This is a genomic window from Actinomycetota bacterium, from assembly GCA_035697485.1.
Taxonomy (GTDB): Bacteria; Actinomycetota; UBA4738; order UBA4738; family HRBIN12; genus JAOUEA01.
Window position 1 is genome coordinate 1 of sequence record DASSCU010000060.1, and the last position, 49,867, is coordinate 49,867.

A 49,867-nucleotide genomic window follows, 5' to 3' on the forward strand; every position below is an offset into this window, starting at 1 on the left:
AGAAGGAGCGGTCGCGGTCATCACCGCGCTCGTGCTGGTCGCGCTGATGGCCGGCGTCGCGCTGACGGTCGACGTCGGCGGCCTGCTGCTGCGACGCCGTGCGATGGTCAACGGCGCCGACGCCGCCGCGCTCGCCGCCGCCCAATCGTGCGCGGACGCGACCTTGGGCAGTCCTGAGGCGATGGCCGACGAGTACGCGGCGAAGAACGTCCCGATCACCGACGGGGGACTCACCGGCGGGATCGTCAACGGCGTCGACCCCGAGAGCGGCCAGCAGTGGACGCTCAACTGCGGCGTCGACATCACCGGGCACGTATCGGTGCGCTACGAGAGCGACCAGTCGCTGTTCTTCGCGCCGGTGCTGGGCTTCGATCACACGTCGGAGGTGACCTCGCGTGCCACCGCCTCGTGGGGCGCGGCCGGTGCGGCCGGTCCGATCCCGCTGGTGATCTATCAGGGCTTCTTCCAGGGGAACCGGTGCGACGTGCCGAACGTGTCCGAGAACACCGTCTGCTACATCTGGGAAGACAACGACCTCTCCGGCGGCGGCAACTTCGGCTTTCTCGACGTCGGTGAGGGCTGGGACGTCGGCAAGGCCGATCAGTGCAACAACGTCGGCGGCGCCGACCAACTCGGTGGCTGGATCAGTGGCGCTGACCCCGCGGAGATCGTCGAACTCAACTATCCGAACGCCACGTGGGTCTGCACCCGCGAGAGCAACGGGGGGAACAACGTCGCCTGGCAGGCGCTCGAGGACCAGATCGGCGAGGTCCGCGACTTCCCGATCGTGGGCGTGTCTCCGGGCGACGGCGAGCCTGCCCAGGTCGGGACGCCACAGCCCAAGTACAACGTGATCGGGTTCGCTCACTTCGAGATCATGGGCGTGAACATGCCGAGCAAGAACACGCTCAGCTGCACGATCCCGCCCACCGCGACGCTCCCGTTCGACCTGATGGCCGCCTGCGCCCCGTCGGGCGGGACCTACATCGAGGGCAGCGCGAGCGGCGATCGAGGGGCGAGGCTCACCGTCGACGCGAACGGCGTGATCACCGCGTGGAGCCGGCAGCCGAGCGTCGTGACGTTCGAGACGACCGACTCGGCCGACTGCGGCGGCAACCCCGCCCCGAACTCGAGCGCGCACTGCCTCGTCCTGAGATGGAAGGGCTACGAGTACGGCGGAGGCAACCCCGGCGGGGGCGCCAACTTCGGCTTGCTCGCGGCGCAGCTCTGTGACCTCGCGTACGGGAGCTGCCTGGACCAGGAGTAGAGGAACGACGTCCGCTCCCCCCGGACGACGTCGGGGCCGGGTCCGTCAGGACCCGGCCCCGTCCATGTTCGGAGGCTCGCGCCTCAGGCGCGTGGCGAGTCGAAGAACGCGGTCCAGTCGGCGTTGGCGCCCTCGCCGGTTCCCACGATGAACTGCTCGACCATCTCCCTGGCCATCTCGTCGGTGAATTGCACCGGGGGCGACTTCATGAAGTAGGCGCTCGGGCCGATGATCGGGCCACCGATGCCGCGGTCCTTCGCGATCTTCGCACAGCGCACCGCGTCGATGATCACGCCGGCCGAGTTCGGCGAGTCCCACACCTCGAGCTTCATCTCGATCGTGAGGGGAACGTCGCCGAAGTTGCGGCCTTCCAGGCGGATCATCGCCCACTTGCGGTCCTCGAGCCACGGCACGTGGTCGCTCGGGCCGATGTGGATGTCGTCCTTGTCGAGCGGCTCCTCGAGCTGGCTCTGCACCGACTGGGTCTTCGAGATCTTCTTCGAGACCAGGCGTTCGCGTTCCAGCATGTTCTTGAAGTCCATGTTGCCGCCGAAGTTGAGCTGATAGGTACGGTCGAGCTCGACGCCTCGGTCCTCGAAGAGCTTCGCGAGCACCCGGTGCGTGATCGTCGCGCCGACCTGGCTCTTGATGTCGTCTCCGACGATCGGCACGCCGGCGTCGGCGAACTTCTTCGCCCAGACCGGGTCGCTCGCGATGAATACGGGCAGGGCGTTGACGAAGCCCACGCCCGCGTCGATCGCGCACTGCGCGTAGAAGCGGTCGGCGTCCTCGGAGCCCACGGGCAGGTAGCTCACGAGCACGTCGGCCCGCGTGTCGCGCAGCGTCTGCACGACGTCGGCCTCGGGCACTTCGGACTCCGTGACGATCTCGCGGTAGTAGGTGCCGAGTCCATCGAGCGTGCGGCCGCGCGAGACGCTCACGCCGAGGGGTGGCACCTCGCTGAACCTGATCGTGTTGTTCGGCTCGGTGAAGATCGCCTCGGCAACGTCCTTGCCGACCTTGTTCGCGTCGACGTCGAAGGCGGCGACCACCTCGACGTCTCGGACGTGGTACCCGCCGAGCTCGACGTGCATCAGGCCCGGCACGCCGTCCGCGGGGTCGGCGTCCTCGTAGTACGTCAGGCCCTGCACGAGCGACGACGCGCAGTTGCCCACGCCGACGATCGCGATACGGACGGTGCTCATGAGGTGTGCTCCTTCCTGCTGAGGACCGCCGTGCGGCGGGTCCTCGCGCCCCCTCGTTCGGTGTCGTTTCCAAGGCGTCGTTCGGCCTTGTCACGTTCGTTACGGATCAGGTCGTCGATCCACTCGATGTCGGATCGGGTTGCGGCCCGCCCGTGTTCCATGACGGCGAGCCGGTAGTCGTCGGCCTCGTCGCGGCCGGCGTCGATCGCAGCATCGAACGACGCGTGCCGCTCGGTGAGCGCCGCCCGGCGCCGCTCCAGCAGCCGGATGCGCGTCTCGGGCGGCAGGTAGCGGAAGAACGCCAGCCGCACGCGGAAGCGGGCGTCCTCGCTCGAGGTGTCGCCGGCCGTCTCCTGCAGCAGCTCGAGGAACGTCCGCTCACCCCCGGCGGTGATGCCGTAGACGGTCTTGCGGCGGCCGCCGGTGGGCTCGCCGGTGATCGGCGCCACGAGGCCGTCGCGCTCCATGCGACGCAGGGTCGGGTAGAGCGAGCCGTAGGAGACCCGCCAGAAACCGCCCAGGGACTCACCGAGCTCTCGGGAGAGCTGATAACCGTGCATGGGCTGCTGCTTCAGCAGGCCCAGGATCGCGAGTTCCAACATCCGGACAGGGACCCTCCGTTCGATGGATGCCTCAGGCCGATATATCGACCATACATATCGGTTCGATATATGTACCGCGTGAACGCCACGCCGTCAAGTCGCGGGGTCCCGGGCTGACGCGCTCGAGCCAGATCGGGGGCGGTCGTGGACCGTCGTGAGTTCCTCCGGCGGTCGGTCGCCGGACTCGCGTTTCCCGGGGTGTCCGCGATCCTGGCCTCGTGCGACCCGGCGCCGCCCGACGGGAACGTCGACGCGGCGCAGCGAACGTCCACGGCGGACGCCCGATCGTTGGCCCCCACTCCACCGATGGGATGGAACAGCTGGAACGTGTACGGCCCCGGCATCCATGAGGGCAGGATCCTCGCGACGGCCGACGCCATGGTCGACAGCGGGATGCGCGATGCCGGCTGGGAGTACGTGTTGCTCGACGACGGCTGGCAGCGGGTGCGCGGACCGCGCTTCCTCCACGACCTCGAGCACGACCCCGACAAGTTCCCCCGAGGGATCGGGTTCCTCGCCGACTCCGTGCACGAGCACGGCCTGAAGCTGGGCATCTACTCCGGCCCCGGGGTCGAGACGTGTGCCGGGTATACGGGTAGCGGCGGCCACGAGCGGGAGGACGCGGAGCTGTCGCCTCGTGGGGCGTCGACCACCTGAAGTACGACTCGTGCTGCTGGCCGGGAAAGGGAGCGGCAGATGTCGTCGACCTGCACCGCACGATGGCCAACGCGCTCCGGGCCACGGGTCGCGACATCGTCCTGCACGTGTGCCATTGCGGCTGGGACGACGTATGGACCTGGGCTCGGGAAGTCGGCGGACAGCACTGGCGGATCGGGCAGGACATCACCGACGACTTCGATCTGCCCGGGCATCGGGGGGGCTACTACTTCGACGTGCACGACATGATCGACCGCGGGGTAGGACTCGAGGAGTACTCGGGCCCGGGGGGTGGAACGACTACGACATGCTCGTCGTGAACCTCAGGGGGGAAGGAGCGCTCGTCGGGGACGGCGCCACCCGAGAGGAGTACCGTACGCACTTCTCGATGTGGTCGATCCTCGCGTCACCGCTGATCATCGGGAGCGACCTGACCGATATGGACGACGACACGGTCGAGACGCTGACGAACGTCGAGGTGATCGAGCTGAACCAGGATCCGCTCGGGATCCAGGCCGCCCGCATCCGTAAGGACGGTGACATCGAGGTGTTCGCCAAGCCCTTGGAGAACGGCGACCAGGGGGTCGCGCTGCTGAACCGCGGTCTCGCCGAGGCGGAGATCGGTGTCGAGTTGCAGGATCTCGGGGTCGACTGGAGCGCTGCCACCGTCCGCGACCTCTGGGGCACATCGCGACCTCGGGTCGTCGGTGAGCGGATCGCGACGCACGTCGGGCCTCACGAGTCGACGATGCTGCGCCTCTCACCCCAATGATCCCGGCCCGGTTGTCGATTCGCCGCTCGATCCGAGGGAAGATGCTCCGACGAGCCGAACCCGGAAGGCGCCCGCCGATGCTGCAGACGATCCGTGTCCCTGACGACGTGCGCGACCAGCTCAGGCTGCTCGCCGCGATCACGGAGGTCGACGAGGAGGAACACCTGCGACGCGCGATGCGTGGCTACCTCGAGACCTCCGGACGGGAAGCCGAGGTCCGGGCCTTCACCGACCGTGCGCGCGAACGCTATCGCCGCGTGCTCGACCGGTTGGGGGAGTTGTAGACCCTCTCCGCTCGCTCGCCGTGGACGACGTGCTGACGATCGCGCAAGCCGAACTCGGCCAAGGCGTGTCCGTCGACACCGAGAGGGTGGTGGAGGCGCTGGCCGAGCCCCTGCGCCGCGAAGACGGGCGTGAGCTGTACCCCGGGGTCGTGCCGAAGGCCGCCGCGCTCCTGCTCGCGATACTTCGCCTTCGACCGTTCGGACCGGGCAACGCCCGGGTCGCGTTGCTCGGAACGGTCGTGTTCCTGCACCGGAACGGGCTCGACCTGCAGGCCCACGACGACGAGTTGGTCGCGCTCGTGGCGGTCGCGGCGACCGGGGAGCTCACGGCGCTGCAGACGGCCGCCGCCTTCGAGCGATTCGTGATTCGACTCTCCCCGGCGCCCGAAGACGACGCCTGAGGTCCCGGCGTCAGGTCCCGGGGCGCCGGTACTCGGCGACGTAGGCCGGGATCGAGGTCCGTTCGTCGAGCAACGGGTCGGGGATCGGCTCGCCCACCACCGTGCGCAGGGGCAGGATGCCGGCCCACACGTCGAGGGCGAGGTCCTCGTCGGGCTCTTCGGGGAACCCCTCGCTGACCTTCGCACTGCACTCGTCGAGCGCGACCTTCACGAACGTCGTCTGTTTCAGCTCGACGTCGGTGGGGGGGCGTGCGTCGGCGCTGCGACCCGGGGCGACGTGATCGGTGATCACGTCGAAGACATCGGCGAGCTCGTTGCGGTCGGTGACCTCCTCGGCGCGGCCGTACACGACCACGGTGCGGTAGTTCATCGAGTGCTCGAACATCGAGCGCGCGAACCGGATGCCCTCGACGATCGTCACGGCGATCGCCACGGGCAGGCCCCGCTTGATCGCGCGGAGCGTGCTCGAGGCAGCCGAGCCGTGTACGTAGAGCGTGTCGCCGACGCGCGCGTGGATCGTGGGGATGATGCGCGGGTCGCCGTCGTCCCCGACCCAGGCGAGGTGACAGTAGAGGGCCTCGTCGAGGATCGCGTGCACGCGCTCGCGCTCGTACACGCCGAGCTCCGGGAGGCGGCGCACGCGCGTGCGCGGCGTCGGTGCCTGGCTACTCATGGCCGTGGGAGCTCCTCTCCGGACGAGGGGATGTAGGTGGGGACGTCGATCGATGCTCGGAGGTCGGGCGACGGGGTCGGTGGCCCGATGACCGTGCGCAGCGGAAGCGTGCCGGCCCACACGTCGAACGCGAGGTCCTCGTCGTCGTCCTTCGGCGGGCCGGTGCGCACCTTCGCGCTCGCCTCGTCGATCGGCATCGCGAGGATCAGGGTCTCGCGCCAGTCGTCGTCGTCGGGCTCGGCCGCGTCGAGCTCGCGCCCGGGCAGCACGTGCCCGGTGATCGCCCGCGCGGCAGCGTGCAGCTCGTTGCGTCCGGTCACCTCTCGCCCACGTCCGAAGAGGACGACGCTGCGGTAGTTCATCGAGTGCGCCGGGGACGTGCGAGCGAGCACGAGCTCGTCGACCACCGTGGCCACGACGCAGACCTCTGCGCCGGCGGCGACCGCCTTCCATGCCCGGGCGCCGCGCGAGCCGTGCAGATAGAGCGTGTCGCCGATGCGCGCCTGGATCGTTGGGAGTGCCCTCGGCCCGCCCTCCTCGTCGACCCAGGAGACCGTGCACAGCAGGGCCTCGTCGAGCACCGCGTGGATCGTCGTCGGGTCGTGGTCACCGCGCTCCGGATGCCGGTGGATGCGGGTGCGATCGCTCGGGGCCTGGGTCATGGCCCAGGATGCTACCGGGACACCTCGAGGCGCATCCTCCTCGCGGCCCGGTCGAGCGCGCCGAGCAGCGGGCGGCCCAGCACGAGCACGAGCACGGCGTTGCCCACGGCCCGGAACGTGTCCCATGCGAACGAGCTCGCGGCGTAGAACGTCAGGTAGTGGCGCAGGTTCGTGGCCACGTCGGCGGTCGGGTCCCAATCGAGCGCGGTGCCGGTGGTGAGGAACGGCCACGACCACAGGTTCATGATCACGCCGAACAGGTACCCGGCGACCGCCCCGTACGCGGCGAGCCACCCGATGCGCACCGGCCACGTCGTCTTCGGGAGCAGCCCGGCGCCCATGCCGACCCACCCCACGGCCACCATCTGGAACGGCAGCCACGGACCGAGCCCGCCGAGGAAGAGCCCGCTCGCGAACGTGCCGACCGCCCCGAGCAGGAAGCCGAAGCCCGGACCGAACGCGTTCCCGGCGACGAGCACGACGATGAACATCGCGCTGAAGCCGGCGACGAACCCGGGCAGACGCAGCGCGACCATCGCGGCCCCGAGCACGCCCAGCAGGGCGATCGTCTTCGGACCGAGGCCGCCACGCCCGAGCTCCACGAAGAGCACAGCGCCGAGGCAGATCACGAGCACCGCCAGGATCACGGGGCCGTCGTTCGCGTGGTTCTCGTTCACGCCAGGGGTGACCGGCAGCACGAACGGCCAGAGGAACGCAAGCAACCCGACGAGGTTGACGACGATCAGGGTGGCCAGGCGCAGCCGGCTCCCGCCGGTGAGCGCTCGAGCGCGCGCGGAGAGCCCCGGTGCCGCCGCCGGGCTCGCCGGTCGTCGCGTGGTGAGGCGCTCTTCCCGGGTGATCATGCGAGTGCCCCCGCGACCTGCTCCGGGGTGAGCCACCCTGCGCCGAAGGCGCGTGTCATCTGCGGCGCGAACACCGTCGAGTCGCCGAGCACGAGGCCGGGGTCGCCGTCGGCGATCACCTCGCCCCCGGCGAGGATCACGACGCGGGTGGCGACCGCGGCGGCGAGCTCCACGTCGTGGGTAGCCACCATCGCGACGCCGCCACCTGCGGCGTGCGAACGCAGGAACCCGGCCAGCCGTTCCTTCGACGAGGGGTCCAGTCCTCGAGTCGGCTCGTCGAGCAGCAGCACGGGCGCCTCCGCCGCCGCGATCGCGGCGGTCGCGACGAGCAGGCGCTGCCCGGCCGAGACGTCGCGGGGGTGCATGGCGGCGAGATCCGCGATGCCGAGCGCGTGGAGCACCGGCACCGGGTCGTCGAAAAGCTCGCGGGCCTTGCGGGTGGCCCGTACCTCGTCGCCGACGGTCTCGGCGAAGAGCACGACCTCCGGTTCCTGCGGGCACAGGGCGACGTCGACGCCGGGTCTGGGCGGGCGGCCGTCGACCTCGATCGAACCGCGGGAGGGTTCGTGGACGCCGACGATCGACCGAAGCAGGGTCGTCTTGCCCGCCCCGTTGCGACCCATGACGGCGACGACCTCCCCGCGACCCACCTCGAGGTCGATGCCGCGCAGCGCGATCGACCCGCCGTGGTGGGCGTCGAGACCGGCGACCCGCACGAGGGCCTCTCCCGGGGTCGCCGGCGAGGGTGTCCCTTGGATCGCCGTCGCCGGAAGCTGGAAGCGGGCGAGCGGGCCGCCGAGCCGTCGCGCCTCGCGCACCGTCAGGGGCACCGGATCCCAGCCAACGAGCCGGCCCAGCCGGGCCACGGGCGGCCCCATCGCGAGCCGGCGGATCACGTCGGCCGGTTCGCCCTGCACGACCGCCCCCACTTCGAAGCCGAGCGCGAGGTCGACGAATCCGGCGACCCGTTCCAGTCGGTGCTCGGCGAGCAGCACCGTCATCCCTTGGTCGTGCACGAGCCGCTGCAGGGCGGCGACCACGTGCTCGGCGCCCTGCGGGTCGAGCTGGGACGTCGGCTCGTCGAGCACGAGGATGCGGGGTCCGGCAGCGAGCGCCGCCGCGATCGCGACCCGCTGCTGCTCGCCGCCCGAGAGGGACCGCACGCTGCGTCGCCGCAACGGCTCGATGTCGAGCAGGTCGAGCATCTCCTCGACCCGCCGGCGCATGTGCACCGGGTCGACCCCGAGGTTCTCCATGCCGTAGGCGAGCTCGTCCTCCACGCGGTCGAGCACGAACGACGCCGCAGCGTCCTGGGGCACGTAGGCGACGGCGTCGGCGAGGGCGCGCGGGGCGTGCTCGAGCGTGTCGCGCCCGTCGACGACCACACGCCCGGAGAACCGGCCACCGGTAAAATGGGGTACCAGGCCGTTCGCTGCCCGCAGGAACGTCGACTTGCCGGCGCCCGTGGCCCCGACCGCGAGCGCGAACGTTCCCTCGTCGAGCGAGACGGAGGCGTCGTGCAGCGCGGGCCGGTCGGCGTCGGGGTAGGAGAAGAAGACGGCCTCGAAGCGCAGCGCGCTCATCGGGCCGTCCCTCCATCGTCGGGCGACGGCCGGGGCAGGAACGCGGGCACGACCAGGAGCCCGATCGTCGTGATCAGGCGCGGGTCGACCTCAGGCCAGGTGAGCGGGAACGTCGACGGGTGCAGCTCGGGCGAGCCGGTGAACGCAGCAACGAGGAACACGCCGGCCGCGATCGGCGACGTGGCGACGACGACGATCGCGCCGATGGTCCAGCGATCGGGCCGGTAGCGGGAGCGGCGGCCGCGCCCGTGCCCCCGGGAGTCCATGCTCTCCGCGAGCGTCACGGCTTCCTCCATGCCGGTCTCGAGCACGGGCACCGCGAGCGTGTGCAGCGCCCGCCAGGCCGAGGGGTGCATACCGCGCAGGCGCTGCGCCTCCCGCACGCGCCCGACCATCGAGATCGTGCGGGGCGCGATCGACAGCGCGAGCGCCGCGGCGAGAGCCGGCTCGTGGAAGCGCCGAGGCGCGAGCCGCACGACGCCGAACGGATCGGTGACGGCGTTGAAGGTGCCGAACACGATCAGCAGCGTGGCGAGCCGAGCACCCTCGAGCGCGGCGAACGCCACGCTGCCGGCGTCGACCGTGCCGAGGAAGACGAGCGCGGTGCGCACGGCCATCGTCGCGAGCCCCGCGATCGCGAAGACGCGGAACGATCGCTCGGTCGGGCCGGGCACCAGCTGCGCCGCGTAGACGAACCACGACACCGCGACGACGAGGCCGAGGTAGAAGGGGTCGGTCGTGGTGAACGCGACGAGTCCCGCGCAGGTCGCCCAGACGATCCACGCGGCCGGGTGCACGCTAGCGCCCCCGAGCGTCCCGTCGGCGCACGGTGAACCACGCTGCGAAGCCGAGGCAGCCGATCAGCGCGAGCGCGACCAGGGCGCTGAGGGGCGGGCCTCCGCCGTCCGGGCTCGAGTCGGAGGCGAGGGTCGCGACGTCGGCGGCCGGGGTCGTCGGCGCCGCGACCGGAGAGGACGTCTCGGCATCGGTCCGCTCCTGGGCGTCACCGCCGCCGCCGTCACCGTTCCCTGACCCGCCGCCACCCTGGGCCGATCCTCCGGCACCCGACCCCGCCACCGCGCCGTCTCCGTCGCTCGGGTCGTCAGTGGCGCCACCGCCCCCGGAACCCGGGCCGCCACCACCGCCACCGCTTTCACCGCCCCAGCCGCCGCTGGAGCCTCCGTCCCCCCCGCCGGATCCCCCGCCAGATCCCCCGCCGGATCCTCCGTCCCCCCCGCCGGATCCGCCCCCGCCACCGTCGTCACCCGGCGGGGGCTCGGTCGCGGCGTCGCAGACGTCGTCGATGGAGAGCGCCGGGGGGGCGGGGTGCGTGGCGCCCGAGTCCCCGGAGCCCCAGCTCCAACCTTCGACGTCGCCGTCGCCGATCGAGGCGCTCGCGGCTCCCGATCCGGCCCACGCCCATCCACCACCGCCACTCCCGTGCCAGTAGCCCCAGAAGTCCGGGTAGTCGGCGAAGCAGTCGCCGCCGGTCGGGCCGATGCCGGCGAGCTGGCAAACGGCCTGCCCGCCGAAGCCGAGCCGGTACTGCAGCCCGTGTTGCGCCGACGCGAGCTGGATCAGCCGCAGGCCGCTCACGGACTGGGCGTCGAGTGCCACGCAGTAGCTGAGCGTCTGCCCGCCGGTGCTGACCACGAGGGCCGCGTGGGGCGTGTCGGCTCCCTCGGCCGCGCACGCTACGGTGGACCCGGCCGCGGCGGGCACGAGCGCCGGCACCAGCAGGACGACGCCGACCGTGACCGATCGCAGGGTGCGGAGCATCTGCGCTCAGCAACCTCTCGACGGACCCGCGCCCGCGCCCGGACCGAGGATCGGGAAGGCCCTGCGCAGCACGCCGGGGATCGCGCCGATCGTTGCGCCAACGTCGGGCGGGCCGGGCACGTCACCGGTGTAGTTGAAGGACCACGCGCCGCAGTCGAGGTCCTGGAGCGCTCGCAGCGCCGCCAGACCTCCCGACGGGATCGCGCGATCGGCGGCCTCGTAGGCCTGGATCACGAGCGCGGTGGAGTTCGCATCGGTGCCGAAGCCGGACGTGTACCCCCACCCGCCGTGCGTCGCGTCGCGCGAGTCCGCGAAGAACGGGAACGGGCTCACCCCATAGCCGTTGCGCCCCACGTGCTCGAGCGCCATCACGACGTAGGCGGTCGTGTTCGTGTCGGCCGTGAAGAAGTCGTCCACGGAACCGTCGAAGCAGTCGTCGTCGTCGATGCTCGAGTCGTAGGGCGCGTCGTAGGCCCAGCCACCCGACGGGCACTGGGCGTCGAGCAGCCATCCGGTCACGGCCTTGCTCGGACGGAGTCCCGCGGCCTCGAGGGCGAGCACGGCCAGAGCGTGGTCGAACACCGCCGATCTCCCGATGTGACCGTCGTCGCGGATGCGCGAGCGGAGCCGCCCCACGAGGTTCTCCCCGCCGAACGACCGGGGGTCGCGTCCCGCGGCGACCACGGCCTGTGTGACCTTGGCCACGAGGCCGATGCCGTCGATGTTGCCCCGGCGCACCTGCGTCCGCAGGTAGGCGAGGGCATCCGCCATGGCTCCCGCTCGAGCCTGCGCGGCCACGAACGACACCACGGCGTCGGCGCTCGAGCCGATCGGCGAGAACGCCGGGATCGAGCCGTTGGGCTTCTGCATCGAGGCCACGAACGCCGCGCCGGCGCGGGCTCGTCGCTGGTCGGTGATCGTTCCAGCGCTCGCGGGGAGCGCGAGTAGCACGATGGCGGTGGTGACCGCCGCGACGATCCGTCGTCGCATCGGGTCCATCTGGGCGACTCCTTCCCGGGCGTCCTCGCGCCCTGTCGGAACGCTCGGAACCCGAGGAAGGGGGGAGGCGCGGGGCCGGTGGGGCGCCCGGCGGCCGACCTCCCCGAACCTCGAGGGAGCGTTCAGCCTCGCGTCACGCAGGGCGGCCTGGCTCGTCCGCTCAGGGACCCTTCGGCCTTCGAGCGGACCTACAGTTGCGGGACAGCGCCGGAATCTGACCGGCTTCGCCTGTGTGTCGCGGTACTTGACCGCACGCTAGCAGAGGTGTGCGCGGGTCTGCTACCGATGCACGGGTTCGGGAGCGATCCCGATCACAGCTTCGGGTCAGCCGAGCCTGGGGGGTTCGTCTCCGCCGGATTCCCCCTGCAGGAACCGCTCGATCTCCGACGCCAACTCGTCGCCCGAGGGCACGTGCTCGTCGCCCGCGATCGACTCCAGGCGCTCGAGGTACTCGCGGGCCTCCTCGTCACCCCCGACGGCGGCGTCGAGCCGCTGCCGTTGGGCGAGCGCCTCATCGGGCAGCTCGCCGAGGGGCAGCTCGACTCCGATGTGACGGCCGAGCTGCTCGAGCAGGGCGATCGCGCCCGCGGCGAACGAGCCGCCGACGTAGTGGGGCACCTGCGCGTAGAAGCCGACCGTGGGGATGCCCGCGCTCGCCACGGCCATCTCGACGACCGAGAGCGCTGCCGCCGGCACCCGCAGCAGGCCCTGTGGGCCCTGTTCCACGTCGTCGTGCAGCAAACCCTCGCTCGAGGCTGTGCCGAAGACGTGCACCGGCCGGGTGTGGGGCACGGCGGCCGGGACGGCGCCCATGCTCACCCACTGCACGACGCCGAGGCGGAGGGCCGTCTCCATCACCTGCTCCCCCAGCTCGCGCCAGCGGAAGTCCGGCTCGGGGCCGTGCAGGACGAGCAGGTCGCGGCCGCCCTCGGGCCGTCTCGCGATCGAGAGCTGCGGCCAGTCGAGGCTCGAGAGGGTGCCGTCGACCACATCGAGCACCGGCCGGCGCGAGCGGTAGTCGAACAGGGCGTCGGCGTCGGCCGTCGCGATCGTGTCCGTGCCGTCGGCCAGTCGCTCCGCCGCACCGGATGCCGCCCCGCCCGCGTCGATCCAGCCGTCGAACGCCCCGATCAGCACGGGAGCGCTGAGCGTGGGCACGTCGTCACGCAGCCGGAAAACGGTCATCGCGAACAAGGATAGACCGCACCGCGTGCGGACTGGTTCCCGTGTGCTCGCCGAAGCAGGAAGCTAGCCGGCCTTGCGCAGGTGCTCGATCTCGCGCTGGATCTGCTGCTCGCTCGGCTCGCCGAGCCGGTACGTGTCCCACGCGTGGAACCCGATGCCGATGCCCCAGCCCAGCAGCAGGAAGATCGGCCAGAAGAAGCCGGCGCCCGTGACCGCCCAGATGCCTACGAGCATCGCGTTCACCAGGACGTAGGCCAGCAGGTGCGCGTGGAACTCCTGCTTCTTCTCGATGCGCTCGAGCGCGCGTTCACGCAGGGACTGATCGGGCGCGTCGGGGAGACGCTCGTCCTTCATCGCCTTCACCTCCACCGCCATCCTCTTCGTCGCGCCGGGGTCGCGCCCATGCGCATCGGCCCGCCGTGCCAGGGTCCGTCGTCCCGATCTCGTCCGGCTACCCCCAGAACATGCGGTCGGGGTCGGCCGCCTCGAACAGCACGACGACGTTGCCCTCGCCGAGCCCGAACGCGCGCACCACCGCGGCGCCGACGGTCTCCAGCAAGGCTGGGGCCTCGTCGGGCGGCCGGTTCGCGAAGACCCGCACGATCGCTGGGTGGGTCTCGGCGGGCTGAGCCACGGGCGCATCGGTCCCTTCCGCATAGTGACCCGGGGCGATCGGGCGGTGGATCGCCCAGGCCCCCCCTGGGGTCCTCGCCCAGGAACGCGGCCACCTCGGTGGTCACCGCGCCGAGCGCGGCGGACACGTCGCGGTCCTCGCCGGGAGGCAGGGCCGCGATCTCGATGATCGGCACCTCACGCCTCCCCGTCGCCCACGATCGTCTTCAACGTCGCCATCGCGTTCATCGCCGGCGGGAACCCCGCGATCGTCGCGGTCTGCAGGATCACCTCGCGGAGCTCGTCGGGCGAGAGCCCGGCCTTCAACGACGCCCGCAGGTGCTGCGGGATCTGCGACGATCGCCCGAGGGCGACCAGCGCCGCAACCGCGGCCAACTCCCGGTCGCGTGTCGACAGACCCGGCCTCGTGTACACGTCGCCGTAGACCGTCTCGACGATGATCCGCCCGAGGTCGCCGAGGCCCTCCACCGCGCCGAGCGCCTTCTCGTCGTGCACCTCGAGGAACCGCTCCCGGCCCCGCTCGTACCGGTCCTGATCCATGTCCCCCCCAGCATCGTCCGTCGGACGACCACCGTATCGCCCGAACGTCCGGGACCGGCTAGGGTGGCGACCCATGGCCGCCCGACCCTCCGCGCGTGGGTTCGACGACGCCTACATCGGCGTGCCTCCCTGGGACATCGGACGTCCACAGGGGGAGGTGCTCGCGCTCGTGGGCGCGGGCGAGTTCCGGTCGCCGGTGCTCGACGTGGGATGCGGCACGGGCGAGAACGCGCTCGCCCTCGCCGCCGCCGGCCTCGAGGTGCTCGGCATCGACGCATCCCCGCGCGCGATCGGGAAGGCGATGGACAAGGCGCGCGAGCGCGACCTCGCGTCTGCGGGCTTCCTCGTCGCCGACGTGTTCGGGGTCGGCGGACTCGGGCGCAGGTTCGCCTCGGTGCTCGACTGCGGGTTGTTCCACGTGCTCGACGACCACGAACGGCCCGTGTACGCGGCGAGCTTGCACGAGGCCCTCGAGCCCGGGGGCGTGCTGCATCTGCTGTGCTTCAGCGATGGCGAGCCGTCGGGGTGGGGACCCCGCAGGGTGGGGGACCGGGAGCTGCGCGAGACGTTCGCGGTGGGCTGGCGGGTCCACGAGATCGTGGCCACCGCCTTCGAGACGAATCTGGAGACGGGCGACGTGCGGGCGTGGCGCGCCACCGTCGAGAGGGGATGAGCGCGACCGACGCGTCGCCCGAAGCCGCGATCGAGGTCGCCGGGCTCACGAAGCGGTTCGGCGACGTCACCGCCGTCGACGGGCTGTCGTTCACCGTCCCACGCGGACGGGTGACCGGGTTCCTCGGGCCCAACGGCGCCGGCAAGACCACCACGATGCGCGTCGTGCTGGGGCTCGCCGAACCGACCGACGGAGAGGCCACGATCCTGGGCAAGCCTTACGCCGCCCTCGACCGCCCGCTCGTGCACGTGGGCGCGATGCTCGAGAGCACGGGCTTTCACCCCGGGCGCACCGGTGGCGACCACCTGCGCATCGCGGCCAGGGCCGGGCGCATCGGCACGGAGCGGATCGACGCCGTGCTCGACCAGGTGGCCATGCGCGAGTACGCCGACCGCCGCGTGGGCGGCTACTCGAGCGGCATGCGGCAGCGGCTGGGTCTCGCGACCGCGCTCCTCGGCGACCCGGTGGTGCTCGTGCTGGACGAACCCGGCAACGGGCTCGATCCCGCCGGCGTCGCGTGGCTTCGCGGCTTCCTGCGCGCGTTCGCCGACGCGGGTCGTACCGTCTTCGTCTCGAGTCACCTGCTCGCCGAGATGGCACAGACCGTCGACCGGCTCGTGGTGATCGACCGCGGGCGGCTCGTGCGTGAGGGGCCCGTCGACGCGATCACGTCGTCGGTGGCCCGCGACGTGATCGTGCGATCGCCCGACGCGAAGAGGCTCGGCCGCTCTCTGGAAGCCGCGGGGGCGACGATCGCGGCGGGCGAGGACACCGCCGCGATCTCGGTGTCGGGCCTGCCGATCGAGCGGGTCGGCGAGATCGCGGCGACCGAGGGCGCGGTGCTGCACGAGCTGCGGAGCCATGAGGCGTCGCTCGAGGAAGCGTTCCTGCATCTCACCGGCGGCGAGGGCGACGATGGACCGCCTTCGATCCCGCCGCCGCCGGAGGTCACACCGTGAACGCCGTGGGCCGCCTCGTCGGCGTCGAGGTCGCGAAGGTGCGCACCACCCGCCTGTGGATCGGACTGCTGCTCGGCGCGGTCGGCCTCGCCGCCCTCGGCGCGATCGCGACGCTCGCGATCGCGGGCACGCCGGACGGGCTGGAGGCCGGGCTGACGCCGATCGAGACCATCGAGGACGTGCGCGACTTCGTCGCCACGGGGTCGATCGCCGGGGTGTTCGCGCTGGTGCTCGGGGCGACCGCGATGACGACCGAGCATCGTCATCGCACCCTGTCCGGCACGTTCCTCGCGACCCCGACGCGATGGCCGGTCGTCGTGTCGAAGGTGATCGCGTACGCCATCGCGGGCTTCGCGTTCGGGGTGGTCGGCGGCCTGATCCCGCTCGTCGCCGTCGCTGTCGAGTTCGCGGCCGGCGGCGAGATGGTGCCGTTCGGGACCTCCGTCGCCGTGGCGGTCCTCGCGGTGGGTGCCGGCGCCGCGTTCTCCGGAGCGATGGGCGCGGCAGCGGGGGCGGCGCTACGCAGCCAGCTCATCGCGATCCTCGGGGTGCTCGGCTGGACCTTGGTGGTGGAGTCGCTCGTCGGGGCGATCCTGCCCGCGACGGTCAAGTGGTTCCCGTTCTCCGGGCTCACGAACTCACTCACGCAGAGCGAGGTCGATCTCCTCCCTCCGGCCGCGGCCGGCCTGATGATGGCCCTCTACCTCGCGATCGCGCTCGCCGTGGGGCTTGCGGTCACGATGGTCCGGGACGTGGAGTGACGTCGCGGCACATGCCCGCCGAGGCGACGACCCGCTCGCCGCTCACGCGGTCAGCGTGTCGGCCCAGCCGGTCACGAGCAGCGCGTAGAGCAGAGCGGCGTTGATCCCGAGGTCGAACAGCAGCCAGGGGTTGAAGTAGAGCAGGGCGACGACGAGGCCGATCGCCGAGGCGGTGACGGCGAGGGGCACCCAGACCGCCGCGCCGAACAACAGCATGATGCCCGCTGCGACGAAGACGGCCGCGGCGCTCGTGGCCAGCGCCACGCTCACACGGTGCGGCGCCGCACCCGACCCGAGCAGCCACGAGTGGTCGGCCTGGAACGGCGCGTCGATCTTCGCCGGCGCCAACCACACCGCGAGATGCACCAACCCGTGGATGATCAGGAAGGCGGCGAATACGTACTCCCACATCTCACGCCTCCTTACACGCGGAAGGTCCTTTATTCCGAGCCTCGCTCGCCCGAAGGGGCGCGACGACGACCGAGCGGCCCCACTTCTCGGGGCCGGGTGTCCGTCGCTTCGGGAACGTCAACGCGCCGCGACGGAGGCCGCACACGCGGTGCCGACTCGTCGGAATCCGACCCTCGTGTACACCCGGGCCACATCGTCGTCGTCGGCCGACAGGAACACGGTGCCGACTCCCCGCTCGAGGGCGTCGGCGACCAGCGCGCAGGTCACGGCGGCCCCGAGGCCGCGCCGTCGGAACGTCGGGAGGGTCGCGACCCCCACGATCTCGCTCGCACCGTCGAGCGGTTGGTGCCATCCCACGGCGGCGACGACGCCCGTCACCCGTGCCGCCGCAGCGACGGTGAGGCCGGCGAGCATCCGGCCCCGCTGGAACGCGATCGTGTCCGGGTTCTGCGCGGCGGCCGCGGCGGCCGCATCGGCAGGGCCCAGCGAGCCGGTGGCGGTGCCGGGCGCGGCGAAGGCCACCTCGGCGACGGCGCTGAGCGCGGCGAGGTCGTCGTCGGCGTCGACGATCCCCACCTCGACGCCGTCGGGCACGTGTTGGGTTCGGGCGTGGTCGTCCAGCACCATCAACGGGTGGTCGACGATCCGCATGCTCTCGGCCGCGACGGCAGCCCCCACGTCGGGTGCGAGCTCGCCGATCCACTCGAAGGCCTCGGGCTGCGACAACGCGCGCTGACGGCCTCGCACGGCGCGGACCGCCTCGGCCGTGAACCCCGTCGCGCCGGGTGAGGGTCTGGCGTAGTAGCGCCATCCGTGGCCCTCGTTCAGGAACAGCGTGAACGGGCCGATCGCCTCGGCGCGGGCGCCGGTCCTGGGCGCCGCATCGAGGTAGGCGTCGATCCGCCTCAGCAGGTCGAGGTCCGCGGGCATCTCGGCGCGCAGCCTATCCCGGACCGCGCCGAACGCGAACCATGTTCGGGCGAGGTCGGATCACGTTCGTCTCGTGAGGGAGGAGGAAGCGGCGCCATGGCCTCATCCGTACGCCCTAGGCCGAAGGTCTCGATCCGCCTCGTCCGTACGGAAGGGGACTGTTCCTTTGCCCCGCACCCCGTGTAGCGTACGCCTGGAACGGTACGCGCTCCCGCGGCCGCATCGCGTCGAGCGTCGCGCCGACGGCGAAGGAGAGGCCCCTGATGACCCGATACCTGTGCGCGCACCCCGGCCACGAGCGGAAAGGGCGGGCCCGTGCGGTCGATGTGACCGCGCAGGTTCGTCTCGAGCGCGAGTTCTTGCCCCGAGAGTCCGCCTACCTCGCGTCGACCGACGACGTGATCGCCAGGGTTGCGGCGCTGCGCACCGGTGACCCGGTCGACCGCCTCGCGCAGGTTCGCCGCGTGCTGACGGGCACCACGGCCCCGATCGACGCGCCGGTCGTGCTCGCCGCGAGCGCGACCAACCGCGTTCCCGGGTTGTACGAGCTCGACGAGCTGCGGCGCAGCGACCCCGCGATCGAGCGTCTGATCGATCGGCGGTTCCAGGCCACGCCCGGCGCCGACGACGTCGTGGTGCTGAGCGACGCGGAGCCCACGCCGACGACAGGAGTGGCATCACCGACGACGGAGACGCTGACCGCCACGCAGCTCGAGCAGGTGCAGCGGGCGCGAGTGCTGCCACAAGGGCTGTTCCCGGTGATGGAGCTCTCGGCGCGCATCGCCGACGCGCAGCCCACCGACGAGGCGATCGTCGAGGCGATCAAGGCCACCCCGACGGCGGGGGCGCCGCTCGACGAGCGGACCGGTCCGTGGCGCGTGGTGATCGAGTGCCCGAGTCCGGTCGGAGCCCCGCCCGTGAACCATCGCGTGATCTTCACCGGCACCGGCGACCACGAGCCCGCCGAGGTGCTCGGCACCCCCGCGGTCGGGTGGGACGTCGCGATCGAGGACGCCGCGAGCGTCGACCTCGCTCCTCCCACGCCGAGCCGGCGAGCGGAACGGCGCCTGAAGGCGGTGCTGATCGCCGAGCTCGTCGTCGCCGCGCTCGTGGCGGGGTTCGCCTGGGCCTCGGGCGCGCTCGCGCACGCGGTGCGGGAGACGCCCGGATGGCTCGGCTTCGCGGCGACGATCGGAGTCGCGGCCGTCGCGATCGGCCTGATCGGCCTGCTCGGCCGCAGCGACGCCGATGGCAACGCGAACGACACGTTCGTGCTGCGTCGCCACTACGCCAGCCGCACCCAGATGCTCGCCACCTCGACGATGCTCTCGGCGGGCATCTTCGCTCTTGCGCTGGCGTCGGCGATCGTGCCGCCGGTTCTCGACGCGGAGCCGCCCGTGCCCGCTCCGGCCATCACGTTCGCGGCCGGCAACCGGGTGGTCACCGCGACGGTGCAGGTCGACGGGCGCGATCTCGCGACCGACGACATCGTGACCGTGGAGATGCGCCAGTACTCGGCCGAGGAAGCCGAGGGCGTCCTGATCGGACGGGTCACCGCGACCGGCGACTCCGCCGGCCGTGTGCTGGTGAGCGAGGCGATGGCGCTGGACCGTGAGGCGCGCTACATGAGCGTGCTCGTCACGATCGGCGACCGGTCGGCCGAGACGTGTACGCCTGCGGGCGCGAGCGGTACCGGGTGCACGGTCGTGTCGGTGCCCCCCTTGGGAGCGGGCATCATCCGGTTCGTGCCCACCGAGTCCCTCGATGCGCTACTCGAGGAGACCGTCCCGACGGCGAGCCCGACCTTGTCGCCGTCGATCGCTCCCACCGCGGCTCCGTCGCTCACGCCGAGCGCGGTCACGCCGAGCGCGGTCACGTCGATCTCCCCCCAAGCCTCGGTCTCGGTGTCGCCGGCCTAGCGGTCGACCGCGTCGCGCGCGTGGCTCTGTGGTCGGTCGCGTCCCTCGGCTGGGGGATGCGGCCGCACTACCGTCGTTCGGACCATCGGCCGAGTACATCTCAGCCTTGTTCCCGATGTGGGGGCCCTCGACGGCTGACAGTGTCGGGGGATGCAGCGGGAGCGGGAGGAGGCGGTCGTCGACGTCGCCCGCGGCGTCGTCTCGATCCCCGACATCGCCACCGCCGGCGAGGTCGTCGACCGCATCCCCGAGGGCATCGACTGGCGGTTCGAGCCGGACTGGGACGGTCTACGGGTCACCGCTCGGCTCGGACCCGGCGCCGCCCGTCTCGTCTCCGACCGTCGCCGGGCGTTCGACCGGTACTTCCCCGAGGTCGTGCGTTCGCTGGCGACCCTCGAGGCAGGCGCGGCCATCGTGCGGGGGTCCTTGGTGGTGGTCGGTCCCGACGGTCTCGACTTCGCGTCGGTGCGCCGCCGGCTGCTCCCGTCGCCGTCCGTGGTGGCGAGCCTCGCCGAGTCGACGCCGGCGACCCTGGTCCTCACGGACGTCATGACGCGAAGCTCGACGGATCTCAGGGCCCTGCCGCTGGCCGATCGTCGCCGAGCGCTCGAGGGCCTCGCGGGTGAGCTCGGCCTCCCGCTCGCACCGACGAACCTGCGGCGCATCGCGCCGGGAGCACCGTTCGTCGTGACGCCGCAGACCCTCGACCGCGCGACCGCGCGCGCGTGGCTCGACGACCGAGACGCGACGGGCCGCGACGGTCTGATCGCACGCCACGCCGATGGGATGCGATGGCTGCGGGTGCGGCGCGTCCGGACGGCGGCTTGCGTGGCGACCGGGTACCGGCACGCCGGCTCCGGCGTGGGCTCGATCCGCCTGGGGATGTACGACGGGGGACGACTGGTCGACGTGGGACGCACCGTCGCGTTCTCCCGTGCGCCCGTGCGCCGAGCTGCGGCCAGCGCCCTCGCCCGGGTCTCGCCGGGCGGCGCCGTCATCTCGGTGGGCGCGGACTGGGTCGAGGTGCTGCCCGCGCTAGCCTGTGAGGTGCGGTACGAGCGATTGCGGGGCAACCGGTTCCGCCACGCCGTCACGTTCGTCCGGTGGCTGCCCGATCGCGACCCGTCCACCTGCACGATCGACCAGCTGCGGCACTAGTCCAGCGCAGACTAGTCACGAAGATGTAACGATCAACCGTATCGGCACCGTGGCCACGGGGGGCGACGGCGACGGTATGCCGCACCTCACCTCACAGGGATCGGTCGTGCTCACGACCGATGGCCGTCACCTGCTCGCGACCAACGCCGCGAGCGACGACCTGAGCGTGTTCGCCGTGGCCGACGACGGCGCGGTTGAACTGCGCGACCGGGTGCACGCGGGCACCGCGCCGAAGAGCGTCGCCGAGCGCGACGGGCTCGTCGTCGTGTTGGGGACGGGGAAGCCCGGCATCTCGTCGTTCCGTCTGCACGAGGGCGGTCTCGCGCCGGTGCCGGGGGGCGATCAGGCACTCGCGGCGAGCGACGCCGATCCCGCGCAGGTCTCGTTCGGCCCCGATGGCTCGCTGATCGTGATCAGCGAGCGTGGCATCGATTCGATCGTGACCTACGAGGTCAAGGCCGACGGCACGTTCGGCACGCCCCGCACGATCGCGTCGCAGGGACCGAGGCCGTACGGGTTCGCCTTCACGTCTGGCGGGAACCTCGTCGTGACCGAGGCCTTCCGGGCGGAGCGCGGTGCGGCCGCCGCCTCGTCCTACGCGCTCGTCGACGGTTCGCTCGCGCCGCGGAGCGGCTCGGTGGGCAACGGCCGCAGCGAGATCTGTTGGGCGGTCGTCACGCCCGATGACCGGTTCGCCTTCACCACGAACTTCGCCGACGGCGCGGTCTCGCGGTACGCGATCGCGGGCGACGGCTCGCTCTCGTTGGAAGACGCCACTGCGGGGATCGCGGTCGACGGCATGACCGGGCTGCGAGACGAGGGCCTCACGCGCGACGGTCGCTTCCTGTACGCGATCGACGCCGACGGCGCCCGCGTCTACGGCTGGGCCGTGGGTGAGGAAGGCGCGCTCGAGCCGATCGGGTCGTGGGACGGCGTGCCGGCCACGGTCGCCGGGCTCGCGGCGAGCTGATCGGTAGGGGACGAACACGCGACTCGACCCGATCTACACCGCCCAGTGGGCCGCGAACCCCTTCGGCACGTCTGCCTGCGCCAGATCGATCACCTGTCCCCGACGTCCTGCATCGCGTCCACTTCCCGTGTGCCCCAGCATGCATCGCGCCGATCCGGCTCCTGAGGTCTCGCTGACCGGTCCGACCGGGACGAAGGTCCCGGACCCACCCGAGGCCATCGTCGGAGGTGAGCGGGGCGAGGTCACCCTACGATGGATCCCATGACTCGTCGGCTGCCTCGCTGGATCCGCTGGGGGTTCGTGGGGCTGCTCGGTGTCTTCGTCGCGATCCAGTTCGTGCCGTACGGGCGGGACCACACGAACCCTCCGGTCACTCAGGCGGCGGCGTTCGCCCCGGGGCCGAGCCTCGAGCTCGCCCGGGGTGCCTGTTTCGACTGCCACAGCAACGAGACCGTGTGGCCCTGGTACACGAACATCGCCCCGGGGTCGTGGCTCGTGCAGCGCGACGTCGACGAGGGGCGCGCCACCTTGAACTTCTCGGAGTGGGATCGCCCCCAGCCCGAGGTGGACGAGCTGCTCGACGTCGTGGCCGACGGTGACATGCCGCCAGTGAGCTACACGTTGATCCATCCATCCGCCCGCCTGACCGATGCGCAGCGCGCGACCCTGCTCACCGCGATGGAGCAGATGCTGCGGGACTCACCGCCGATCCAAGGCGAGGGCGAGCCCGAGGACGAGCGGTAGATCTCCTGCCGACCGCGGGGAACCGGCCCGATCGCGTTCCGAGAGGCGGCTCAGGTCGGGTCCGTGTCGCGACGATGCCTTTCACATCGTGACGCACGACGGTCCGGCACCGGTCGATCTCAGCCTGGACGCGGGACGCCTGCTCGAGGCGTTCCCCGAGGCCTCGTTCGTGCTGGCCGACGGTCGCATCGAGTGGGTGAACGAGCGCTTCGTGCAGCTGCTCGGTCACGATCCCACCGGCGCCGGCGTGGAGGAGACGATCCCCGACTGGCGGGACGGTCTCGACGCCGAGGTCCCGTTCGAGGCGGCGTTGCGGTGCCCGAGCGGCGGCTCGCTCCCGGTCGAGCTCCGGTCGCGATCGCTGGGTGGCGGGCGAGCGATCGTCTCGGTCCGCGACGCCCGTGAGCTGATCGCCGGGCGAGAGGCGCAGGCGGCGCTCGCCGAAGCCGAGTTCCGGTACCGCAGTCTGGTCGAGCAGATCCCTGCGGTGGTCTACGCGGACAACGGCAGCGTCACGGAGTACGTGAACCCGCAGATCGAGGAGATCCTGGGCGTCACACCCGAGGCGTACCGGGCCGACCCCGACATGTGGCTGCGCATGGTGCACCCCGACGACCGTCCACGGGTCGAGATGCAGAGCGAGGCGTTCATCGCCGGCGTGGGCGGCGACCTCGACGACTACCGTATGGTGCGCCCCGACGGTCGGGTCGTCTGGATCCGCGACCGCGCCTACGCGCACCGTGATGCAGACGGCAGGGCGACGTTCGAGCACGGGATCCTGTTCGATGTGACCGAGCTCAAGGAGGCCGAGGCACGCATCGCGCACCTCGCCTACCACGACGGATTGACCGCGCTCGCGAACCGGCAGCTGTTCGAGGAGACGCTCGTCCTCGCCGTGGAACGCGCCAAGCGCGACGACACCGCCGTCGCCGTCGTCTTCTTGGACCTGGACAACTTCAAGCTCGTGAACGACTCCCTCGGCCACCACGCGGGGGACCTGTTGCTGTCCGAGCTCGCCGACCGCCTTCGCACGTGCACGAGGGAGACCGATCTCGTGGCGCGCCAGGGCGGAGACGAGTTCCTGGTACTGCTCGCCGACCTCGACCCCTCAGAAGCCGAGGTCGCCGCGAAGCGGGTGGCCGATCGCGTCGTCGAGGTGCTGATGCAGCCGTTCGGGCTGCAGGGCACCGAGTTCCACGCTCGAGGATCGATCGGCATCAGCCTCTACCCCCGAGATGCCCTCGACGCAGAGACGCTGTTGAAGAACGCCGATATCGCGATGTACCGGGCCAAGCGGATCGAACCCGGCGGCCACGTGTTCTTCGCGAGCGAAGGTGACGACGCGATGGTGCGCCTGTCCTTCGAGCAGCGGCTGCGCCAGGCCGTCGAGGACCAGGACTGGGTGCTGCACTATCAGCCCGTGGTCGATCTCGCCGACCGGCGCGTCATCGGCGCCGAGGCCCTGATCCGCTGGAAGGACTCCCACGGCATCGTGCCGCCAGGTGAGTTCATCCCGGTCGCCGAGGAGCTCGGACTGATCGAGGCGATCGGCGATTGGGTGCTCGACCAGGTCGCGCAGCAGCAGCGCGACTGGCGCGACGGCGGCCTCGAGCTCGAGGTCTCGTTCAACCTGTCGCCGCGACAACTGTGGACCCCGCGACTCGCGGAGCGCCTGCTCACCAGGCTGCGCGACGCGGGCGTCGACCCCTCGACGGTACAGGCCGAGATCACCGAGTCGACCGCGATGGCCGACCCCGATCGGACCCAGCGCACCCTGCGCGACCTGCACTCGTGGGGGCTGCGTCTCGCGCTCGACGACTTCGGCACCGGCTACTCGTCGCTCTCGCGCCTCAAGCACATGCCGGTCGACGTGTTGAAGATCGACCGTGAGTTCATCCGCCACGTCGACCGCGACGTGCGTCTCGCGGGCATGGTGCGGGCGATGATCCAGGTCGCGCAATCGCTCGACATGGTGCCTCTCGCCGAGGGTGTCGAGACCGAGGGCGAGTACATCTTCCTGCGCTCGAACGGATGCCGGCTGGCGCAGGGGTTCTGGTTCGCGCACCCGATGCCGGCCGACCAACTCGAAGCGATGGCCTCCACGACGTTACCGCTCGGGGTCTGACCCGGTCTCGGCCCGCCCGGCTACCAGTGTTCGCGGTGCACGACGTCGTCGAACGCCCGCCGGTTCGGCGACGCGATCGGCGAAAGTGAACGATCGGCCGGCCGCCCGAGGGCGATCAGCCACATGCACTCGCGGTCGTCCGGCAGGGCGAGCACCTCGCGGGCGAGCGGCTGATCCTCGACGGCCGCGTGGCAGCTGCCGATGCCGAGGTCCGCCGCCGCCAGCATGATGCTCATGCTCGCCTGCCCCAGGTCGAACTGGATCGTCTCGCGGTCGTCGGGGTCGGTCGTCGCGGGCGCGATGAGGGCGATCGTCGCTGCGGAACCCGCCACGTGCTCGGCGTAACGCCAGACCCGCGAGAGTCGTACCAGGTCGTCCGGGCCGGTCACGGCGACGAAGTCCCATGCCTGCTGGTTCATCGACGACGGTGAGCGCCGAGCCGCGTCGAGGATGCGATCGAGGTCGTCGGGCTCGATGGGGTCGCCCGTGAACGCACGGACGTTCCGCCGCGAGCGGATCGCGTCCCAGGTCTCCATCTGGCTAGGGTGCCACGATGCGGAAGACCTCGCTCGTCGCCACGCACACGTAGTCGTCGTCGACGCAGAGCGAGACCGCGTAGCGGCCCGGCCGCAGCGGCCATACACCCTCGGACCCCCGCGTGAAGCGAGCCGTCCCGTTCACCTCGCCGTCGATGTACCGCCACTGGCGGAGCGGACAGTCGCTCGCGTCGAAACAGTTGCGGGTGAGGGCGAGCCAGTCATAGCGGTTGCCGGGACCGCCGGTCCACTCGACACGGATCGGATCGCCCTGCTCGTAGCGACGGTCCGTCGTGGCCACGGTCGCCCGCGCGTTCCGTTCGAGGAGCGAGACCTCCGAGGTGGCCACGATGCCACCGTCGAGTAAGGCGACGATATAGTCGCCGGGATCGAGCCCGTCGGTGTCGAGCGATGCGATGCCGTCGTCGGCCGCGTCGTCGATCGCCACGTCGGTGACGACGGGGTCGGTCTCGGGGTCGTCACCGCGCGGCCAGAGGCCGATCGTCCGGCCCGGCGACGCGGGGTGGTGGAACGCCGCCCGCACGGCGTGCCCGAGCCACGTGCGCTCGTCGAGCGGGGCGGCGAACGGGTCGGGCTCCACGAGCGTCACGTCGACCGTCGAGACGACCGCCCGGTGGTCGGTCGGCCAGGGGCGGCTCCGGATATCGGTGAACGGGCCGCCTTCCCCGACGACCTGGCTGCGCACGATGTCGATAGGCCCGGCGGAGTACACGTAGTCGATGCGGTCCCAGGTATCCCAGCGGCCGCAGGCCGGGAAGAACCGCACGCAGTATGTGAAGCCGGGGTCGGCGACGGGGTCGGGGTGCATCGCCCGGTATGTATCGGTGAAGCCGGCGTCCTCCATCGCGACGGTGACGGGCCACTCCACGACGTAGCGCTCTCCCGGCGGATCGAGGGTGGGCGGCTGCCATCCGAGTCCGTCGACGGCTTCCTGGGTCCAGTCCAGATGCGATGGGGTGTTGAGGTCGCCGACGAAGAACGTCGGCACGCCCTCGGCGATCGGGCCCGCCACCGCGTCGAGGTGCGGCTGCGTCCAGTCGAGCTTGCCCTGCTCGCGGGCGAGCACCTCGGCCTCGTCCTCGCCCTGGAGCATCGCGTACATGCCACTCGGCCACCACGGTGTGTGGGTCTGGGCGATCGCCGCGACCGCACCGTCGCCGAACAGCAGGTAGGCCCACGCCCCTTCGGGGATGCGGCCGCCCGGCGACCCGGCGACCCTGCTGCCGTCGGGGTGCACGATCGGGAAGCGGCTCACCAGGTGCATGCGCGGCGACGCGTACCAGCCGAGCAGCCGGGCGATCTTCCTGGTCTTGCCGAACGCCTCCTGCAGCCCGACCACGTCGGCGTCGGCACGCTCGATCGCCTTCACGACCGCATCGATCGTGGAGTAGTACGCCCCGTACTGGATGTTGAACGACATGACCCTGATGCGGATCGGCACCGAAGCGCCGGCGGCGGCGGGCATGGTGGTCGTGAGCGGAGTGAGCGCTGCGGCGCACACGATGACGGCGGTGACGATCGCTGAGCGCTTCATGCGGCGACGCTAGTGAAGTCACTGCGCCGCATGCAACCCACGGTCACCGACCCGTGGTCACGCCGGCGGCGACGCTTGTTCCGCCGGATCGCCCGAGGCTACCCTGCGCAGGTTCCTGCGAGGGGTGCCATGGGTGTGATCGACAGAGTGCGGTTCGCGATCCAGCGATCACGAGGGACGACCGGACGATGCGCGCACGCCGAGATGATCACGGACGTCGAGCCTTCCGGCGATTCGTGCGAGGCCTGCCTCCGGCTCGGGGACGCGTGGGTGCATCTCCGTGCCTGCATGACGTGCGGCCTCGTGGGCTGCTGCGACTCGTCGAAGAACAAGCACGCCGGCACGCACGCCTCGTCGGCCGCTCATCCGATCGCGCGGTCGATCGAGCCCGGTGAGGACTGGCTGTGGTGTTACGTGGACCAATCGATGGTGGAGGCGCCGGGGTGAGCGACGAGCGGCCCAGACCGGTGATCGTCGCCTTCGAGGAGGATGCGGCGGCGCGTGAACAGGTGGAGCTCGAGCTGCGGAAGCGGTACGGGTCCGACTACGAGGTGATCGTCGGCTCGATCGACGAGGCGGGGTCAACGCTGCGGCGTCTCGTCGGCTCGGAGGTCGTGCTGGTGATCGCGGGGGCGCCGGATCATGCACGCGCCCTCGATGTCCTCGCCGAGTCTCGGGCGCGGTTCCAGCTCGCGAAGCGTTGCCTCACGTTGAACTGGGGAGACCGCTCCGCGACGGACGTGCTGCTCCGGGGCGCCGCGATGGGCGACATCGACTACTGGGCGGCACGACCCTGGAGCGCGCGGGACGAGTCGTTCCACCGCGCGATCTCGGAGTTCCTCGCCGATTGGAGCAGGGCGAATCGGCCGCCCTACGAGGTCGTCCGATTGATCGGCACCCACTGGGACCCCGCGACCTCGGCGATGCGTGATCTGCTGACCCGCAACAGCATCCCGTTCGGCTCCTACGAGGCCGGCTCAGCGGATGCGGATGCGATCCTGGCGGGCTCGGGCCTCGACGACGCGCGGTTGCCGGTCGTGGTGCTGCATGACGGTCGGGCGCTGGTGCAGCCGACGGGGGCGGAGGTAGGGGCAGCCTTCGGCCTCGCGACGAGCGCGCCGCGGGGCCTGTTCGACGTCACGATCGTCGGGGCCGGCCCGGCCGGTCTCGCCGCCGCCGTCTATGCGGCGTCGGAGGGGCTGCGGGTCGCGGTGGTCGAACGCCAAGCGATCGGGGGCCAGGCCGGAACGAGCTCGCTGATCCGCAACTACCTGGGCTTCCCGCGGGGGGTCAGCGGGGCAGAGCTCGCCCAACGCGCATACGAGCAGGCCTGGCTCTTCGGCGCAGAGTTCGTCTACGGACTCGACGCGGTCGACCTGGTGATCGACGGGGACCGGAGGGCCGTCGTGCTGGCCGATGGCAGCAAGATCGAGACCCGCACCGTCATCATCGCGAGCGGGGTCTCCTATCGCATGCTCGACGATCCAGAGCTGATGCGGTTTCAGGGGGCAGGCGTCTACTACGGCGCCGCGACGTCCGAGGCTCCGGGACTCGCCGGTGACGACGTCGCCGTCGTCGGGGGCGGGAACTCAGCCGGACAGGCGGCGCTCTATCTCGCGTCGCATGTGCGCCGGGTGACGGTCCTCGTCCGTGGCTCGTCGCTCGCAGAGAGCATGTCGGAGTACCTGATCCAGGAGCTGGACCGGACGTCGAACATCGAGATCCGATACGGAACGGAAGTGATCGGCGGGCGCGGAGATCGCCGTCTCGAGGGGCTCGTGGTTCGCGACGCCGTGTCCGGCGAGCTCAGCACGATGCCGCTGGCAGCCGTCTTCGTCCTGATCGGAGCGGAACCGCGCACCAGCTGGCTTCCCGGCGCCGTGCTCCGGGACCGATGGGGATCGATCCTCACCGGTGCGGATGCCGGCCCGCGCGCGGGGCGCGCCGGTCTCGAGACCAGCGTGCCGGGTGTGTTCGCGGTCGGCGATGTGCGGCACGGGGCGGTCAAGCGGGTCGCGTCGGCCGTCGGGGAAGGGTCGGTGGCCGTGGGATCCGTGCATCAGTACCTCGCGTCGGGCGACGTGGTCGGGCATCGTCCCGCAGGATGACGCCGGGAGCGGTCGGCGCGGGCTACCGTCGACACGTGGACGGACCGACGTTCTGGGAGCGCCTGCGGCGGGTCGACCCGCTGATCTGGGACTCGCTGCTCGCCGCGGCGATCGCGATCGGCTCGGTGATCGGCGCGGTGATCGGCGAGCACGCCTCCACCGACCCGGCGCGCGGGCCCGTGGGTCCCGAGGCGTACGTGTTGCTGGTGGGGGGTTCTGCGGCCCTGGCGGTCCGGCGCCGGTGGCCGATCGCCGTGCTCGTCGTGGTGTCCGGGGCGTCGATCGCGCTCGCATCCGTGAATGGGGCGTTCGACCTGGTATTCCCGGTCGTGCTCGCCACCTACACGGCCGCGGCGCACGTCGACCGCGAGCGATTCATCAGGGTGTCGCTGCCGATCTCGGTCGTCGGCACCGTGTCCGCACTCGTCGTCGCCTACCCCGGCACCAATTGGGTCGAGGTCCTGATCAGCGCGACGTTCGCGGCCGGCCTGCCGATGCTCTTCGGACGGATCGGTTTCAATCGTCGCCGGCGCATCGCTGTGGACCGCGAGCGGGCGGCGCACGACGCGGTCGTCGAGGAACGGGCGCGGATCGCCCGGGAGCTGCACGACGTGGTGGCCCACGCGATGAGCGTGATGGTGGTGCAGGCGGGAGCAGCCCGCCGCGTGCTCGACGACGATCCGGGCGCGGCGAAGGCCGCGATCGGCCGGATCGAGTCCACCGGGCGCGACGGCCTCGCCGAGATGCGCCGACTGATCGGCATCCTGAAGTCCGACGGGGCCGATGCCGATCGGGCGCCGCAGCCAGGGCTCGGGCAACTCGACGCCCTGCTCGAGACCGTCCGTGGCGCCGGCGTGCCGGTGGAGGCCGCGACCGAGGGCGCGCCGCGACAGCTCCCGTCCGGGCTCGACCTGGTCGCGTACCGCATCGTGCAAGAGGCGCTCACGAACGTGATGAAGCACGCCGGACCGGCGAGCGCGAGGGTGCTGCTCCGATGGGGTGATGCGGCGCTCGACCTCGAGGTGGCCGACGACGGCCGAGGCCCGTTCGTCTCGACGGAGAGCGGGCTGGGCCTGCTCGGCATGCGGGAGCGCGTGGCGTTGTACGGCGGCTCGCTCGACACTGGACCCCGTCCCGGCGGCGGGTTCGCGGTGCGTGCGCACCTGCCGTACGAGGAGGGGTCTGACGCATGAGCGACCCGTCCACGATCCGCGTGATGATCGCCGACGATCAGGCGCTGATGCGCGGAGGATTCCGCATGATCCTCGAGGCCGAACCCGATCTGAAGGTGGTGGGCGAGGCGATCGACGGCGCCGACGCCGTTCGCGGCTTCGAGCGTTGGCGTCCCGACGTGATCGTGATGGATGTGCGTATGCCCTCGATGGACGGCATCGAGGCCACGAGCCGCATCACCGCGCTCGACGATGCCGCCAAGGTGCTGATGCTCACGACGTTCGACCTCGACGCGTACGTGTACGACGCCCTCCGAGCGGGGGCGAGTGGCTTCCTGCTGAAGGACCGCCCGCCCGAGGAACTCGTGCATGCCGTCCGCGTGGTGGCGGCGGGCGACGCCCTGCTCGCGCCGACGGTGACCCGCCGCTTGATCGAGGAGTTCGCTCATCGTCCGGCCGCCCCCGTCGCGCCTCAGGGCCTCGGCGAGCTGACCGATCGCGAGCGCGAGGTGCTGGTGTTGATGGGACGCGGGTTGTCGAACGCGGAGATCGCCGCAGAGCTCTTCGTCGCCGAGACCACCGTGAAGACCCACGTGGGCCGCGTGCTGCACAAGCTGCGCCTGCGGGACCGCGCCCAGGCGGTGGTCGTCGCGTACGAGTCCGGTCTCGTGCAGCCCGGCGCCTGAGCCAACGTCATCCCAGGGGAGGACCCCAGGTCGGTACCTGCGGCCGACGCCGCCGGGGCGTGCCTTTCCTAGCGTTGACCTCGTCGGGAACGGTTCCCGCACGAAGGAGGGAACGCGATGTTCACCACCACCACCACCACCACCCAGTCCGGCCGGGCGGGCGCGACCGATGCGACCGAGCCGATCGCATCGCCCGCGATCGTGGCACGTGGCCTCACGAAGCGGTTCGGCGCCGTGACCGCGGTCGAGGACCTCAGCTTCGAGGTCCAGCCGGGGCATGTGACGGGCTTCCTGGGACCGAACGGCGCCGGCAAGAGCACGACGATGCGCATGTTGCTCGGGCTCGTGCACCCCACGGCGGGAACGGTGACCGTGCTGGGTCTGCCGTACGCGAGCCTCGACCGGCCCGCGACGGCGGTCGGCGCGGTGCTCGAGGTCCAGAGCTTCCATCCGCTGCGGACCGGCAGGAACCACCTGCGGGTGCTCGCGGCCGCCTCGGGCGTGCCCGACACGCGCGTCGACGACGTGCTCGAGATCGTCGATCTCACCGCCGCCGCCGGTCGCAAGGCGGGCGGCTATTCACTCGGCATGCGGCAGCGCCTCGCCCTCGCCGCCGCCCTGCTCGGCGACCCGCGGGTGCTCGTGCTCGACGAACCCGCGAACGGTCTCGATCCGCAGGGCATCAGGTGGCTCCGTGAGTTCCTCAGGTGGTTCGCGGGCCGCGGCAACGCGGTGTTCGTCTCGAGCCACCTGCTGTCGGAGATGGCGCAGATGGCCGACGAGGTGATCGTGATCGACCACGGCCGGCTCGTCCGGCAGGGCTCGATCGCCGAGCTCACCGGCGGTCGGTCGTCGCTGCGGGTCGCCTCGCCCGACCACGAAGCGCTCGGCCGCGCGCTGATCGCCGCCGGTCTCGAACCGCGCACCGAAGACGGGGGATACCTCGTCGCCGACGCGCCCGCCGATCTCGTCGGCGAGATCGCGTTGCAGGCGGGGGTGGCGCTCAGCGAGCTCGCCACCCATGAGAGCACCCTCGAGGACGCGTTCCTCGAGCTGACGGAAGGAGCGAAACGATGAGGGACCAGATCAGGGCCGAGGTGCGGAAGCTGCGTACGACCAGAACCGTATGGGGCCTGTTCGCAGGCGCGATGATCCTCGCCGGTATCGCCGCGTGGGCGATGGTGTCGACCGGCGCGTTCGGGAGTTCGGTGGCGCTGACGACGCTGCCCGGCTTCGCGGAGATGATGGCGATCGTTCCGGTGTTCGTCGTGGTACTCGGTATCCGTTCCTACACGGACGAGGCGCGACACGGCGCGATCGTGCCGACGCTGCTCGCGACCCCTCGCCGTCGGCGTGTCGTCGCCGCGAAGGCCGTGGTGCTCGCGGCGGCGGCGGCGCTGTTCGCGGTGGTCGCCACGGTCGTGGTCGGGGGCGTCTCCCTGGCCCTGCTCGCGGCCGACGGAGTCGCGGTGTCGGTGAGCGTGGCGGCGCTGGCGATCTTGCTCGGCAAGGCCGTCGCGCTCTGCGCGCTCTGGGCCGTGATCGGGCTGGGTCTCGGGCTGTTCGTCCAGCACCAGGTCGCGGCCATCGTGGGCGCGATCCTGTGGATGCTGGTCGGGGAGAGCATCGTCGAGATGCTCGCGCCGGGGGTCTCGAAGTTCCTGCCTGCGCACGCGAGCACGTCGGTGCTCGGGATCCTTCCGGCCGACATGTCGGTGGTCGCGCCGGCGGTGGGAGCGGCGCTGCTCGGCGGATGGGCGTTGCTCTCGCTCGGGACGGGGACCCACGCGCTCGCCCGACGCGACATCGCCTGACCGCGACGAGATCGCGCACTCCGCTCGCCCGGCGCTACGCGCCGGGCGAGCGCACGCCCACCTCGTCGAGGTGAGCGAGCAGGTCTGCCGGGTCCTGGTACACGCGGTAGGCGCCCGCCCGTGCCAGCTCGTCCTCGCCGTAGCCCCCGGACAGCAATCCGACCCCCAGCGCGCGTGCCCGCCGAGCCGCCAACAGGTCCCACACGCTGTCGCCCACGACGACGGAGTCCTCGATATCGGCGCCGAGCTGCTCGGCTGCGGCAAGGAAGAGGTCGGGGTCGGGCTTGGCGTGTGCCACTTGATCGCGCGTGACGACGGGCACGCCCTCGGGTACGAGCAGCATCTCGATCATCGGCGCGGCGCTCTCGATGTACCCGCTCGTCGCGATCGACCACGGCACGTCGAGCTCCGTCAGCCGGGCGAGCAGTTCCACGGCGCCCGGCAGCGGCCGCACCTGGTCGAGGTGTTGCGCGAAGGCCTCCGCGTGGTACCGGCGCAGACGATCGGCGTCCTCGGCCGTGACCGGGCGCCCGATCTCGCGCAGCATCGCGTTCGCGAGTAGCCCGCCGCTCATGCCGATCCGGCGATGGATCCGCCAGACCGACAGGCGGATGCCGTCGCGGGCGAGCGCTCCCTGCCACGCGAGCACGTGGTGATAGACGCTGTCCATCAGCGTGCCGTCGAGATCGAACAGGAACGCCGGTCCGGCCACTGGCCCGACACTAGCGGGAAGCCGATGCTCGTGGCGTCGTGTCGAACTGCCGATCGGGTTGCGCGGTTGCGTCACCGGTGCGACCCTGGGGTTCCGGTCGGCCGGGGGGAAGCCCGCCCTCCCATCGAGGGAAGGAGCCGCGATGCAGGAGCACCCCAACGTCACGCTCGTGCGTGACATGTTCGCCGCGATGGAGCGCGGCGACATGCAGTGGATCGACGATCACACGTCCGACGACATCGTGTGGCACACCGGTGGCAACAGCAAGGCCGCGGGCGTGACCCGCGGGAAGGAGGCCGTGCGGGCATCGATGGCGGCCATGGCCGACCCCGGCGCCATGAAGGCCGACGTGCACGACGTGATCGGCAACGACGACCACACCGTCGTGCTCGGCACCGCCGTCGTCACCGCCCCGAGCGGGGCGAGCGCCGAGTACAACTACGTCAACGTCTTCCACATCGCCGACGGCAAGTTCACCGAGGTGTGGGGGCTCGCGGAGAACGACGCGATCACCGACCCGATCTGGGACGAATTCGCCTAGGGGCACGTCATCTCCACCCGACGGACCCGGCCCTCTCGCGCACCCGCACGGGTCCGAGCTGGCCGCGTGCCACGTCGGCACGGCGCCCTTGGAGAGCGACCGCGCTGCCGACCCGATACGGTCCTCCGGCTTCAGGCGACGTTCAGCTGAACGAGAGAAGATGACGGCACGCGAAGGAGCGAGCCGTCATGCGAGTGCTTGTGGTGGAGGACGAAACGACGCTGGCAGAAGGCCTGCGCCGAGGTCTCGAAGCCGAAGGGTTCGCTGCCGACGTCGCCTACGACGGGGTCGATGGCCTGCACATGGCGCGCGAGCGTCCCTACGACGCCATCGTGCTCGACATCATGCTCCCCGGCATGAACGGCTATCGCGTGTGCGCTGCCCTGCGCGAGGCCGGGGTGTGGACCCCCATCCTGATGCTGACCGCGAAGGACGGTGAGTACGACGAGGCCGAAGCCCTCGATACCGGTGCCGACGACTATGTCACGAAGCCCTTCTCCTACGTGGCTCTCGTCGCACGCCTGCGAGCGCTGATCCGCCGGGGCTCGGCGGAACGCCCCTCCGTGCTCGAGGCCGGTGATCTGCGCTTCGATCCGGGCGCCCGACGGGCGTGGCGCGGTGAGACCGAGGTGCGCCTGACCGCGCGGGAGGCGTCGCTGCTCGAGTTCCTGCTGCGGCACGCGGGCGAGGTCGTGTCGAAGTCCGAGATCCTCGAGCATGTCTGGGACGATCGGTTCGAGGGAGATCTCAACATCGTTGAGGTCTACATGCGCCACCTGCGGAACAAGCTCGACCGGCCGTTCGGTCGCGCCTCGATCGAGACGCTCCGTGGCGCGGGGTATCGACTCGTCGCGGACGGCGGCTGACATGACGCGAGGCGGGGTCGGTCGGTTGCGATCCGTGCGCGTGCGCACCACGTTCGGAGCGTGCCTCGTCGTGGGGTGCGCCCTCGTCCTCGCGTCGGTGGCGCTGGTGGTGTTCCTGGGCCGATCGCTCACGGCCGGGGTGCGCGACGCCGCAGACGCGCGCGCCGAGGTCGTCGCGACCGCGATCGGTGCGGGGGCCGAGCCTGGTCTCGTCGTCGGCGGGTCCGACGAGGAGTTCGTGCAGGTGCTCGGGGCCGACGGAGCGGTCGAGGCGGCCAGCGCGAACGTGATGGGCGAGCCGGCCCTCGCCTCGCTCGGTCCGGGGGGAGAGGCAACCATCGATGTCGAGTTCGAGGACGGGCCGTTCCTGGTCGTAGCGACCGGAGTCCCGGGGGCCGTCCCGCCACGCGTCGTGCTCGTCGGTCGGAGTCTCGAGGACGTCGTCGAAGCGACCGACGCCGAGGTGCCCCTGCTCGTGAGCGGCGTTCCGTTGCTGGTGCTCGTCGTCGGAGTCGTCACGTGGAGGATCACCGGAGGGGCGCTGCGACCCGTGGAGGCGATCCGCGCCGAGGTCGAGACGCTCTCGGCGGGTGCCCTCGATCGACGGGTGCCAGAGCCGGACACCGGGGACGAGATCGCGCGGTTGGCCACCACGATGAACCGGATGCTCGCCCGCCTCGAATCGTCGCATCTGCGTCAACGCCGGTTCGTCTCCGACGCCGCGCACGAGCTGCGGTCACCGGTCGCATCGATCCGTCAGCACAGCGAGGTGGCGATCGCCCACCCGCAGGCCACGTCCGTCGGAGACCTCGCCGAGGTCGTGCACCGGGAGAACCTCCGGGTCGAGCATCTCGTCAACGACCTGCTCCTGCTCGCCCGCGTCGACGAAGGCAGGCGAGGCGGAACGGACCAGGTCGATCTCGACGACGTCGTGCTCGCGGAAGTCGAGCGTCTTCGCCGATCCACACCGCTGAGGGTGGACACCAGCAGGGTCTCTGCGGCGAGGGTGCTCGGCGACGCGGGCGAGCTCGAGAGGGTCGTTCGCAACCTCGCCGAGAACGCGGCGAACCACGCCCGGGGCGTGGTGGCACTGTCGGTGGCTGAGGTCGGCGGCCGGGCGGTCGTGACGATCGACGATGACGGTCCTGGCATCGAACCGAGCGAGCGCGAACACGTCTTCGACCGGTTCGTGAGGCTCGACGATGCCCGTTCGCGCGATAGGGGCGGGTCCGGGTTGGGGCTCGCGATCGTGCGTGCGGTCGTCGACGCCCACGGCGGCGAGGTGTCGATCGGAGATGGCCCGCTCGGCGGCGCCCGCGTCGAGGTGTCGCTGCCGATCGGCGGCTCCTGACCGACGCGCCATTCAGCCTGCGGTCAGGAGCCGGCGGGCATCATGCTCCGCGATACCCCCCGAACGAGGAGGAACGTGGATGCGCACGAGAACCAAGGTCCTGGCCACGGCCGCCGCCGCGCTCGTGATCGCGGGAGCTGCTGCGACCGTCAGCGTCGCGACCAGCAGCGACGACCAGCCGCTCGAAGGCGGCGATCTCGAGCGCGCCACGGCGGCGGCACTCGCGCACACCGGTGAAGGGACCGTCGTCGACAGCGAGGTCGGCGACGACGGAGCCGTCTACGAGGCCGAGGTTCGTCTTGACGACGGGAGCGTGGTCGAGGTGCAACTCGATGAGGACTTCAACGTCATCGGGAGCACGGCCGACGACGACTCGGGTGAGGGCTCGGGCGACGACGACTCGGGTTCCGGCGAGGAGTCCTGACCGAACGGAAGACAACCCCTGGAAAGGCCCATCGCCGACCGATGATGGTTGGCCATGCGAGGTGACCGGGTCGAGGTGACGGTAGACGTCGGTGACGGCCGGACGTTCGAGGCACCCCTGTCCGTTCGGCTCGCTTCATGGCCTCGCGGGTCGTGGCCCTGGTCGAGCACCCCGCGGAACGGCCCGGACCGGGCTCTCACCCGAATCGGACGTCGATGTGGGCCGCCTCGGGGAACCACCAGGCCACCAGAGCCCGTGCCTCGTCCGTCAGATCGGTCCGATCCTTGCGTGGCACCCGCGCCCACGGGGCGATCGTCATGTGGGCCCCGTCCCCTGAGCGCTCGATCGTCCACGTGCCGGCGCCCCGGCCGTCGAGCAGGAAGGTGCGCACGCTGCGCATGCCCGCTTCGGCCATGAGCCGACGTCGATCGTCGTCGCTCACGATCCGCGTCCTGTCCGCGTGGCCGAGCAGCACGTTGTCGTACTCGGGGAGGAATCTCGGCGGCGCCGGCGTGTCCGCATCGGGGCGCGGCGCGTGGGGAAGGTCGAAGAGCTCCCGGCCGGCCTCGTTCCGATCGACCCGGAGCTGCGGGCGGAGCCGCTCGAACACCTCCTTCAGCCGGGTGAGGCCGGACCAGGACTGCATGTCCATCACCGTGGCGGGCCCGAACGCGCCCAGGTACCTGCGGACCAGATCGTCGATCGGCGGACGCCCGTCGAGAGGTGCTTCGAGCCACGCTTCCAGGGGTGCCCAGGTGGCCCGGCCGGACTTGCCCCACACCCCGCGAGGCGGAACCTGGACGAGGGGCACGAGGTACTGCACCGCGTAGCCCATCGCGTCGGTGTCGGCGTCAGGCCAGCGTTCCGTGAACCCGGCCACGAGCTCGGCTCTGGTGTGGGGACCATCGTCGAGCATCGCCCGACCGAACGCGATCACCTCGTCGAGGTCGACGTCCCGCAGCCGCCGGCCGAACGGACTACCGGTGCTGAGGGTCCGCTCGAGCACCGGAGCCAGGAGCGGCCGCAGCGTGAGCGCGTCGCGGGCGGTCACGAGGTGGATCGTCGCTCGCATCAGCGCCGCACGCACGACGAGGCGGTCCTCGAGCATGCCCGCGAGCCGCTGCGGATCGAACCCGTCGAGCCGAGACCACAGCCCGACGTAGGGGTCGGGGGGCGACTGCGCTTGGTGGCCGACCAGGTGCTCGACGACGTCCCCGACGGGCATGACTGCTCGCTCCAGCAGCAGCTGGCGCGCGAGCAGGGCGCGGTTCAGTGCCCCCTGGCCGACCGTCGCGGTCACGCGGGCTCCTCGACGACATCGGCGAGCGCCGGCTCGGAGCGAGTGGGGACCGCGCACATCGGCAGCAGGTCGGCGCGGTGTGCGGTGCGTGCTTCACTCGATCTCGGGAACACGTGAACTCCGATCGTGCCCGGGCATGGATACCACGACTCCGCGCTCATGCATGCTTCTCCGCGTCGGAGGTTGACGGAACAACCAGCCGCGTGCTGGGGTTCCACGCAGCACGATGGAGATCGGTCTCTACACCTTCGCCGAGCTGTACCCCGACCCGGTGTCCGGGGCGACGATCAGCCCCGCGTTGCGCATGAAGCACCTCATGGAAGAGGTCGAGCTCGCCGACCAGCTCGGCCTCGACGTCTTCGGCATCGGCGAGCACCATCGCCCCGACCTGATCGTCTCCTCGCCCGCGGTCGTGCTGGCGGCGGCGGCCGTCCGCACCGAGCGCATCCGGCTGACGAGCGCCGTCACGGTCGTGAGCTCCGACGACCCCGTGCGCGTCTTCCAGGACTTCGCCACCGTCGACCTGCTCTCGGGCGGGCGTGCCGAGATCATGGCCGGGCGCGGCTCCTTCACCGAGTCGTTCCCGCTCTTCGGCTTCGATCTCGGGGACTACGACGAGCTCTTCGACGAGAAGCTGAGGATGCTGATCGCGCTCCGAGAAGGCGAGCGCATCAGCTGGCGCGGGAAGCACCGCCCGCCGCTCGATGGCAGCGTCGGCGTGTATCCGCGCCCTGTGCAGGTCCCGCTGCCGATCTGGGTCGCGGTCGGGGGTGCGCCGGAGTCGGCGTTCCGCGCCGGCACGCTTGGCTTGCCGATGGCCCTCGCGATCATCGGCGGGCGGCCCGAGCGGTTCGCCCCGTTCGCGGAGCTGTTCCGTGACGCGGCACATCAAGCAGGGCACGATCCGATCCCGGCCCTGAGCATCAACGCGCACGGCTACGTCGCGGACACGTCGCAGCAGGCGATCGACGAGTCGTTCCCCCACGTGGCGCAGATGATGAACACGATCGGACGTGAGCGCGGGTGGCGACCCCTCACGCGCGAGCAGTACGAGGGCGAGGCGACGCTCCACGGCGCCAACTTCGTGGGCTCGCCGCAACAGGTGGTCGAGAAGATCTTGTTCCAGTACGAGATCTTCGAGCACGACCGGTTCCTGGTGCAGTTCAGCATGGGGACGCTGCCGCACGACCGGCTGATGCGCTCGATCGAGCTGTTCGGCACCGAGGTCGCGCCCGCCGTGCGCGCGGAGCTCGCCCGGCGGAAGGTCTCCGCTTCGACGAGCTGACCGACGGGACCCCGGACCGACGCCGGCCGGCGACCCCCGCCCTAGGCCGCCGGCGGGATGTTCTGGTTGTGCCGGAACAGGTTCGTGGGGTCGTAGCGCGCCTTGATCGAGCGGAGGCGATCCCATGTCGCCCCGGGGTAGGCCTGGCGCACGCGCTCCGGGCCCTCGTCGACCAGGAAGTTGACGTACGCGCGGAGGTCGTCGCCGGCCAGGGCGGACGCGAACCCCCGGACCCACGCCTGATGCACGGCCTCGTCCTCCGCCTGCTCGTACAGCGCCGCCGTGTTGACCATGATCGCCCGATCGCGGTGGGCGTACGCGGTCGAGTCGTTCGCCACCGCCGACACGGCGCCGCCCAGCACGCGGATCTGCGCCACACGCATCATCGCGGTCGACGCCTCGAGGTGCTCGACGATCGTCCCTGCCTCGGCGAGGCCGAGGGAGTCGACGAAGAGCGACCGGACGACGCCGATCGGGTGGTAGCCCTCCTCTTCGGGCATGTACATCTCGGGATAGCTCATCGGGCGCACCATGTCGGCGATCGGAGGCGCGATCGAGCGGAACGGCGCGATCGCCCGTTCCCCGGCCTCGAGGTCGCCGACGCAGGTGAGCATCGCGAAGATCACGAGTGAGCCGTGGAACTCCTCGGGTAGGAACGGCATCGGTGGTGCCGGCATCACGTTCGCGATCGTCGTCAGCTCGTCGGGCGCGGCCTGCGCTTCGGCGACGAACGCCGTGATCGTCTCGGGTGTGGCGGGCAGGAAGAGGAGTCCGCCCATGAGCGTGCCGACGTCGTGCAGCCGGAGGAGCAGGCGGGTCACGACGCCGAAGTTGCCGCCGCCGCCGCGGATCGCCCAGAAGAGGTCGGGGTGCTGCTCGTCGTCGACGTGCCGCACCTCGCCGTCGGCGGTGACCACCTCGGCGGCGATCAGCGAATCGATCGTGAGGCCGTACGGACGGGCGAGGAACCCGACGCCGCCGCCGAGCGTGATGCCGCCGATGCCGACCGAGCCGGAATCGCCGAACGCCGTCGCGAGTCCGTGCTCGGCCGCCGCCAACGTGTACTCGCCCGCGGTCAGACCTGCGTGCGCCCACGCGACGCGCTCGCCGGCGTCGATCTCCAGCGAGCGCAGGTCGGCCAGGTCGATCGTGAGCGCGTCGTCGATCACGCTGTGGCCGGCGCCGCTGTGTCCGCCGCCCCGAACGCTGAGCGGCGTCTCGGTCTCGCGAGCGAACGTCACTGCCCGCGCGACGTCGGCTGCGTCGGCCACACGGGCGACGGCCGCCGGCCGCCGGTCCATGCCGCCGTAGAACAGCTCGCGGGCGTGGTCGTAGCCGTCGTCGCCGGGCATGATCAGCCCGCCGCGGAGTGCGTCGCCGAGCGCTCGGAATCGTGTGGTGGTCGTCGTCATCGTCAGGCTCCGTCGTGTCGTGATTTCAGCAGGTCCTGCTGACGCTCGAAGAAGAGCAGCCACCCGGCGAGCGCCCGCGCGTACTGGGCGGCGGGCATGTTCCCGCCGAGCTGGGTGAACGTCATCTGCGTGCGCCCGCCACCCAGATCCTCGAGGTCGACCGTGAGCTCGTCGAACACCTGATCCGGGACGGGTTCCTGGTCGGTCAGCGTGAGCACGAGGTGCGAGGGCTCGTCGACCTCGCGGTAGTGGCCCCAGAACACGAGTTCGGCGCCGGTGCCGACGAGCATGACGACGCGCCAAGCGCCGCCGGGCCGCACGTCCAGCGTCGCCGCGTCCGCGGGAACGTTCGAGCCGTGCTCACCGAACCACTGCGCGAACGCCTCCGGCTCGGTCCATGCCCTGAAGACCTCCTCCCGCGAAGCGTCGAAGATGCGGACGATCGTGAGTCCCTGATCGTCGCTCTCGGCGGTCAGCACGTTCTCCGGATGTTCGTCGCTCACGTCGGTGCTCCCTTCCGTTGCTCGGCGAGGTAGGCGTCGAGCCGATCCAGCCGGCGCTCCCACTGCTGTCGGCAGCGCTCGATCCACGCGCTCGCGTCTTCCATGTACCCAGGATCGACCCGGCACTCACGGATGCGTCCGCGTTTCTCGGTCGACACGAGATGGGCCTCCTCGAGGATGCGGACGTGCTTCATCACGCCGGGCAGCGAGATGCCGTAGGGCCGCGCCAATTCGGTGATCGAGGCCGGCCCGGTCGTCAGTCGCTCGAGGATGTCGCGGCGCGTCGGATCCGACAGGGCGGAGAACGTTCGGTCGAGCACCTGAGACTGAACCATACGGTTAAGTATGGTCGGGATCGAAGCGTACGTCAACGCGCGCTCAGCGCGCACGGCCCTCGCGCAGCGTCCCCATCGACTTGTCGATGCGACGCTGCCGTGTTTCGGCGGACTTTGCCCCATCGATCGACAGCACGTGCCAGCGCTGCTGGCTGTACGAGAGCCCCTCGAAGAACCGCTTCGCGTCGGGATCGGCGGCGAGCGCCTCCGCGAAGTCGGTGGGGACCTCGACCGTCCGTGGCTCGGTGTCGAGCTCGACGTCGACATCGACCTCGTCGCCCGCCGCGACGCCAGCGGCTTCGCGGTTCTCCCCGCTGAGGGGAAGCATGAAGACGTCACCGTAGGCCGCCACCGTGCTCCGGTACGTGTGGCCGCCGACGGTGACGCGGACCCGGGGGCGTTTGCCCTTCCCGAGCCGGCCGACGACGCCGGCCGGAACGGGGATGCCCGTGGCGGTCTTCCCTTCGAGTCGGATCGTCGCTCGGAACCTCATCGGACGAGCCTCCTGACGGTGACGGGTGCGTTCCCGGCATCATCGAGCATGCGGCGCCGGCTCGGCATCGGTCCCGGCATGCATCGATCACACGCGTGAGACGATTCGGGCCGTGAGCGAGCGGCATCCGCGCATCCACTCCGTCTCGGAAGAGGCCAGGGTCACGCCGATCGAGCTGTTCTTCGACCTGGTCTTCGTCTTCTCCCTCACGCAGGTCACCGCGCTGATGGCCGACGACCTGTCGGTACGGGGGGTCGTGCGCGGGATGCTCGTGCTCGGGCTGCTCTGGTGGTGCTGGGTGGGCTACGCCTGGCTCGGCAACGTGGTCCAGGCCGACGAGGGTCTCGGGCGGGTGACGATGTTCGGAGCGATGGCGGCGATGTTCGTCATGGCCCTGACCGTGCCCGAATCGTTCGACGATCTGCCCGGGGGACTCACCGGCCCGGTCGTGTTCGCCTTCGCCTACCTCGCTGTCCGGCTGCTGCACCTCGCGATCTTCTGGCTCGCCGCGGGGGAGAACCAGGACTACGAGCTCCGCGGACAACTCCTCCGCTTCGCCCCCTCGGTGCTGGGGAGCACGGCGCTCCTGCTCGTCGCCTCGCAGCTCGACGGCCGAGCACAGACGCTCACGTGGGTGGCGGTGCTGGTCGTCGACTTCGGCGGCACGATCCTCGCCGGCGCCTCGGGGTGGCGCCTGAACTCGGCCGGCCACTTCGCCGAACGGCACGGGCTGATCGTGATCGTCGCCCTGGGCGAATCGATCGTCGCGATCGGGGTGGGGGTCGCGAAGCTGCCGATCTCGTGGCCGATCATCGTCGCCTCGGTGCTGGGACTCACGGTCGCCGGGTGTCTGTGGTGGGCCTACTTCGACGTGGTCTCGATCGTGGCCGAGCGCGCACTGCGGCGGGCGCAGGGCGAGGAACGAGCCCGCCTCGCGCGCGACGCATACAGCTACCTGCACCTGCCGATGATCGCCGGCATCATCCTCGGGTCGCTGGGGCTGAAGAAGGTCCTGGAGTACGTGGCCGACACGAGCCACCACGAGCTCTCCGACCCGCTGGCCACGTTGCCGCTCGGGGCGTTGTACGGAGGCACCGCGGTCTACCTGCTCGCGCACGTCGCGTTCCGGTTCCGCATCTGGCATCACGTCTCATGGCAACGTGTGACGGCGGCCGCGGTGGTGCTCGGGTCGATCCCATTCGCCGCGGTGATGCCGGCGCTCGGCGCCCTGGGCCTGCTCACGGTCGTGCTGGCCGGGCTGATCGCGTACGAAGCGATCACGCGTTCGGAATTCCGCGAGCGGGTCCGCCACGAGGACGACGCGACCGGATCCCCTCCCACGCCCCAGCGTTAGCCCCCGGTCTCAGCCGGACGGGAGCCTGATCCCTCCGTCGTCGTCGAGCGGGAAGCCTGGGTTGTAGGCAACCTCCCATGGATGACCGTCGGGGTCGACGAACACCCCCGAGTAGCCGCCCCAGAACGTCTCACCCGGCTCTCGCCCGATGCGGGCGCCGACGGCTCTGGCCCGGTCGATCACGTCCTCGACCTGTTCGGGGGAGCGCACGTTGTGGGCGAGGGTCACCCCGCCCCATCCGTTCGTGTCGTCGACGGCACTGTCGGCGGCGAGCTTCGCGCGGTCCCAGAGTGCGACGATCAAGCCCCCGGCCTGGAAGAACGCAGTGTCCTCGACGTCGAGGCCGACCCGCCACCCGAGCCGCTCGTAGAAGTCCTTCGACGTCCCGACGTCGGCGACGCCGAGCGTGACGAGGCTCACCCGCTGCTCCATCAGGGGGTCGTCTCCTCGTGAAGCCGCCAGTGGTTCACGTGCAGCGGGCGATCGTCGAACGCGAGGACGTCCATGGTGCCGACGAGCTCGAAGCCGAGCGAGCGGCAGATGCCGTTCGAGGGCGCGTTCGTGACCCCCGGGTACGCGTTGATGTCGCCCCACCGGTCGTCGGCACGAGCACGCTCGATCAACGCGGCCGTGGCGGCCTTGCCGATGCCCCGTCCCTGGAACTCGGGCAAGACCATCCAGCCGATCTCCGTCTCGTCCTCACCGTGGTCGTCGTGTCGCCACAACACGACCGAGCCCATGGGCTCGGCCTGGTCGGATTCGACGATCGAGATCCAGTACTCGCCGCGCTCGACCGCCTCGACGTCGCGGCGGAGCTTGTCGGGCACGCCCTCGCGAGGCAGCGGCCCCCCGAGCTCGGCCATCATCGCGGGGTCGCAGCGCATGCGGACGTAGAGGTCGAGGTCGTCGAGCGTGACGTCTCGCAGTTGCATGTCACGACCCTACCGATGACCGCCGACCTTGCGCCAGAACGTGGTCGCCGAACACCTACCGATCGGTCCAGTGCCAGGTGAACATCACGCCGGCCGGCTCGGGCGTGCCGAGGGCCTTCCGATACGTCGCGAGGGCCGCCTCGTTGTCGTGCTCGGTCAGCACGAACATCTCGCCGCACCCGCGCGTCTCGCAGAGCGCTATCAAGCCCTGCATCAGCGCGGTCGCGATCCCCCGACGTCGGAAGTCCTCGTCGACCCCGAGCTCGTAGACGAACATCTCCGATCTGGCCTTGTCAGGGTGCGTCAGCTCGACACCCGAGACGAATCCGACGGGATGCCCGCCGATGCGAGCCACGAGGAGAACGTGGCGCCGGTCGTCGAGGAAGGCCCGCGTCGCGCCGTCGTCGACCGGGTGATCGAATAGGTGAGCCGCTTCCTTCACCGACGCGACGGAGTCTGCGACCTCAAGCTCGATCTCGTCGCTGTCGCTCGGCATGTGGGACAGGGTAGGCCAGGCAGAGCGAGGACTTCGCCGTCGCCGCGGAGTCGTAGGGTGGTGCGCATGGTTCGCGCGCCCGAAGATCTGGATCTGCGGCTCGAGGAGCATCGGCGGGAGCTCACCGCCTACGCCTACCGCATGCTGGGGTCGGCGTTCGAGGCCGAAGACGCCGTGCAGGAGACGATGCTGCGCGCGTGGCGCGGCTACGAGCGGTTCGAAGGTCGCGCGGCGCTCCGTTCGTGGCTCTACCGCATCACCACGAACATCTGTCTCGACATGCTGAGCGGCAAGGAACGCCGCGCTCGCCCGATGGACCTGGGGCCCGCGAAGGCGGCCGAAGCCTCGAACCTGGGCGACCCCCTGCCCGAGGCGACGTGGATCCTGCCGGTGCCCGACGATCGCGTCCTGCCGACCGACGGGGACCCAGCCGCGGTGGCCGAGGCGCGCGAGACGATCCGCATCGCCTTCATCGCCGCGCTGCAGCATCTGCCCCCGAAGCAACGCGCGGTGCTCGTGCTGCGTGACGTCTTCCGCTGGAAGGCCTCCGAGGTCGCGGAGCTGCTCGACACGTCGGTCGCTTCGGTCAACAGCGCCCTGCAGCGCGCCCACGCGACGCTCGGGGCGGCCGGGATCTCCGACGCCGCGCCGTTGCGACCCCTGGACGACGAACAGCGCTCGCTGCTCGAGCGATATGTCGACGCGTTCGAGCGCTACGACATGGACTCGCTCACGTCACTGCTCCGTGACGACGCGACGTGGTCGATGCCGCCGTACGCGCTCTGGCTGCAGACCCACGACGACATCGCTGCCTGGTGCCTCGGCCCGGGCATCGGCTGCCGCGGTTCCCGGCTGATCCCGCTCGAGGTCAATGGATCGCCCGGGTATGCGCAGTACAAACCGGCTCCACGCGGTGGGCACGAGCCGTGGGCGCTCCAGGTGCTCGAGGTCTCAGGCGATCGCATCGCCGGCATCAGCTTCTTCCTCGACACGGCGCACCTCTTCCCGCTCTTCGGACTGCCCGACCGGCTCGACGCTTGACCCCACGGCCGAGGGGATCGCACCGCGGAGGCCGGTGAGCGAGAGCAGAGCCATGAGCTCGGCGCTCGCCTCGAGCAAGACGATCCGGCGTCCGAGCCGCGATGCGGTCAGCTGCATCCGAGCCAGCGTCTCGATCGCGACGCCGTCGGGGTGCACGAGTGCGCCGACGTCGCACACCACCTGCTCCGAGTCGGCCCCGTCGAGCAGCGCCCGGACGCGGTCGCACTGCGACACGATCGCGGCCCGCCCGAGCGCGCCGTCGAAGTCGAGGATGAGCGCCATCCACCTGGGCAGACGACATCGGTGGCGGGAACTCATCGCGGCCGGGTTGCGGCAGGGGCGGTGAAGCCCGAGGCTGTGCACCTCGGGAGGGGTGCGGTGAGGGACGAGGATCGAGCGACAGCCGACCTGTACCGGATGGCCGACCTCGTGACGCCGATGGCGATCCGGGTCGCGGCAACGCTGCGGATCGCCGATCACATCGCGGCGGGGGTGCGCACCTCCGTCGAGCTGGCGCGGGATGCGCGTGTCGACGCCGACGCCCTCGAACGGCTGATGCGTCACCTCGCGTCGATGGGTGTGCTCGAGCGGCACGGCGCGCGCGGGTACTCCCTGGCGACCACGGGCGAGGCGCTCCGCGACGACCACCCCTCGGGAGCCCGCCCAGCGTTGGACATCGAGGCTGCGGTGGGCCGTGCAGAGCTCGCCTTCGCCGATCTGCTGCACTCGGTGCGCACCGGCGAGCCCGCCTTCCCCGTGCGTTTCGGGCGATCGTTCTGGGACGACGTGTCGGCCGACCCCGAGCGGGCCGCCTCGTACGCCTCGCAGATGGGATCCGACGTGGGGACCTGGGCGCCGTCGATCGTCGGGGCCTACGACTGGGGCGCGCTCGGCAACGTCGTCGACGTCGGAGGCGGCGACGGCACGCTGCTGATCTCGCTGCTCCGGGCCTTCCCTGGCCTGCGAGGCACGGTCGTCGATCTGCCGAAGCCGGCGGTGGCGGCGGGGTCGGCGTTGGCGGCTGCAGGCCACGCCGATCGCAGCGAGGCCGTCGCGGGGAGCTTCTTCGACCCGCTCCCCGCGGGCGCCGGTGGCTACATGCTGTGCGCGATCCTGCACGACTGGAACGACGAGGCCGCTCGCCTGATCCTCGGCCGGTGCGCCGAGGCCGCGGGTCCCGACGGTTCGGTCTTCGTGATCGAGAAGGTCGGGCCCGACGGCGAGTCCGTGCGCACGGCGATGGATCTGCGCGTGCTCGTGTACTTCGGCGGGCGTGAGCGTGGCGTCGGCGAGGTCTCGGCCCTCGCGGCCGATGTCGGTCTCCGCGTCGCCGACGTGCATCCCGCCGGCGATCTCTCGATCGTCGAGCTCAGCGCGGCAGGAAGTCTCGCACCGCCGCGTTGAAGCGCTCGGGCGCCTCGATGTTGCTCTGGTGGCCGACCTCGGGCAGCACCACGAGCGTCGAACCCGGGATCGTCGCGTGCATCTCCTCGGCGACCTGCAGCGACGAGCGCACGTCTTCCTCGCCGTAGAGCAGCAGGGTCGGGACCGAGATCGTCGGCATGACGTCGCGCAGATCGGCCTCGGCCATCGCGCGAAGCATCGCGGCGGTCCCGTCTGGTTCGAAGTCCGAGAAGGTCGCCACGAACCCTTCGATCATCTCGGCCGGCGCCCGCTCGGTGAACAGCGTGGGCAGCCAACTCCGGATGATGCGCTCGGGATCCTCCGACCGGAGGTCCCGCATCGCGCTCTCGAGGCGCTCGGCGACCACCGAGGGTGGCAGTGACCCCGCCCATCCTGCGTAGGCCCCAGTCAGCAGGAGCGTCCGGGGCACTCCGGGGTGACTGCCGTACAACTCGAGGGCCAAGGTCGAGCCCCACGACAGGCCGAGTATGTGGGGCCGCTCGAGCCCGAGCGCCGAGATGAAGCCCGCGAGCACATCGGCATAGTCGGGCATGCGGAACGACTCGGGCGGAACGGTCGACCCTCCGCATCCGGGCGTGTCCCACGCGACGACCGTGAACGAGTCACTGAGACCGTCGATCTGCGCCCGCCACTCACGGTGATCGGAGAGGCCTCCGTGCAGCATCACGAGCGGTGGCCCGCTCCCGGCTCGCTCATATGAGATCGAGAGATCGCCGACCTGGACCCGGAGCACTCCGGTGTCATCAGCCATCGGTTCGAGCCTGATGCTCGCCGCGGCTCGTCGCAGGTTCCTCGCGCGCTGCGTCGATGTCCGAGGTCGACGACGAATGCGCAGCGCTCGTAGAAGCCTTGGCACGGTCGACGTCGGTCACCGGCACCGGCAGCAGTTCGAGCTTCAGATCCATGGCCGGTTGGTCCCCCTCGGTCCGGCGACGCCGTCAGGCCGCGTCGGCCGCGTCCTCCAACGACTTGATCTCGATCTTGCTCATCTGCAGCATCGCCTGCATGGCCCGCTGTGCCCGCTCGCGGTCGGGGTCGTCGAGCAACTCGTACAGCCGGGTGGGAACGATCTGCCAGCTGAGACCGAAGCGGTCCTTCAGCCACCCGCACTGGCTGGGCTCGCCACCCCCCTCGATGAGCGCGTCCCAGAGCCGGTCGACCTCGGCCTGATCCTCGCACGACACGGCGAACGACACCGCCTCGGTGAACGGGAACTGGGGGCCGCCGTTGAGCGCGGTGAACTCCTGGCCGGCCAGGCGGAAGCTGACCGTCATCACCTCGCCGGTCGGCCCTGGCGCACCCTCGGGGTATCGCGAGACGCCGGTGATCTCGGCGTCGGCGAAGAGCGAGACGTAGAGGTTCGCCGCCTCCTCGGCCTGACCGTCGAACCATAGGAACGGGGTGATCTTCTGCATCCGGATGTCCTCCTCGTGCTTTCGTTGTCGGGCTCAGGCGATCGGCTTCGCCAGCAACTCGTCGAGCCGCTCGAACCCCTCGTTCAGCCCGGTCTCCATGCCCGACTGCAGCATGCCGTCGCGGTCCTCGACCGACTGGAACACCGAGTTGATGTGGACGATCGTCGAACCGTCGACCTCCTCGAACCGGGCGGTGTCCAGCTGCACGTGGCCGGGGTAGCCCTCGAACTCGAACGTCTGGACGATGCCCTGCGGCGAGGGCTCGCCGTGGAAGACGCCGTGGAACCCGTACTCGGTGCCGTCCTCGTCGATGTGGATGTACCGCCACGAGCCGCCGTCGCGCGCGTCGTATCGGTCGATCTTCATCGTGAGCCGGCGCGGCCCGAGCCACTGCACGAGCAGGTCCGGATCGGTGAAAGCCCGGTAGACGAGCTCGGGCGGCGCGTCGACCTCCCTGGTAGCGATGATCTGCGGGACCCCCGGTTCCGCGGTGACCTTCATCTTGGTCATGACGTACCCCTTCCTGTCGTGTCGCCCCGGCCTGGGCGATCCGTCTGCTGACGCTGCAGGGCAGCGAGCAGCGCGTCGAGACGCTCGTAGCTCTCGTCCCAGAACTCGCGGTAGCCCGAGAGCCACTCGGTGGCCTCGCGAAGCGGCTCGGCCTCGAGATGGCTGAGCCGAGCCGTGGCCCTGCGGGTGCGGGAGATCAGTCCCGCGTCCTCGAGCACCTTGAGGTGTCGCGAGATCGCCGGCTGCGACACGGTGAATGGCGCCGCGATCTCGGCGACCGACGCTTCCCCCTGCGTGAGCCGCTCGAGGATCTCGCGTCGCGTGGGGTCCGCGAGGGCTCCGAACACCGCATCCAACTGATCCACCGCCATCTATAACACCCTCTTTCTAGAACAAGACGGTTATAGAGCCTGGGGAGCGCTCCTGTCAAGCCCTAGGAAGGCGCCTCGAGCTCGGCGATGCGGGCAGCGACCAACGTTCGTACAAGCGTCTCGGGCAGCAGGGCGTCGGGCCGGAAGCGGATCGACCCCTTGCCGAGTTGGTAGCCCCGGAGCTCCTCGAGGTGTGCGTCCATGACGCCGGTGCTCATCAGGTAGAAGGCGCAATGCGCCTTGCCGGCGCCGTAGCTCACGAGCGGACGGCCGTGAAGCTTGAACGCGGGTACGCCGTAGCTGATCGCCTCGGTCGCAGCCGGTGCGGCCTTCGCGATCGTCCTTCGCAGGTGCTCGAGTGCGACCCGTTGATCCTCGGGGAGGTTCGCGAGGTACACGTCGATCGCCCGGTCGTCATCGTCGCTCATGAGCATCTCCTCGAGTGGCAGCGGTGCGGGTCACTCTGTGATCGGCT

At 70.9% G+C, this 49,867-nt stretch carries 61 protein-coding genes and 1 riboswitch; of the genes, 28 read left to right on the forward strand and 33 right to left on the reverse strand.

Annotated elements, in window-relative coordinates; translation table 11 throughout:
* A partial coding sequence (locus VFI59_15090) for a pilus assembly protein TadG-related protein (GenBank protein ID HET6715016.1) occupies positions 1-1,267 on the forward strand: 1,267 nt, incomplete at its 5' end.
* A gap of 83 nt (positions 1,268-1,350) precedes the next feature.
* Here the strand turns inward: VFI59_15090 and VFI59_15095 are convergent.
* Positions 1,351-2,472: an inositol-3-phosphate synthase gene (locus VFI59_15095; protein ID HET6715017.1), complete on the reverse strand. Its 1,122-nt coding sequence runs from the start codon at positions 2,470-2,472 to the stop codon at positions 1,351-1,353.
* Positions 2,469-3,074, reverse strand: coding sequence for a PadR family transcriptional regulator (locus VFI59_15100; GenBank protein HET6715018.1), 606 nt, complete (start codon positions 3,072-3,074; stop codon positions 2,469-2,471). Before VFI59_15100 ends, VFI59_15095 begins: the two co-directional genes overlap by 4 nt.
* Before the next feature lie 144 nt (positions 3,075-3,218).
* On the opposite strand from VFI59_15100, the gene VFI59_15105 reads away from it, so the two are divergent.
* From VFI59_15105 to VFI59_15125, 5 genes are all read left to right on the forward strand, one after another.
* The gene (locus VFI59_15105) at positions 3,219-3,731 is read left to right on the forward strand and encodes an alpha-galactosidase (protein ID HET6715019.1); all 513 of its coding nucleotides are present in this window, start codon (positions 3,219-3,221) and stop codon (positions 3,729-3,731) included.
* Complete coding sequence (locus tag VFI59_15110; protein HET6715020.1) at positions 3,728-4,051, forward strand: hypothetical protein; 324 nt, start codon at positions 3,728-3,730, stop codon at positions 4,049-4,051. The genes VFI59_15105 and VFI59_15110 overlap by 4 nt, the downstream gene beginning before the upstream one ends.
* Positions 4,039-4,503 carry a hypothetical protein gene (locus VFI59_15115; protein ID HET6715021.1) on the forward strand — a complete coding sequence of 155 codons (465 nt, stop codon included), beginning with the start codon at positions 4,039-4,041 and terminating at the stop codon, positions 4,501-4,503. The genes VFI59_15110 and VFI59_15115 overlap by 13 nt, the downstream gene beginning before the upstream one ends.
* A 77-nt stretch (positions 4,504-4,580) precedes the next feature.
* On the forward strand, positions 4,581-4,787 hold the full coding sequence (locus VFI59_15120; protein HET6715022.1) for a hypothetical protein: 207 nt from the start codon (positions 4,581-4,583) through the stop codon (positions 4,785-4,787).
* 20 nt (positions 4,788-4,807) lie between these two features.
* The gene (locus VFI59_15125) at positions 4,808-5,188 is read left to right on the forward strand and encodes a type II toxin-antitoxin system death-on-curing family toxin (GenBank protein HET6715023.1); all 381 of its coding nucleotides are present in this window, start codon (positions 4,808-4,810) and stop codon (positions 5,186-5,188) included.
* A gap of 10 nt (positions 5,189-5,198) precedes the next feature.
* Here the strand turns inward: VFI59_15125 and VFI59_15130 are convergent, their stop codons facing one another.
* The 11 genes from VFI59_15130 to VFI59_15180 all read right to left on the reverse strand — a co-directional run bounded on the left by VFI59_15130 (position 5,199) and on the right by VFI59_15180 (position 14,105).
* The gene (locus VFI59_15130) at positions 5,199-5,861 is read right to left on the reverse strand and encodes a pyridoxamine 5'-phosphate oxidase family protein (GenBank protein ID HET6715024.1); all 663 of its coding nucleotides are present in this window, start codon (positions 5,859-5,861) and stop codon (positions 5,199-5,201) included.
* Entirely contained in the window at positions 5,858-6,523 is a 666-nt protein-coding gene (locus VFI59_15135) for a pyridoxamine 5'-phosphate oxidase family protein (protein HET6715025.1), read from the reverse strand. Before VFI59_15135 ends, VFI59_15130 begins: the two co-directional genes overlap by 4 nt.
* Positions 6,524-6,534: 11 nt before the next feature.
* Positions 6,535-7,386 (reverse strand): ECF transporter S component, encoded by an 852-nt coding sequence (locus VFI59_15140; GenBank protein ID HET6715026.1) that lies wholly within the window; start codon positions 7,384-7,386, stop codon positions 6,535-6,537.
* Positions 7,383-8,969 (reverse strand): ATP-binding cassette domain-containing protein, encoded by a 1,587-nt coding sequence (locus VFI59_15145; protein ID HET6715027.1) that lies wholly within the window; start codon positions 8,967-8,969, stop codon positions 7,383-7,385. Before VFI59_15145 ends, VFI59_15140 begins: the two co-directional genes overlap by 4 nt.
* On the reverse strand, positions 8,966-9,766 hold the full coding sequence (locus VFI59_15150; protein ID HET6715028.1) for a hypothetical protein: 801 nt from the start codon (positions 9,764-9,766) through the stop codon (positions 8,966-8,968). Before VFI59_15150 ends, VFI59_15145 begins: the two co-directional genes overlap by 4 nt.
* 1 nt (position 9,767) lies before the next feature.
* On the reverse strand, positions 9,768-10,748 hold the full coding sequence (locus VFI59_15155; protein ID HET6715029.1) for a hypothetical protein: 981 nt from the start codon (positions 10,746-10,748) through the stop codon (positions 9,768-9,770).
* A gap of 6 nt (positions 10,749-10,754) precedes the next feature.
* Positions 10,755-11,747, reverse strand: a complete 993-nt coding sequence (locus VFI59_15160; protein ID HET6715030.1) for a hypothetical protein — start codon at positions 11,745-11,747, stop codon at positions 10,755-10,757.
* Between the two features lie 123 nt (positions 11,748-11,870).
* Positions 11,871-12,020, reverse strand: a riboswitch (cobalamin riboswitch).
* A 51-nt stretch (positions 12,021-12,071) separates the two neighbouring features.
* Positions 12,072-12,932 carry a PAC2 family protein gene (locus VFI59_15165; GenBank protein HET6715031.1) on the reverse strand — a complete coding sequence of 287 codons (861 nt, stop codon included), beginning with the start codon at positions 12,930-12,932 and terminating at the stop codon, positions 12,072-12,074.
* Positions 12,933-12,995: 63 nt separating this feature from the next.
* Positions 12,996-13,301: a 2TM domain-containing protein gene (locus VFI59_15170; GenBank protein ID HET6715032.1), complete on the reverse strand. Its 306-nt coding sequence runs from the start codon at positions 13,299-13,301 to the stop codon at positions 12,996-12,998.
* Positions 13,302-13,383: 82 nt separating this feature from the next.
* Positions 13,384-13,566: a hypothetical protein gene (locus tag VFI59_15175; GenBank protein ID HET6715033.1), complete on the reverse strand. Its 183-nt coding sequence runs from the start codon at positions 13,564-13,566 to the stop codon at positions 13,384-13,386.
* 176 nt (positions 13,567-13,742) lie between these two features.
* The gene (locus tag VFI59_15180; GenBank protein HET6715034.1) at positions 13,743-14,105 is read right to left on the reverse strand and encodes a carboxymuconolactone decarboxylase family protein; all 363 of its coding nucleotides are present in this window, start codon (positions 14,103-14,105) and stop codon (positions 13,743-13,745) included.
* A 73-nt stretch (positions 14,106-14,178) separates the two neighbouring features.
* Between VFI59_15180 and VFI59_15185 the strand changes: the two genes are divergently transcribed.
* From VFI59_15185 to VFI59_15195, 3 genes are read left to right on the forward strand one after another with little or no spacing between them, the layout of a single operon-like run.
* On the forward strand, positions 14,179-14,778 hold the full coding sequence (locus VFI59_15185; protein ID HET6715035.1) for a class I SAM-dependent methyltransferase: 600 nt from the start codon (positions 14,179-14,181) through the stop codon (positions 14,776-14,778).
* Positions 14,775-15,737 carry an ATP-binding cassette domain-containing protein gene (locus VFI59_15190; protein ID HET6715036.1) on the forward strand — a complete coding sequence of 321 codons (963 nt, stop codon included), beginning with the start codon at positions 14,775-14,777 and terminating at the stop codon, positions 15,735-15,737. Before VFI59_15185 ends, VFI59_15190 begins: the two co-directional genes overlap by 4 nt.
* A complete protein-coding gene (locus tag VFI59_15195) occupies positions 15,734-16,498 on the forward strand; it encodes a hypothetical protein (protein ID HET6715037.1) in 765 nt (254 codons plus the stop codon). The genes VFI59_15190 and VFI59_15195 overlap by 4 nt, the downstream gene beginning before the upstream one ends.
* A gap of 42 nt (positions 16,499-16,540) precedes the next feature.
* Here VFI59_15195 and VFI59_15200 read toward each other — a convergent pair whose 3' ends face one another.
* Complete coding sequence (locus tag VFI59_15200) at positions 16,541-16,909, reverse strand: hypothetical protein (GenBank protein ID HET6715038.1); 369 nt, start codon at positions 16,907-16,909, stop codon at positions 16,541-16,543.
* A 117-nt stretch (positions 16,910-17,026) separates the two neighbouring features.
* On the reverse strand, positions 17,027-17,839 hold the full coding sequence (locus tag VFI59_15205; protein ID HET6715039.1) for a GNAT family N-acetyltransferase: 813 nt from the start codon (positions 17,837-17,839) through the stop codon (positions 17,027-17,029).
* Between the two features lie 263 nt (positions 17,840-18,102).
* Here VFI59_15205 and VFI59_15210 point away from each other — a divergent pair, with 263 nt between their 5' ends.
* The 5 genes from VFI59_15210 (at position 18,103) to VFI59_15230 (ending at position 24,755) form a co-directional block, all read left to right on the forward strand.
* Complete coding sequence (locus tag VFI59_15210; protein HET6715040.1) at positions 18,103-19,758, forward strand: hypothetical protein; 1,656 nt, start codon at positions 18,103-18,105, stop codon at positions 19,756-19,758.
* A gap of 150 nt (positions 19,759-19,908) precedes the next feature.
* Positions 19,909-20,916, forward strand: a complete 1,008-nt coding sequence (locus VFI59_15215; protein ID HET6715041.1) for a hypothetical protein — start codon at positions 19,909-19,911, stop codon at positions 20,914-20,916.
* A complete protein-coding gene (locus tag VFI59_15220) occupies positions 20,801-21,886 on the forward strand; it encodes a beta-propeller fold lactonase family protein (protein HET6715042.1) in 1,086 nt (361 codons plus the stop codon). The genes VFI59_15215 and VFI59_15220 overlap by 116 nt, the downstream gene beginning before the upstream one ends.
* 261 nt (positions 21,887-22,147) lie before the next feature.
* A complete protein-coding gene (locus tag VFI59_15225; GenBank protein HET6715043.1) occupies positions 22,148-22,630 on the forward strand; it encodes a heme-binding domain-containing protein in 483 nt (160 codons plus the stop codon).
* Positions 22,631-22,718: 88 nt separating this feature from the next.
* Positions 22,719-24,755, forward strand: coding sequence for an EAL domain-containing protein (locus tag VFI59_15230; protein HET6715044.1), 2,037 nt, complete (start codon positions 22,719-22,721; stop codon positions 24,753-24,755).
* A gap of 20 nt (positions 24,756-24,775) precedes the next feature.
* On the opposite strand, the gene VFI59_15235 is transcribed toward VFI59_15230, so the two are convergent.
* Entirely contained in the window at positions 24,776-25,291 is a 516-nt protein-coding gene (locus tag VFI59_15235; GenBank protein HET6715045.1) for a nitroreductase family protein, read from the reverse strand.
* A 4-nt stretch (positions 25,292-25,295) separates the two neighbouring features.
* The gene (locus VFI59_15240) at positions 25,296-26,846 is read right to left on the reverse strand and encodes an endonuclease/exonuclease/phosphatase family protein (protein ID HET6715046.1); all 1,551 of its coding nucleotides are present in this window, start codon (positions 26,844-26,846) and stop codon (positions 25,296-25,298) included.
* A 204-nt stretch (positions 26,847-27,050) separates the two neighbouring features.
* Here VFI59_15240 and VFI59_15245 point away from each other — a divergent pair, with 204 nt between their 5' ends.
* The 6 genes from VFI59_15245 (at position 27,051) to VFI59_15270 (ending at position 32,626) form a co-directional block, all read left to right on the forward strand.
* On the forward strand, positions 27,051-27,293 hold the full coding sequence (locus VFI59_15245; GenBank protein ID HET6715047.1) for a UBP-type zinc finger domain-containing protein: 243 nt from the start codon (positions 27,051-27,053) through the stop codon (positions 27,291-27,293).
* Positions 27,290-28,954, forward strand: a complete 1,665-nt coding sequence (locus tag VFI59_15250; protein HET6715048.1) for an FAD-dependent oxidoreductase — start codon at positions 27,290-27,292, stop codon at positions 28,952-28,954. Before VFI59_15245 ends, VFI59_15250 begins: the two co-directional genes overlap by 4 nt.
* A 35-nt stretch (positions 28,955-28,989) precedes the next feature.
* On the forward strand, positions 28,990-30,147 hold the full coding sequence (locus tag VFI59_15255; protein ID HET6715049.1) for a sensor histidine kinase: 1,158 nt from the start codon (positions 28,990-28,992) through the stop codon (positions 30,145-30,147).
* A complete protein-coding gene (locus VFI59_15260; protein ID HET6715050.1) occupies positions 30,144-30,812 on the forward strand; it encodes a response regulator transcription factor in 669 nt (222 codons plus the stop codon). The genes VFI59_15255 and VFI59_15260 overlap by 4 nt, the downstream gene beginning before the upstream one ends.
* Before the next feature lie 117 nt (positions 30,813-30,929).
* Positions 30,930-31,889: an ATP-binding cassette domain-containing protein gene (locus VFI59_15265; protein ID HET6715051.1), complete on the forward strand. Its 960-nt coding sequence runs from the start codon at positions 30,930-30,932 to the stop codon at positions 31,887-31,889.
* Positions 31,886-32,626, forward strand: a complete 741-nt coding sequence (locus VFI59_15270) for an ABC transporter permease (protein ID HET6715052.1) — start codon at positions 31,886-31,888, stop codon at positions 32,624-32,626. Before VFI59_15265 ends, VFI59_15270 begins: the two co-directional genes overlap by 4 nt.
* Positions 32,627-32,660: 34 nt before the next feature.
* On the opposite strand, the gene VFI59_15275 is transcribed toward VFI59_15270, so the two are convergent.
* Positions 32,661-33,338, reverse strand: a complete 678-nt coding sequence (locus tag VFI59_15275; GenBank protein HET6715053.1) for an HAD family hydrolase — start codon at positions 33,336-33,338, stop codon at positions 32,661-32,663.
* Positions 33,339-33,480: 142 nt separating this feature from the next.
* Here VFI59_15275 and VFI59_15280 point away from each other — a divergent pair, with 142 nt between their 5' ends.
* From VFI59_15280 to VFI59_15295, 4 genes are all read left to right on the forward strand, one after another.
* On the forward strand, positions 33,481-33,879 hold the full coding sequence (locus tag VFI59_15280; GenBank protein ID HET6715054.1) for a nuclear transport factor 2 family protein: 399 nt from the start codon (positions 33,481-33,483) through the stop codon (positions 33,877-33,879).
* Positions 33,880-34,067: 188 nt separating this feature from the next.
* Positions 34,068-34,745 carry a response regulator transcription factor gene (locus VFI59_15285; GenBank protein HET6715055.1) on the forward strand — a complete coding sequence of 226 codons (678 nt, stop codon included), beginning with the start codon at positions 34,068-34,070 and terminating at the stop codon, positions 34,743-34,745.
* A 40-nt stretch (positions 34,746-34,785) separates the two neighbouring features.
* Positions 34,786-36,096, forward strand: coding sequence for a HAMP domain-containing sensor histidine kinase (locus VFI59_15290; GenBank protein ID HET6715056.1), 1,311 nt, complete (start codon positions 34,786-34,788; stop codon positions 36,094-36,096).
* Between the two features lie 79 nt (positions 36,097-36,175).
* Complete coding sequence (locus VFI59_15295) at positions 36,176-36,520, forward strand: hypothetical protein (GenBank protein HET6715057.1); 345 nt, start codon at positions 36,176-36,178, stop codon at positions 36,518-36,520.
* Positions 36,521-36,716: 196 nt separating this feature from the next.
* Here the strand turns inward: VFI59_15295 and VFI59_15300 are convergent, their stop codons facing one another.
* Positions 36,717-37,820 carry a winged helix DNA-binding domain-containing protein gene (locus VFI59_15300; protein ID HET6715058.1) on the reverse strand — a complete coding sequence of 368 codons (1,104 nt, stop codon included), beginning with the start codon at positions 37,818-37,820 and terminating at the stop codon, positions 36,717-36,719.
* A 226-nt stretch (positions 37,821-38,046) separates the two neighbouring features.
* On the opposite strand from VFI59_15300, the gene VFI59_15305 reads away from it, so the two are divergent.
* Complete coding sequence (locus tag VFI59_15305) at positions 38,047-39,105, forward strand: LLM class flavin-dependent oxidoreductase (GenBank protein HET6715059.1); 1,059 nt, start codon at positions 38,047-38,049, stop codon at positions 39,103-39,105.
* A gap of 41 nt (positions 39,106-39,146) precedes the next feature.
* Here VFI59_15305 and VFI59_15310 read toward each other — a convergent pair whose 3' ends face one another.
* From VFI59_15310 to VFI59_15325, 4 genes are read right to left on the reverse strand one after another with little or no spacing between them, the layout of a single operon-like run.
* Positions 39,147-40,517 carry an FAD-binding protein gene (locus tag VFI59_15310; protein ID HET6715060.1) on the reverse strand — a complete coding sequence of 457 codons (1,371 nt, stop codon included), beginning with the start codon at positions 40,515-40,517 and terminating at the stop codon, positions 39,147-39,149.
* Positions 40,518-40,519: 2 nt separating this feature from the next.
* Entirely contained in the window at positions 40,520-41,020 is a 501-nt protein-coding gene (locus VFI59_15315) for an SRPBCC domain-containing protein (protein ID HET6715061.1), read from the reverse strand.
* The gene (locus tag VFI59_15320) at positions 41,017-41,355 is read right to left on the reverse strand and encodes a metalloregulator ArsR/SmtB family transcription factor (GenBank protein ID HET6715062.1); all 339 of its coding nucleotides are present in this window, start codon (positions 41,353-41,355) and stop codon (positions 41,017-41,019) included. The genes VFI59_15315 and VFI59_15320 overlap by 4 nt, the downstream gene beginning before the upstream one ends.
* 43 nt (positions 41,356-41,398) lie before the next feature.
* Positions 41,399-41,848 carry a YdeI/OmpD-associated family protein gene (locus VFI59_15325; GenBank protein HET6715063.1) on the reverse strand — a complete coding sequence of 150 codons (450 nt, stop codon included), beginning with the start codon at positions 41,846-41,848 and terminating at the stop codon, positions 41,399-41,401.
* Between the two features lie 112 nt (positions 41,849-41,960).
* Here VFI59_15325 and VFI59_15330 point away from each other — a divergent pair, with 112 nt between their 5' ends.
* Positions 41,961-43,202 carry a low temperature requirement protein A gene (locus VFI59_15330; GenBank protein ID HET6715064.1) on the forward strand — a complete coding sequence of 414 codons (1,242 nt, stop codon included), beginning with the start codon at positions 41,961-41,963 and terminating at the stop codon, positions 43,200-43,202.
* Positions 43,203-43,211: 9 nt separating this feature from the next.
* Here the strand turns inward: VFI59_15330 and VFI59_15335 are convergent, their stop codons facing one another.
* Genes VFI59_15335 through VFI59_15345 form a run of 3 tightly spaced genes read right to left on the reverse strand, consistent with a single transcriptional unit; the run spans position 43,212 to position 44,630 of the window.
* Positions 43,212-43,634: a VOC family protein gene (locus VFI59_15335; protein ID HET6715065.1), complete on the reverse strand. Its 423-nt coding sequence runs from the start codon at positions 43,632-43,634 to the stop codon at positions 43,212-43,214.
* Positions 43,634-44,134 carry a GNAT family N-acetyltransferase gene (locus tag VFI59_15340; protein HET6715066.1) on the reverse strand — a complete coding sequence of 167 codons (501 nt, stop codon included), beginning with the start codon at positions 44,132-44,134 and terminating at the stop codon, positions 43,634-43,636. Before VFI59_15340 ends, VFI59_15335 begins: the two co-directional genes overlap by 1 nt.
* A gap of 55 nt (positions 44,135-44,189) precedes the next feature.
* Positions 44,190-44,630, reverse strand: a complete 441-nt coding sequence (locus VFI59_15345) for a GNAT family N-acetyltransferase (protein ID HET6715067.1) — start codon at positions 44,628-44,630, stop codon at positions 44,190-44,192.
* A 66-nt stretch (positions 44,631-44,696) separates the two neighbouring features.
* On the opposite strand from VFI59_15345, the gene VFI59_15350 reads away from it, so the two are divergent.
* Positions 44,697-45,671 carry a sigma-70 family RNA polymerase sigma factor gene (locus VFI59_15350; GenBank protein HET6715068.1) on the forward strand — a complete coding sequence of 325 codons (975 nt, stop codon included), beginning with the start codon at positions 44,697-44,699 and terminating at the stop codon, positions 45,669-45,671.
* On the opposite strand, the gene VFI59_15355 is transcribed toward VFI59_15350, so the two are convergent.
* The gene (locus tag VFI59_15355; protein ID HET6715069.1) at positions 45,582-45,953 is read right to left on the reverse strand and encodes a hypothetical protein; all 372 of its coding nucleotides are present in this window, start codon (positions 45,951-45,953) and stop codon (positions 45,582-45,584) included. The genes VFI59_15350 and VFI59_15355 overlap by 90 nt on opposite strands.
* Before the next feature lie 96 nt (positions 45,954-46,049).
* Here VFI59_15355 and VFI59_15360 point away from each other — a divergent pair, with 96 nt between their 5' ends.
* On the forward strand, positions 46,050-47,075 hold the full coding sequence (locus VFI59_15360) for a methyltransferase (protein ID HET6715070.1): 1,026 nt from the start codon (positions 46,050-46,052) through the stop codon (positions 47,073-47,075).
* Here the strand turns inward: VFI59_15360 and VFI59_15365 are convergent.
* The 6 genes from VFI59_15365 to VFI59_15390 form a co-directional block, all read right to left on the reverse strand.
* The gene (locus tag VFI59_15365; protein HET6715071.1) at positions 47,041-47,847 is read right to left on the reverse strand and encodes an alpha/beta fold hydrolase; all 807 of its coding nucleotides are present in this window, start codon (positions 47,845-47,847) and stop codon (positions 47,041-47,043) included. The genes VFI59_15360 and VFI59_15365 overlap by 35 nt on opposite strands.
* Positions 47,840-48,001 (reverse strand): hypothetical protein, encoded by a 162-nt coding sequence (locus tag VFI59_15370; GenBank protein HET6715072.1) that lies wholly within the window; start codon positions 47,999-48,001, stop codon positions 47,840-47,842. Before VFI59_15370 ends, VFI59_15365 begins: the two co-directional genes overlap by 8 nt.
* 33 nt (positions 48,002-48,034) lie before the next feature.
* Entirely contained in the window at positions 48,035-48,511 is a 477-nt protein-coding gene (locus VFI59_15375; GenBank protein HET6715073.1) for a VOC family protein, read from the reverse strand.
* Between the two features lie 33 nt (positions 48,512-48,544).
* A complete protein-coding gene (locus VFI59_15380) occupies positions 48,545-49,021 on the reverse strand; it encodes an SRPBCC family protein (protein HET6715074.1) in 477 nt (158 codons plus the stop codon).
* Positions 49,018-49,392, reverse strand: a complete 375-nt coding sequence (locus VFI59_15385; protein HET6715075.1) for a metalloregulator ArsR/SmtB family transcription factor — start codon at positions 49,390-49,392, stop codon at positions 49,018-49,020. The genes VFI59_15380 and VFI59_15385 overlap by 4 nt, the downstream gene beginning before the upstream one ends.
* Positions 49,393-49,454: 62 nt before the next feature.
* A complete protein-coding gene (locus tag VFI59_15390; GenBank protein ID HET6715076.1) occupies positions 49,455-49,820 on the reverse strand; it encodes a DUF1801 domain-containing protein in 366 nt (121 codons plus the stop codon).
* Positions 49,821-49,867: the final 47 nt, after the last annotated feature.

Coding starts and splice junctions, on each gene's coding strand:
- VFI59_15325 (HET6715063.1), bottom strand. CDS start 41,848: ATGAGGTTCCGAGCGACGATCCGACTCGAAGGGAAGACCGCCACGGGC.
- VFI59_15380 (HET6715074.1), bottom strand. CDS start 49,021: ATGACCAAGATGAAGGTCACCGCGGAACCGGGGGTCCCGCAGATCATC.
- VFI59_15120 (HET6715022.1), top strand. CDS start 4,581: ATGCTGCAGACGATCCGTGTCCCTGACGACGTGCGCGACCAGCTCAGG.
- VFI59_15270 (HET6715052.1), top strand. CDS start 31,886: ATGAGGGACCAGATCAGGGCCGAGGTGCGGAAGCTGCGTACGACCAGA.
- VFI59_15355 (HET6715069.1), bottom strand. CDS start 45,953: ATGGCGCTCATCCTCGACTTCGACGGCGCGCTCGGGCGGGCCGCGATC.
- VFI59_15225 (HET6715043.1), top strand. CDS start 22,148: ATGACTCGTCGGCTGCCTCGCTGGATCCGCTGGGGGTTCGTGGGGCTG.
- VFI59_15205 (HET6715039.1), bottom strand. CDS start 17,839: ATGCCCGCGGACCTCGACCTGCTGAGGCGGATCGACGCCTACCTCGAT.
- VFI59_15180 (HET6715034.1), bottom strand. CDS start 14,105: ATGGATCAGGACCGGTACGAGCGGGGCCGGGAGCGGTTCCTCGAGGTG.
- VFI59_15280 (HET6715054.1), top strand. CDS start 33,481: ATGCAGGAGCACCCCAACGTCACGCTCGTGCGTGACATGTTCGCCGCG.
- VFI59_15235 (HET6715045.1), bottom strand. CDS start 25,291: ATGGAGACCTGGGACGCGATCCGCTCGCGGCGGAACGTCCGTGCGTTC.
- VFI59_15210 (HET6715040.1), top strand. CDS start 18,103: ATGACCCGATACCTGTGCGCGCACCCCGGCCACGAGCGGAAAGGGCGG.
- VFI59_15145 (HET6715027.1), bottom strand. CDS start 8,969: ATGAGCGCGCTGCGCTTCGAGGCCGTCTTCTTCTCCTACCCCGACGCC.
- VFI59_15365 (HET6715071.1), bottom strand. CDS start 47,847: ATGGCTGATGACACCGGAGTGCTCCGGGTCCAGGTCGGCGATCTCTCG.
- VFI59_15310 (HET6715060.1), bottom strand. CDS start 40,517: ATGACGACGACCACCACACGATTCCGAGCGCTCGGCGACGCACTCCGC.
- VFI59_15305 (HET6715059.1), top strand. CDS start 38,047: ATGGAGATCGGTCTCTACACCTTCGCCGAGCTGTACCCCGACCCGGTG.
- VFI59_15165 (HET6715031.1), bottom strand. CDS start 12,932: ATGACCGTTTTCCGGCTGCGTGACGACGTGCCCACGCTCAGCGCTCCC.
- VFI59_15385 (HET6715075.1), bottom strand. CDS start 49,392: ATGGCGGTGGATCAGTTGGATGCGGTGTTCGGAGCCCTCGCGGACCCC.
- VFI59_15375 (HET6715073.1), bottom strand. CDS start 48,511: ATGCAGAAGATCACCCCGTTCCTATGGTTCGACGGTCAGGCCGAGGAG.
- VFI59_15260 (HET6715050.1), top strand. CDS start 30,144: ATGAGCGACCCGTCCACGATCCGCGTGATGATCGCCGACGATCAGGCG.
- VFI59_15285 (HET6715055.1), top strand. CDS start 34,068: ATGCGAGTGCTTGTGGTGGAGGACGAAACGACGCTGGCAGAAGGCCTG.
- VFI59_15370 (HET6715072.1), bottom strand. CDS start 48,001: ATGGATCTGAAGCTCGAACTGCTGCCGGTGCCGGTGACCGACGTCGAC.
- VFI59_15135 (HET6715025.1), bottom strand. CDS start 6,523: ATGACCCAGGCCCCGAGCGATCGCACCCGCATCCACCGGCATCCGGAG.
- VFI59_15295 (HET6715057.1), top strand. CDS start 36,176: ATGCGCACGAGAACCAAGGTCCTGGCCACGGCCGCCGCCGCGCTCGTG.
- VFI59_15200 (HET6715038.1), bottom strand. CDS start 16,909: ATGTGGGAGTACGTATTCGCCGCCTTCCTGATCATCCACGGGTTGGTG.
- VFI59_15095 (HET6715017.1), bottom strand. CDS start 2,472: ATGAGCACCGTCCGTATCGCGATCGTCGGCGTGGGCAACTGCGCGTCG.
- VFI59_15340 (HET6715066.1), bottom strand. CDS start 44,134: ATGCAACTGCGAGACGTCACGCTCGACGACCTCGACCTCTACGTCCGC.
- VFI59_15155 (HET6715029.1), bottom strand. CDS start 10,748: ATGCTCCGCACCCTGCGATCGGTCACGGTCGGCGTCGTCCTGCTGGTG.
- VFI59_15320 (HET6715062.1), bottom strand. CDS start 41,355: ATGGTTCAGTCTCAGGTGCTCGACCGAACGTTCTCCGCCCTGTCGGAT.
- VFI59_15335 (HET6715065.1), bottom strand. CDS start 43,634: ATGGAGCAGCGGGTGAGCCTCGTCACGCTCGGCGTCGCCGACGTCGGG.
- VFI59_15240 (HET6715046.1), bottom strand. CDS start 26,846: ATGAAGCGCTCAGCGATCGTCACCGCCGTCATCGTGTGCGCCGCAGCG.
- VFI59_15190 (HET6715036.1), top strand. CDS start 14,775: ATGAGCGCGACCGACGCGTCGCCCGAAGCCGCGATCGAGGTCGCCGGG.
- VFI59_15115 (HET6715021.1), top strand. CDS start 4,039: ATGCTCGTCGTGAACCTCAGGGGGGAAGGAGCGCTCGTCGGGGACGGC.
- VFI59_15215 (HET6715041.1), top strand. CDS start 19,909: ATGCAGCGGGAGCGGGAGGAGGCGGTCGTCGACGTCGCCCGCGGCGTC.
- VFI59_15245 (HET6715047.1), top strand. CDS start 27,051: ATGATCACGGACGTCGAGCCTTCCGGCGATTCGTGCGAGGCCTGCCTC.
- VFI59_15100 (HET6715018.1), bottom strand. CDS start 3,074: ATGTTGGAACTCGCGATCCTGGGCCTGCTGAAGCAGCAGCCCATGCAC.
- VFI59_15345 (HET6715067.1), bottom strand. CDS start 44,630: ATGCCGAGCGACAGCGACGAGATCGAGCTTGAGGTCGCAGACTCCGTC.
- VFI59_15160 (HET6715030.1), bottom strand. CDS start 11,747: ATGGACCCGATGCGACGACGGATCGTCGCGGCGGTCACCACCGCCATC.
- VFI59_15140 (HET6715026.1), bottom strand. CDS start 7,386: ATGATCACCCGGGAAGAGCGCCTCACCACGCGACGACCGGCGAGCCCG.
- VFI59_15265 (HET6715051.1), top strand. CDS start 30,930: ATGTTCACCACCACCACCACCACCACCCAGTCCGGCCGGGCGGGCGCG.
- VFI59_15350 (HET6715068.1), top strand. CDS start 44,697: ATGGTTCGCGCGCCCGAAGATCTGGATCTGCGGCTCGAGGAGCATCGG.
- VFI59_15390 (HET6715076.1), bottom strand. CDS start 49,820: ATGAGCGACGATGACGACCGGGCGATCGACGTGTACCTCGCGAACCTC.
- VFI59_15130 (HET6715024.1), bottom strand. CDS start 5,861: ATGAGTAGCCAGGCACCGACGCCGCGCACGCGCGTGCGCCGCCTCCCG.
- VFI59_15185 (HET6715035.1), top strand. CDS start 14,179: ATGGCCGCCCGACCCTCCGCGCGTGGGTTCGACGACGCCTACATCGGC.